Genomic DNA, 57,046 nt, shown 5'->3' on the forward strand with positions numbered 1-57,046 from the left:
CCCCCCCCCCCCCCCCCCGCCCCCCCCCCCCCCCCCCCCCCCCCCCCCCCCCCCCCCCCCCCCCCCCCCCCCCCCCCCCCCCCCCCCCCCCCCCCCCCCCCCCCCCCCCCCCCCCCCCCCCCCGCCGCCGAGGCGTGGGTCGCCCTCGTCGGCGAGGACGAGGTCCTCGTCCCGCTCCCCGGCGACCTCCCGGTCGACATCCTGTCCGGTTGGGTCGACATCGTCGGCCCGTGGACCGGCAGCGTCGTCCTGACCACCGCCCGCAGCGCGGCCGAGGAGCTCTCCCGCGCCCTGCTGCGGGAGGCGACCCCCGCGGCGCTCGACGACGAGGACGTCGCCGACGCCTTCGGCGAGATCGCCAACGTGGTCGGCGGAAACGTCAAGGCAGCGCTGCCGGGCCCCTCGGCCCTCAGCCTGCCCCAGGTGGGCAACGCGCCGCTGGTCCGCAACCAGGCCGACGTGTGCCGCATCGATGTGCTGTGGCGCGGCGAACCCGTCGCCATCTCGGTGCAGGGCGCACTCCCGCCCCTGCCCGGCTCTACCCCTTCCCGCGAGAACGAGGTGTCCTGAGTGAAGATCCTGATCGCCGACGACAGCCGCGTCATGCGGCAGATCGTCATCCGCACGCTGCGCCAGGCCGGCTACGACGACCACGACATCGTCGAGGCCGAGGACGGCGCCGACGCGCTGGCCAAGGTCTCGTCCGAGCTGCCCGACCTGGTGCTGTCGGACTGGAACATGCCGAACATGACCGGCATCGAGTGCCTGCAGGCGCTGCGCGCCTCCGGCTCGGCCGTCCCCTTCGGCTTCGTCACCTCCGAGGGCTCCCCGGAGATGCGGGAGAAGGCCGCCAACGCCGGCGCCCTCTTCCTCATCGCCAAGCCCTTCACCGAGGACACCTTCAAGGAGCACCTGGACGGGGTGATCGCATGACCGCGCCCACGACGGGTGTGCCGCTGCCCGCAGCCAAGGACATCCGGGACATGCTGACCGGCCTGGTCGGGAAGCCGGTGAACGTCTCCCCGGGGGCGCCGGTCACCCCGACCCCGGAGAAGCCCGTGGCCGTCGCCGTCTACGTCGACCCGCACATGGCCGTCAACGCCCTGTGCTTGATGGACCTCGGTGCCTCGGCCTACACCGGCGGTGCGCTGGCCCTCCTGCCCCCCGGCGGGTGCCAGGACGCCGTCGAGGAGGACGGCGAGCTGACCGGCATGCAGCTCGAGGCGCTGCACGAGGTGGTGAACGTGCTCTCCGCGCTGTTCAACACCGCGGGTGCACCGCACTCCAAGCTGCACAAGCTCTACGCCCCGGGCGAGGAGCTCCCCGGCGACCTCGCCGGGATGCTCGCGGCCTTCAACCGGGTGGACCTCGCCCTCGAGGTGCCCACCTACGGCAAGGGAGCCATCTCCTTCGTCGTGCCGTGACGCGATGACACTGCGGTCCTCCGGACCGCACCGCGGCCAGGGGCCGTCCCCGACGGTCGTTGAGCCGCTGCGTCGTCCCTGCGCGGACCCCTCCGGGGCCCACTCGGGACGACCGTGCACACCACAGCGGCCAGGGGCCGTCCCCGACGGTCGTTGAGCCGCTGCGTCGTCCCTGCGCGGACCCCTCCGGGGCCCACTCGGGACGACCGTGCGACCACACCGGACCCCCGTTGCTCTTCGGAGCAGCGGGGGTCTCGTGCGTGTTGCACGTGGAACGTCAGGTGAGCGCGGGCTGGCGGTCGCCGGTCCCCGTGGGCAGGCAGGCCCAGACGTGCTTGCGGTCGTCGTCCACGTACCAGCCGTGGGCCACCGACAGGCGGGCCACCAGCTGCAGCCCCATGCCGCCCTCGGAGGGGTCGCGGTCGACCGTGGGGGCGGGCATCGCCTGCGGGGCCCGGTCGCTCACGTCGAGCAGCCAGCCACCGCTGCCGGCGACGACGGTGGCGACGACGGGGGTCTCCCCGTGGCGGAGCGCATTGGAGGCCAGCTCGTCGAACGCCAGCACCAGCTGCTCGCCGGAGGCATCGTCGGCGGGGAGCTGCTCGACGTCGCGCAGCCGCGACCGCAGCCCCGCCCGGGCTGCCGGGAGCTCCGCGAGGGTACCGAGCCGCCAGCGCCACACCTCGCCGCGCCCGTCCGGTAGCGGGCGGACCGGCCACGCGAGTCGCCCCATGCCTCCCCCTCGACTCGGGTCCTCGACCGTCCGGGGGTTCCCCGTCCGGGACGGTGTCAACCCCGCGCCACCCTGTTCCCACTCCCTGTGGTGTGGCTCACCTCCTCCTCGTGAGGGGGACGGCGCCCGGCCCCGGGATTGCGATCCGTCCGGGGACCGGTCACCCTCTGGACCAGGTGCTGCCGATGGCGCGGCCGAGCGGGTGGAGCGATCGGCATGGCGCGGGAGGAGGCCATCGCCTCGGCGCAGGGTGATCTCCTGCGCCAGGCGGTGGAGGGTATGGAGCGGCCCCTCGTCGTCCTCGACGAGCAGTGGCGCATCCTCTACATCAACCCCGCCGGCGCGCGGATGCTGGACCGGACGCCGGGGAGCCTGCTGGGGCGCCAGATCTGGGGGCAGTTCCCCGGATCGGCCGGTGGGCCGTTCGAGCGGCTCTGCCGCGGGGTCCGCGGCAGCGGCCGGCCGGACGGCGTGGAGGCGTGGTCGGCGCGTCTCGGCCGCTGGCTGCGCGCCGACGCCTTCCTCACCGACGCCGGCCTGGTCCTCAGCTACGACGACATCACCGAGCGCCGCCGCGCCGAGGAGGAGCTGGTCGCCGCGGTCGCCGCGCGCGAGGAGGCCGCCGCCGAGGCCGCCCGGGCGGCACGCGAGGCCGAGGAGACGGGCCGGCACCTGATGCTCCTGGGCGACATCAGCCAGGAGATGACCTCGACGCTCGACGCCGACGAGGCCGCGAGCCGGTTCGCCGCCACGGTGGTCCCGCTGCTCGCCGACTGGTGCCTGGTGAGCGTCGTCGACCCCGACGGCACCCGGCGCGACGTGGGCCGGGCGCACCGCGACCCGGCCATGCGGGAGGCGATGCACCGGTACGCCGACGCACGGGTCGCCTCCAACGACGCCAGCGCACCCGTACCGGTGGCGCTGCGTCACGCCGAGCCGGTGGTCATCGCGCGGCTCACCGACCAGCACCTCGAGACGATGATCCGCGACGACGCGAGCCGCGCGGCGCTCGCCCCGCTGGCCCCCACCGCCGTCGCGACCTTCCCCCTCATCGCCCGCGGCGAGGTCTTCGGCGCCTTCACCCTGGTCAACGGCGTCGAGCGTGGTCCGCACACACCGGTGGAGCTCCGGACGGCCGAGATCGCCTCGCGGCGGGCGGCGCTGGCCCTGGACAACGCCCGGCTGGTCACCCTCAACCACCAGGTGGCCGAGCGGCTGCAACTGAGCCTGCTCTCGCCGCCGGTGCAGCCCGACCACCTGGAGCTGGCGGTGCGCTACCGCCCGGCGACGCGCGGCGTCTCCATCGGGGGCGACTGGTACGACGCCTTCCTGCAGCCCGACGGCGACACGGTGCTCGTCATCGGCGACGTGATGGGCCACGACGTCGCGGCGGCCGCCGCCATGGGCCAGATCAAGACGCTCGTGCGGGCCATCGCGTTCGACCGGCTGGAGGAGCCGGCGGGGCTGCTCAACAGGGTGGACAACGCGCTCGTGGGGCTCGCGGTGCCGGCGATGGCCACCGCGCTCGTGTGCCGCATCGAGCAGGGGGCCGCCGAGCGGGCCGCGGGGGTCCGCCGCCTGCACTGGGCCTCGGCGGGGCATCCCGACCCCCTGCTCCTGCTCGGCGACGGCGAGGTGCTCGACCTCGCCGTCCAGGTCGGCCCGCCGCTGGGGTCGGGCTGGGTGGAGCACCTGGCCGACGGCGTCGCGCTGCTCCCCGACGGCAGCACCCTCGTGCTCTTCACCGACGGGCTCTTCGAGCGCCGCGGGGAGCTGCTGGACGACGGCCGGGAGCGGCTGCGCGCCGTGCTGGCCCGCTCGGCCGGGCTCTCGCTGGGGGAGCTGTGCGACCGGCTGCTGGAGGAGATGCTCGGCCCGGGCGTCGAGGACGACGTCGCCGTCCTGGCGGTGCGGGCGCACCCGGTGGACCGCCCCCGGCCCGCCGAGGCCGGCCCGGAGGTGTTGCCGGCCCTGGTCGGCCCGCCCGGGTGAGCGACCCCGTTCTCAGTCGGGGTGGCGCAGCAGGTACCGGCCGAAGTGCGGCACGGTGAAGGCGATCTGCCCGCGCTCGGCGGAGTAGACCAGCCCCTTCTTGATCAACGAGTCGCGGGCGGGGGAGAGGGACGCGGGCTTGCGGCCGAGCGAGACGGCGACCTCGGACGTCGCCACCGCCGCGCCGCCGGGTCCCCCCAGCTCGGCCATCGCGTGCATGTACTCCCGCTCGGCCGGGGTGGCCCGGTCGTAGCGGGAGCCGAAGAAGCCCACGGCGAGCTCGGCCTCGGCCACGGGCGCGGCCATGGCGACGTCGGCCGCCGTGATGGGGGAGGAGGCGGCGACGTCCCAGGTGACCTTGCCGTAGGCCTGCACGAAGTAGGGGTAGCCGTCAGCCGCCTCGTACAGGGCGTCCAGGGCGGCCGGGTCGAAGGTGACGTCCTCCCGCTCGGCCGGGGCGAGCAGCGCGCGGTCGGCGGCGGCGCGCTCCAGCCGGTCGATGCGCAGGTAGCGGAAGAGCCGCTCCGAGTAGCTCTTGGACGCCGACAGGACGGCGGGCAGATGGGGCAGCCCGGCGCCCACGACGATGAGCGGGGCACCCTGCTGCGAGAGCTCGTGGCAGGCGGCGCAGATCGCCGACACGTCGTCGGCCTGGATGTCCTGCATCTCGTCGATGAACAGGGCGATCCCGCTGCCGATGTCGGCGGCGACCCCGGCTGCGTCGCTGAGCAGCTCCACCAGGTCGATCTCCATGTCACCGGAGTCGGCCCGGCCGGTGGCGGCGGGCACGTCGATGCCGGGCTGCCAGCGGTCGCGCACCTTCGACTCGGCCGCGTTCACCCGCTGGGCGAAGGCCTTCACCACGCCGAGCACCTCGGCGACCGACTCCTGGTCGCCGTGCCGCGGGCCCAGCTCCCGCAGCGCCATGTGCAGCGCGGAGGAGATCGGCCGGCGCAGCGACTGGTCGGGCCGCGCCTCGATCTTGCCGGTGCCCCACCCGCGGGAGATCGCCGCGGAGCGGAGCTGGTTGAGCAGCACGGTCTTGCCCACGCCGCGCAGCCCGGTGAGGACCAGCGACCGCTCGGGGCGGCCGCGGGCGATGCGCTCCAGGACGACGTCGAACGCCTGCAGCTCGTCGTCACGGCCGGCCAGCTCGGGCGGGCGCTGGCCGGCGCCGGGGGCGTAGGGGTTCCGCACGGGATCCATGGCGAGCACCGTATGGGCTTCTCTAGCGTCGGCCGTAGAGATTCGTAGAACGTGCTGATCGCGTGTCGCGCGGGACGGGCGGGGGCGATGGTGCGCCGGGACCCCCCGTCGAGCCCTGCCTAGCACTCTCTAGCCCCGCTGCTAGACGGCGCGATAGGCGGGTCGAGAGGACGGGTGGCCCCGTCGTGAGGCGCATCTGCGGCTCTCTAGCTCAGCCGCTAGACGGCTGCAGACGCCGTCAGATCCCACGATCGCCGGGGGGCCGGCGCTAGCGTGACGACGTGATCAAGTTCCTGCTCAAGGTCGTCATCTTCGCGGCGGCCTTCTACGGGCTGACCTACTTCGACGTGCTCCCGGGCCTGGAGGTGGTGCCCAACCCCGACGGGCCGCTGGGGGAGTACGGCAGCTACCTGTGGATCGGGCTGATCTTCGGCGTCGTCAACGCCCTGGTCGGACCGGTCCTGCGGCTGCTCTCGCTCCCGTTCGTGCTGCTGACCCTCGGGCTGTTCCTGCTGGTGATCAACGCCGCGCTCCTCGCGCTCACGGCGGCGATCACCGACCGGCTGACCATCGACGGTTTCCTCACCGCCGTGATCGGCGGGCTCATCCTCGCCGTCGTCGGCTGGGTCGCCGACCAGCTCCTCGACCGCTGACCGCATCGGGGCGCACCGGCGCCCCTGCGCCGCCGTGACGGCGGTCTCGGCGGGCAGTAGCGTGGCCTTTCATGGCCAGTGACACCGGAGTCACACCGGAGACCCCGGTGCGCGACCGGGACGGCGGCCCGGCGGGCGGCTCTCTCACCGAGCTCGCCGCCCTCGAGGCCGGCCGCGACGAGAAGAAGCAGCTGCTGCGGAAGGCGGCCGCACTGGCCGTCGCCGAGGCCGAGCGCGGGGGGGCGGCGCTCCCGCCCGGGTGCACCGCCGACGCCCTCCCGGCGTTCTTCCGCCGCTACTACTGGAGCGAGCCCGCCGAAGAGGTGCTGGGCAGCGATCCCGCCGACCTCGCCGCCCTCGCGCTCGGGCACCTGGCGCTGGCCGAGGTCCGGCTGCCCGGCGTCGCGACCGTCGACGTCCGCGGGGTGCCGGGTGGCCGGGGTGCCGGCCGCACCGTCATCCGGCTGGTCACCGACGACATGCCCTACCTGGTCGACTCGGTCACCGCGGAGGTCACGCGGCAGGGGTTCGCGCTCGAGCACGTCGTGCACCCGGTCGTCGTGCTGCGCCGTGACGTCCGCGGGCGGGTGCTCGCCTTCTGCGACAGCGGGGACGTCGCCGCCTGCGGGCCCGACGCGGTCGCGGAGTCCTGGATGGCGGTCGTCCTCGACGGTCCCCTGGACGGCGAGGCCGCCGGCGACCTGGTGGCCGGGCTGCGCACCGTCCTGGACGACGTGCGCGCGGTGCACGAGGACGCCGGGCGGATGCGGGCCCGGCTGCGCGAGCTGGCGGCGCGGCTGGACGAGCGCGGCGGCGCCCCCGCCGACGTCGACGACGCCGCGGACGACCCGGCCGAGGCGGCCGCGCTGCTCCGGTGGCTGGCCGACGACAACTTCGTGCTGCTGGGCGCCCGCGAGGTGACCGTCTCCGACGGCGACGGGGGGCAGCTCGCCGTCCAGCCGGTCGCGGGCACCGGGCTGGGCGTGCTCCGCAGCGACACCGGCATGGGCGGCACCTCCGGCAGCACCCCGGAGGCCGGCACCGCCCCGGTGGACCACCTGCTCACCGTCACCAAGGCCGACAACCGCTCGACGGTGCACCGCCGGGCGTGGCTCGACCTCGTCGGGGTCACGCTGCCCGGCGACCGGGACGGCGTGCGGCGGCAGTGCCGGTTCGTGGGCCTGTTCCCCACCTCCGCGTACACGACCAGCGTCCTCGACGTCCCCCTCGTGCGGCGCCGGGTGGCCGAGGTCGTCGCCCGCTCCGGCGTGCCGTCGGACAGCCACACCGGCAAGGAGCTGCTCGACGTCCTGGAGACCTACCCCCGCGACGAGCTGATGCAGGTGGGGGCCGACCAGCTGCTGCCCGTCGCGCTGGCGGTGCTGCACCTGCAGGAGCGGCGGCAGACCCGGTTGTTCCTGCGCCGCGACCCCACCGGCCGGTTCTGGTCGGCCCTGGTCTACCTCCCGCGCGACCGCTACACCACCGAGGTGCGCACCCGCATGCAGCAGCTGCTGCTCGAGCGCCTGGGTGGCACCAGCATCGAGTTCACCGCCCGGTCCACCGAGTCGGTGCTGGCCCGGCTGCACTTCGTCGTCCGGCCGCCGGTGGGCCGCCGGGGCGCCCAGCAGCAGGTCGACGTCGACGTGGAGGCGCTGCAGGCCGAGCTCGCCGCCGCGGCCCGCAGCTGGACCGACGAGCTCTCCGACGCGCTGGCCGCGCGCTTCGGCGTCGACGCCGAGAAGGTGTTCGCGCGGATCGCCGACGCCTTCCCGGCGGCCTACCAGGAGGACTTCTCCGCCGAGCGCGCCGTCGAGGACCTCGTCCGCCTGGACGCGCTGGCCCCCGGCGACCTGGCGCTGCGGCTCTGGACGCCCACCGGCGCGGCGCCGGGGGAGCGGCGGCTCACCGTCTACCGGGTCGGTGAGCGGCTGCTGCTCTCGCAGATCCTGCCCATGCTGCAGAACATGGGCGTCGACGTCGTCGACGAGCGGCCGTACGAGATCGACCGCATCGGCGCGCCGCCCACCTGGATCTACGACTTCGGCGTCGCCGTCCCGGCGGTCGAGCTACCCCTGCTGCGCTCCCTGCCGGAGCGGTTCACCGAGGCCGTCGGCGCGGTGTGGCGGGGCGAGGCCGAGGACGACGGCCTCGGCGCGCTCGTCATGCTCGCCGGCCTCAACTGGCGGCAGGTCACGGTCGTGCGCGCCTACGTGCAGTGGCTGCGCCAGGCGGGCCTGCCGTTCAGCCAGTCCTACGTGGAGCAGACCCTGGCGGCCCACCCCGGTGTGGTCGCCCGGTTGGTGGCGCTCTTCGAGACCCGCTTCTCGCCGGGCCGGGTCACCGGCCGGGACGCCCGGCAGGGCGACCTGGTCGAGGCGCTCCGCAGCTCCATCGGCGAGGTCGCCTCCCTCGACGCCGACCGCGTGCTCAGCTCCCTGCTGGCCGCGGTCACCGCGACCCAGCGGACGACCTACTACGCCTCGACGCCCGAGCGGCCCACCCCGCTCGCGCTCAAGCTGGCCCCCGCCGAGGTGCCCGATCTGCCCGAGCCCCGCCCGGCGCACGAGGTCTGGGTCAGCTCGCCGCGTGTGATGGGCGTGCACCTGCGGTTCGGCAAGGTGGCGCGCGGCGGGCTGCGCTGGTCCGACCGGCGCGAGGACCTGCGCACCGAGGTGCTGGGCCTGGTCAAGGCGCAGATGGTCAAGAACACCGTCATCGTCCCCACCGGCGCCAAGGGCGGCTTCGTCGTCAAGCGCCCGCCCGGGGACGGCGCCTCCCGCGAGGAGGTGCTCGCCGAGGGCCAGGCCTGCTACCGGCTGTTCGTCGGCGCGCTGCTCACGCTCACCGACAACCTCGTCGACGGCCGGGTGGTGCCGCCGCCGAAGGTGGTCCGGCACGACGGTGACGACAGCTACCTCGTCGTCGCCGCCGACAAGGGGACGGCGACGTTCTCCGACCTGGCCAACGAGGTGGCGCTCGAGCGCGGCTACTGGCTCGGTGACGCCTTCGCCAGCGGCGGCTCGGTCGGCTACGACCACAAGGCCATGGGCATCACCGCCCGGGGCGCCTGGGAGTCGGTCACCCGGCACTTCCGCGAGCTGGGCGTCGACGTCCAGCGGGAGGACTTCACCGTCGTCGGCATCGGCGACTGCTCCGGCGACGTCTTCGGCAACGGCATGCTGCTGTCCGAGCACATCCGGCTCGTGGCGGCGTTCGACCACCGGCACGTCTTCGTCGACCCGTCGCCCGACGCGGCGGCGTCCTTCGCCGAGCGCCGGCGGCTGTTCGACCTGCCCCGGTCCTCGTGGGCCGACTACGACGCAGGCCTGATCAGCGCCGGCGGCGGGGTGTGGCCCCGGACGGCGAAGTCGGTGCCGGTCTCCGAGCAGATGCGGGCCGCGCTCGGCCTGCCCGGGGACGTGACGGCGCTGAGCCCGGTCGAGCTGATCCGCGCGGTGCTGCTCGCCCCGGTGGACCTGCTGTTCAACGGCGGCATCGGCACCTACGTCAAGGCGGCCGGTGAGAGCCACCTGGAGGTCGGCGACAAGGCCAACGACGCCGTGCGGGTCGACGGCCGGCAGCTGCGGGCGCGGGTGGTGGGGGAGGGTGGCAACCTCGGCCTGACCCAGCGGGGCCGGGTGGAGTACGCGCTCGCCGGCGGCCGGGTGAACACCGACGCCATCGACAACTCCGCGGGCGTGGACACCTCCGACCACGAGGTGAACATCAAGATCGCGCTGAACCGGGTGGTCGACGAGGGGCGGATCCACGCCGAGGGCCGGGCGGCGCTGCTCGGCGAGATGGCCGACGACGTCGCCGCCGCCGTCCTCACCGACAACCACGCGCAGAACGCGACCCTCGCCGGGGAGGCCGCGGCGGCGCGCAGCCTCATGGACTCCCACGAGCGGTTCATCCGCTCCCTGGAGCGCTCGGGACGGCTCAACCGCGCGGTCGAGGCGCTGCCCGACGACCGCGGGCTCACCGAGCGCCGCCGCGACGGGCAGGCGCTGACCAGCCCGGAGCTCTCGGTGCTGCTGGCCTACGCCAAGCTGCAGACCGGGGACGCGGTGCTCGCCTCCCCGCTGCCGGACGACCCGGCGCTGGAGGAGCTGCTGGTCGGCTACTTCCCCGCCCCGCTGCGCGACCGGTTCCCCGTGGCGGTCACCAGCCACCCGCTGCGCCGGGAGATCATCGCGACGGCCCTGACGAACCGGGCGGTGAACATCGCCGGCGTCACCGGGCTGTTCCGGCTCACCGAGGAGACGGGGGTGCCGCTGCCGGCCGTCGTCCGCGCGCACGCGGTGGCCCGCGCGGTCTTCGGCATCGACGCCATGTGGGACGCCGTCCGCCCGCTGGACAACCGGGTCGCCGCCGCCGTGCAGGTCGAGGCGCGCACCGAGGCCACCCGGCTGGCCGAGCGGGCGACGCGCTGGCTGCTGCGCCAGCCGGAGCTCACCGCCGAGGACGCGCCCGCCCTCGCGGAGGTGGTCGACCGCTTCGGGCCCGCCGTCACCCAGGTGGAGGCGGGGCTCCCCGGCTGGCTGCTGGGCGGCGAGGCGGAGGCGTTCGCGTCGCGCGCCGCCCGGCTGCAGGAGGCCGGCCTGCCCGCGGAGCTGGCCGCCCGCGTCGCGTCGGCGCCGCTGCTGCCGGCCGCGCTGGACCTCGCCGTGGTCGCCGAGCGGACCGGTGCGCCGGTGACCCTGGCCGGCCAGGTCATGCAGGGCCTCGCCGACCGGCTGGGACTGGTGGCCCTGCGCGAGCAGGTCATCGCGCTGCCCCGGGACCGGCGCTGGCCCTCGATGGCCCGGGCCTCGCTGCGGGACGACCTCGCCATGGAGCAGTCCTCGCTGACCGAGGACGTGCTGGGCCTCCGGGCCAGGGACGACGAGGGGGCCGGCGAGCTGGTCGGCCGGTGGGCGGAGGGCTGGGACGCCGCGCAGCGACGCGCGGCGGCCCAGCTGGCCGACATCACCGCCGGCGAGCGGCACGAGCTCGCCGAGCTGCTCGTCGCCGTCCGGACGCTGCGCGGGCTGCGGAAGCGGCGCCAGGCCCGGCGTGTGCCGCGGCCCGCGGGGACCTGAGCGCACCGCCGGGTCGCCGCTGACCGGCCCGTTCGTCACGGGAGCGTCACCCTCGGCACGGTTCGCGCGCTCCGCGGCGGGCACGGTGGGGAGGACCCCTGCTCACCGACCGCGAGGACCGCCCGTGCCGCTCCGCCCGCTCGACCCCGTCGACGGTCACCTGCCCATCGAGGACCACGGTCTCATCGGTGACGGCGTCACGTGCGCGCTCGTCGCCCGGGACGGCTCCATCCCCTGGCTCTGCCTGCCGACGTTCGACGGCGATCCGTTCGTCGCGGGGCTGCTGGACGCGCAGCGGGGCGGCACCTTCGCCGTCACGCCCGTGGGGCTCCGGGAGGCCACCCAGCGCTACCTGCCCGGCACCGGCGTCCTGGTGACCGAGCTGCACACCGCCGACGCCGTCCTCGAGCTCACCGACTGCCTGCCGCTGCGCTCGGGCGCCGACCTCGCCGAGTCGGTCCCCGCCGGGCGGGGGGAGATCCTGCGCAGCGCCCGGGTGCTGTCCGGGTCGGTGGAGGTCGACGTCCGGCTGGCGCCCAAGGACGGCGTCCAGGTCCGCTCCGAGCTCGGCGCCTGGCGGATCCGGTGGCCCGCCCGGCCCGCCATGGAGCTGCTCCTGTGGTGCTCCCACCCGCTGACGCTCACCGGCGACGGCGCGATCGCCGGACGGGCCCGGCTCGAGGCGGGGGAGCGGCTCACCGTCATGCTGCAGTGGTCGGGGCACACGCACACGCGCGTGCGCAGCGACCCGCAGCGGCGGATCGACCAGACCACGGCGGCCTGGCGCGACTGGTCGGGGCGGCTGACCTACAGCGGGCCGCAGCAGGAGCTGGTCACGCGCTCGGCGCTGACCCTCAAGCTCCTCGACCACGTGCCCACCGGGGCGGTGATGGCCGCGGCCACCTCGTCCCTGCCCGAGGGCATCGGTGGGGAGCGGAACTGGGACTACCGCTACACCTGGGTGCGCGACGCGGCCTTCACCGGCTACGCGCTCAACCGCATCGGCATGGACGAGGAGTCGCACGCCTTCCTGGCCTGGACGCTGCGCAACGTCGAGCGGCGCGGCGGGGTGGACATCATGTACACCCTCGACGGCGAGCCCCCGGCGACCGAGTGGCTGGACGCCTCGCTGTCGGGCTACCGCGGCTCCTCCCCGGTCCGCTGGGGCAACGGCGCCGCCCGGCAGGTGCAGAACGACGTCTACGGCGAGCTGCTGGACGTCGCCTACCAGTGGGTGCGCGGCGGCGGCGAGGTCGGCGAGACGCTCTGGCTGTCGCTGCAGCGGCTGGCCGAGCAGGCGATCGCCCAGTGGACGACGCCGGACAACGGCATCTGGGAGATCCGCGACGCCGGGCGGCCGTTCACCTACTCGGTGGCGATGTGCCACGTCGCCGTCGACCGGGCGCTGCGGATCGCCGACCAGCTGGGGCTCCCGCACCCGCGCGAGCGCTGGCGGACCGAGGCCGACCGGATCCACCGCACGCTGCTGGAGCAGGCGTGGGACCCCGACCGGGGCACGTTCACCGAGCACCTGGCCGCCCCCGGGCAGACCGACCGCGGCGGGCTGGACGGCTCGCTGCTGAGCCTGCCGCTGCGCCGGATCATCCCCGCCGACGACCCCCGGATGGTCGCCACCACCGAGGCGGTCCGCCGCCACCTGGACGCCGGGAACGGCCTGCTCTACCGGTACCTGCACACGGAGTCGCCCGACGGCCTGCAGGGCACCGAGGGCGCCTTCCTGCTCTGCAGCTTCTGGCTGGTCGACAACCTCGCCGGGCAGGGCCGCCTCGAGGAGGCCCACGACCTGTACGACTCGCTGTGCGGCCGGGCCAACGAGCTCGGCCTGCTCGCCGAGGAGATCGACCCGTCGACCGGGGCCTTCCTCGGCAACTTCCCGCAGGCGTTCAGCCACGTCGGGGTCATCGCGAGCGGGTGGAACCTCGCCCGGGCGGAGGGGGAAGAGGTATGAAGCGGTCGTTCGTCGTCCTCGGTGGGAGCGGTGACCTGACCGGCCGGCTGCTGCTGCCGGGGCTGGCCGAGCTGTTCGCCGCCGGCGTGCTCGACGAGGAGGTCGACGTCCTCGCGGTGAGCCGGGAGGACTGGACCGGCGCCGAGTACCAGGAGTGGGCGCGCCGCCGCCTGGACGCCCACGCCGGGCACGTCCCCGACGCGACCCGGGAGCGGGTCGTCTCGCGGCTGGGCTACCTCCGCGGCGACGTCACCGTGCCGGGGGACCTCCGGCGGGCGCTGGACCGGGTCGGTGACGTGCCGGTGGTCTACCTGGCCCTCCCCAACACGGTCTTCCGCCCGACCCTGGAGGCGCTCGCGGAGGTCGGCCTGCCCGAGGGCGGGATCGTCGCCGTCGAGAAGCCCTTCGGCCGGGATCGCGCCGACGCGGCCGAGCTCAACCGCATCCTCCACCGGCTGGCGCCCGAGGACGCGGTGTTCCGCATCGACCACTTCCTGGCCAAGCAGACGGTGCTCAACGTCCTCGGCCTGCGCTTCGCCAACCGGCTGTTCGAGCCGGTGTGGAACGCCGGCCACGTCGAGTCGGTGGAGATCGTGTTCGACGAGACGCTGGGGCTGGAGGGGCGGGCCGGCTACTACGACACCGCCGGCGCGCTGCGGGACATGCTCCAGAACCACCTGCTCCAACTGCTCGCGCTGGTGGCGATGGAGCCGCCGCTGGCCGTCGACGCGGCGGGGCTCTCCTCCCGCAAGGGGGACGTGCTGCGCGCCGTCCGCCCGCCGGCCGACATGGCGGCGGGCAGCGTCCGGGCCCGGTACACCGCGGGCACCGTCGGCGAGCGGCAGCTCCCCGACTACGCCACCGAGGACGGCGTGGACCCGGACCGCGGGACCGAGACCTACGCCGAGCTCACGGTGACCGTCGACAACTGGCGGTGGTCGGGGGTGCCGTTCCGGCTCCGGTCGGGCAAGGCGCTGGGCGTGAACCGCCGGGAGATCGTCGTCCGGTTCCGCCCCGTGCCGCACCTCGCCTTCACCGACGAGGACCCGGAGCCCGACGTGCTCCGGATGCGCCTGGACCCCGACGGCATCTCGCTCGAGGTCAACCTGAACGGCGCCGGTGACCCCTTCGACCTCGAGCGGCGAGCCCTGGACATCGCGCTGGCGCCGGCCGGGTTGTCGGCCTACGGCCTGCTGCTGCGGGAGATGCTGGGCGGCGACGCCGCCCTGTCCATCAGCGACGTCGAGGCCGAGGAGTCGTGGCGCATCGTGGAGCCGGTCCTCGCCGCGTGGGCCTCCGGCGAGGTGCCGCTGCGGGAGTACCCCGCGGGCTCCGACGGCCCCACCCCCGTCCCGTCCGGGCATGTCTAGGCGCGCGTCTAGAGAGGCCTAGACGACGTCAGAGGGCGGGCCGCCGCTCGCCGAAGCGGGTGGCCTGCTCGAACGCGTGCCCGACCTCGAGCACCCGCCGGTCGGCCCGCGCGGGGCCGACCACCTGCAGACCGACCGGCAGGCCGTCGGGGGTGAAGCCGCCGGGCACCGAGAGCGCCGGGCAGCCGGTGGGGGAGATGAGCGTGCAGGACCGCATCCACGCCAGGTAGTTCTCCTGCGGCACCCCGGCGATCTCGGTCGGGTACTCCCACTCGACGGGGAAGGGGAGCACCTGCGTCGTCGGCGCGAGCAGCACGTCGAAGCGGGTGAAGAACTCGGCCATCCGCTCGTACAGCCGGGTGTGCAGCTTCTCCGCGCGCGCGACGTCGGCACCGCTGAGCGCCTCGCCCTTGGCCACGTTCCAGCGGATCGACTCCTTGACCTGGTCGGGGTGCGCGCGCACGACGTCGCCCAGCTGGCCCTCGAAGATCCAGGCGCGCAGCGTGCCGAACACCTCGTCCGCGTCGTCCAGGTCGGGGCAGTCCTCCTCGACGACGGCGCCGAGCTCGCTGAACACTCCGAGCGAGGCGGCCAGCGTCGCGGTGATCGCCGGGTCCACCGCCACGCGGCCACCCAGGTCGGGGGCCCAGGCGACGCGCAGCCCGTCGAGCCGCTCGGGCAGCGGCGCGGCGAAGCCGGCCCCGGGCTCCTCCAGGGCGATCGGCACCCGCGGGTCGGGCCCGGCGGTGGCCGACAGCTGCAGCGCCACGTCGGCGACGGTGCGGCCCATCGGACCCTGCACCGACAGCTGCGCCCAGCCCAGCGGCGCGGGCCACGTCGGCACCCGCCCGGGGGTGGGCCGGAGCCCGACGACGTTGCAGAACGCCGCCGGGTTGCGCAGCGAGCCGCCCATGTCGCTGCCCTCGGCCAGCGGCACGAACCCGGCCGCGAGCGCGGCGGCCGCGCCGCCGCTGGACCCGCCGGCCGAGAGCCCGTGCCGGTAGGGGTTGTGGGTGACGCCGAACAGCGGGTTGAAGGTGTGCGAGCCGGCCGCGAACTCGGGCACGTTGGTCTTGCCGATCCGGATCGCCCCGGCACCCACCAGCCGCGAGACCACGAGCTCGTCGGCGTCGGGCACGGCGTCGGCCAGCACCGGTGAGCCGTAGGTGGTGCGCATGCCGCCGGTGGCGTGGGTGTCCTTGTGCGCGACCGGGAGCCCGTGCAAGGGGCCGAGCGGGCGACCGGCGGCCTGTGCGGCGTCGGCGGCGTCGGCGGCGGCCCGGGCCCCCTCGGGGTCGAGGGTGACGACGGCGTTCACCTGCGGGTCCAGCCGCTCGATGCGGCGCAGGTGGGCTTCCAGCAGCTCGCGCGCCGACACCTCCCGGTCGCGGACGAGGGCGGCCAGCTCGGTCGCGGGGCGGGTGCAGAGGTCGTCGTCGGCGGTCACCGGGGCAGCCTGCCAGAAACCCGCCCGCGCGGTCCCGGCGACCGGGGGGAACGATGGGAACGATGACCGAGGAACGCGACCCCGCCGGCGACCCCACCTTCGAGGGCTCCACCTTCGACGCCCTGGGCCTGCGCCCGGAGCTGCTGCAGGCGCTCACCGCCCTCGGCTACGAGGAGCCCACACCCATCCAGCTGCAGGCGATCCCGCCGCTGGCCGAGGGGCGGGACCTGCTCGGCCAGGCCGCCACCGGCACCGGCAAGACCGCGGCGTTCTCGCTGCCCGTGCTGCAGCGGATGCCGGCGCACCGCACCGACCGGTCCCCGGTCGCGCTGGTGCTGGTGCCCACCCGCGAGCTCGCCGTCCAGGTGTCGGAGGCGCTGCACCGCTACGGCCGCGACCTGGGCGCCCGCGTGCTACCCGTCTACGGCGGCGCCCCCATCGTGCGGCAGCTGCGCTCCCTGGAGTCGGGGGTCGACGTCGTCGTCGCCACGCCCGGGCGCGCCCTCGACCTGGTCAACCGCGGCGCGCTGCAGCTCGGCGAGATCGCCACCGTCGTGCTCGACGAGGCCGACGAGATGCTGGACATGGGCTTCGCCGAGGACCTCGAGGCGCTCCTCGACGAGACGCCGGAGGAGCGGCAGACGGTGCTCTTCTCGGCGACCATGCCGCGCCGGCTCGACGCGCTGGCCCGCCGCCACCTCTCCGACCCGGTCCGGATCACCATCGCCCGGGAGCGGGCCGCGCCCGGCACCGCGCCCCGCATCCGGCAGACCGCCTACGTGGTGCCCCGGGGCGCCAAGCCGGCCGCCCTCGGCCGGATCCTCGACGTCGAGGCGCCGACCGCTGCGATCGTCTTCTGCCGCACCCGCGAGGAGGTCGACTCCCTCACCGAGACGCTGAACGGCCGCGGGTACCGGGCCGAGGCGCTGCACGGCGGCATGAGCCAGGAGCAGCGCGACCGGGTGATGGGCCGGCTCCGCGGGGGGACGGCGGAGCTGCTGGTGGCCACCGACGTCGCGGCGCGCGGGCTGGACATCGAGCAGCTCACCCACGTCGTCAACTACGACGTGCCGTCGGCGCCGGAGTCCTACGTGCACCGCATCGGCCGGGTGGGCCGGGCCGGCCGCGAGGGCGTGGCGATCACCCTGGCCGAGCCCCGGGAGCACCGGATGCTCAAGACGATCGAGCGGGTCGCGGGCGCGCCGATCGCCGTGGAGAAGGTGCCCACGGTCGCCGACCTCCGCACCCGCCGGCTGGACCTCACCCGCGCCGCGCTGCGGGAGAGCCTGCTCACCGACGACCTGGACCGCTTCCGCGTCGTCGTCGAGACGCTCACCGACGAGTTCGACCTGGTCGAGGTCGCCCTCGCCGCGGTCAAGCTGGCCCACGAGGCGACCGGGCCGGTGGGCGACGACGAGGAGGAGATCCCGCAGGTCTCCTTCCGGCCGGAGCGGGACGGCGGCCGCCCCGGTGGCGGCCGGGACGGCGGCGGCAGGCGGGACGAGCGCCCGGGCCGGCCGGCTGGGCGCCCCGGCGGCGGGCCGGCCGCGCGGCTGTTCGTCGGGGTGGGCCGGGATGCCGGCATCCGCCCCGGTGACCTGGTCGGGGCCATCACGGGCGAGACCGGGCTCACCGGGCGCGACGTCGGGTCCATCGAGATCCACCAGCGGTTCGCCCTGGTGGAGGTGCCCGAGGCAGCCGCCGACGAGGTCGTGCAGGCGCTGCGGGCCACGATGATCAAGGGCCGCAAGGCCCAGGTGCGGCGCGACCGCGGTCGCTGACCCCGGGCTCAGTCCAGCAGCGGGTCCCTCGGCACGGTCGGGGGCACGCGCTCGGGGCCGGCCTCGGCCGGCCGGGGCCGGTCCTGGGGGTGCAGCCGGACGGCCACCAGCGCGACGTCGTCCTCCGGCCGGCCGTGCACCAGCCGGTCCAGCAGTTCATCGAGCAGCGCCTGCAGCGGCAGATCGGCGAGCTCCTCCACGGCGGCGCGCAGTCGCTGGATGCCCTCGTCGAGGTCGGAGTCGCGGCGCTCGACGAGGCCGTCGGTGTAGAGCAGGACGGTCGAGCCGCGCCGGAGGGTGGCCACGGACTCGCGCCGCTGCGCGCCCGGGTCGACGCCCAGGAGCAGGTCGCCGGTCCACTCCCCGAGCTCGGCCACCTCACCCTTCTCGGTGAGGACCAGCGGCGGCAGGTGGCCGGCGTTCGCCCAGCGCATGCGGGTGACGCCCTCGGCGGCCTCGTCGGGGGTCTGCTCGAACCGGGCCACCGCGGCGGTGGCCATCGTCGGGATCTGCAGCGTCGTCATCGAGGCGTCGAGCCCGCGCAGCACCTCGCCGGGGCCGGCGTCGCTGTAGGTGGCCACCCCGCGCAGCAGCCCGCGGAGCTGCCCCATGGCGGCCGCGGCCTCGGTGTCGTGCCCCACGACGTCGCCGATGACCAGCATCGTGGAGCCGCCGGGCTGCATGAACGCGTCGTACCAGTCACCACCGACGCGGGCGGCCTCCGCGGCGGGGAGGTAGCGCACCGCGATCTCGGCGTGGTCGGGCTCGGGCGGCTCGGTGAGCAGGCTGCGCTGCAGCCCCTCGGCGAGCTGCTGCTGGGCGTTGTAGAGGCGGCCGTTGTCGAGCGCCAGGCCGGCGCGGTCGGCGACCTCCTGTGCGGTGACCAGGTTCTCCAGGCGGGCCGGGGTCGCCCGGGAGTAGTAGACGGTCAGCAGGCCCAGGATCCGGTTGCGGCCCCGCATCGGCAGGACGACCGCCTCCCGCGGGTCGAGGGAGGAGAGCAGGTCCCGGGCCTCGCCGGGGGGCAGCAGGTCGAGCACCGCCGCGCCGGTGCTGCGTCGCTGCTCGCCGGTCCGCAGCGAGACGGCGACGGGCGAGTCCGCCGGCATGGACTCCAGCCGTACCTGCGTGTAGCGCTCCAGCACCGGGCGCAGCTCCGGGTCGGCGTGCCAGGAGCCGACGTCGCTGGGGCGGCCGTCGTTGTCGACGACCGTCACGATGCAGAAGTCGGCGAGCGCGGGGACGACCAGCCGCGGGAGGTGCTGCATCGCGCGGTGCTGGTCCAGCGGGCCGGCGAGGTCGGCGCTGACGCTGGCCAGCAGCTCCAGGCGCTGCGCCACCCGATCGGCCTCCTCCTGCGCCCGGCGCCGTTCGGTCACCTCCAGGAAGTAGACGGAGAGGCCGTCGGGGCTGGGCCACGCCCGCAGCTCGTACCAGCCGTCCAGCGGCGCGGGGTAGTAGGCGTCGAACGCGACCGGCTCGCCGGTGCGGACCGCCTCCCGGTAGCTGTTCTCGAAGATGCTGTTGACGGCGTCGGGGAACGCCTCCCAGAGGTTGCGCCCCAGCAGCTCGTCGCGGGAGGTCTGCAGGAGCTTCTCGGCCACGGCGTTGACGTAGGTGAAGCACCAGTCGCGGTCGAGGCTGTAGAAGCCGGCGGGCATCGCCTCGAGCACGCGGGTGACGAGGGTGGCCTCCTCGCGCTCCCCCGTGACGTCGTACGCGGTGCCCAGGATGCGGGTCGTCCGGCCGTGCGCGTCGACCAGCGACCGGCCGCGCGCGTGGATCCAGCGGGTCTCGCCGCCCGGCCGCACGATCCGGTACGTGGCGTCGTACTCCCCGCCGGTGTCGACGGCCAGCTGCAGCGCCTCGCCGACCCAGTCGGCGTCCTCGGGGTGGAGCCGCGCGTTGAACGCGTCGATCGTCCGCGCGAAGTCCTCGCTGCCGTAGCCGAACATCGCGATGAGCTGCTCGTCCCACGTCAGCTCACCGGTCTCCTGGTCCCAGTCCCACGTACCGACGCCACCGGCCTCGGCGGCCAGCTCCCAGCGGACGCGGTCGTCCTCGTAGCGGCGCAGCAGCGCCGACAGCTCCAGCTCGGTCATCACCGAGCCGGCGAGCTGCCGCAGGGTCGCGATCTCCGAGCTCCCCCACGGCCGCGGCTCGGGGTCGAAGACGCAGAGCGCGCCGACGGCCGCGCCGGAGGCGTCCGTGAGCGCGGTGCCCAGGTACGAGCCGATGGCGCCGGTCCGGACGGGCGTCAGGTCCCGCACGCGGTCGTCGGCGCGGGCGTCGGTGACGACGAGGGCCTCCCCCGGGGGGAGCGCGGCCGTCACCGTGCAGAGGGATTCCTCGAGCGGCCCGGTGGTGCCGACGGCCGCGGGGTCGCTCCCGGCTGCGACGTGCTGCACGTCGACGAGCAGCGACACCTGGCTCCCGCTGGTGCCCAGCAGGCGGGCGGCGAGTTGGGCCAGCCTGTCCAGCCCCGCGCGGTCCCCGCGCGGGAGGATGCGCCGGGCGGCCGCCACGCGCGTGGGGTCGAGGCGCAACTCGGCCGCCGAACGGTCGCCGAGGGTCGGTCCCGCGTGGACCGTACGGTCCGATCCGTCCACCGAAGCCCTTCTGCCCCGGCGGTCGCCGGATACGAGACGCCTGTGTGCCGCGTTGTTCGGGCACGCTGGGTCCCCGCAGTTATGCCACGGGGGGCGGGTTGCGCGCAACCAACCGTTCGGACACAACCCGAGAGATCGCCCTCAGTGCGCCGGGACGACCAGCGTCAGCGCCGTTCCGCCGTCATGTTCCACGTGCAACCCCGCCCGCCTCAGCAGGCTCCTGAGCCTCACGACGTCACCCGGTTCCGCCGTGGTGGTGGCGAGCAGTCGGGCGAGCCGTCCTTTGTGCGCCTTGTTGAAGTGGCTGACGACGGAGCGCGCGCCGTCGGGTCGCTCGCTCAGCACGCTGACGCTGACCGCGCCGGGCACCGGGGCCAGCGCGGCGTAGGAGCCGCTGCGCAGGTCGACGACGAGCCCCTCGGTGCGCTCGAGCACGGGGCCGAGCACCGGCTTCCACAGCGCGCGGAGGGTCGGCAGCCCGGGCAGCGCGGACCCGGCCGACAGCCGGTAGGCCGGGATGCGGTCGCCCCCGCCGACCAGCCCGAACAGCGCCGAGCCGACGGCGAGCCGCCGCTCCGCGCGGGCCCGCTGCGCACGGGTGAGCGAGCCGACGTCGAGGGCGTCGTAGAGGACGCCGGTGTAGCGGTGCAGGGCGGGGAGCGTGCCGGCGGTGAGCAGCGCCGCGTTGCGGGCGATCTCGTCGTCCTGCTTCGGGGAGAGGCCCAGCGCGGCGCGGGACGCCGGGACGTCGTCGGCGAGCGCGACCAGCGCCCCCGCGAGCCGGCTGCGCACCGGGGTCAGCTCCGGCGCGGTGAGCGCGCCGAGGTCGAGGGGTGGGCCGTCGCCCCCGGGGGCCTTGGTCTCCGACGGGGGCAGCAGCACGAGCACGGGGAGCCAGCATAGGGAGGCCCGGCCCCCGGGCCGGGAGGACCGGGACGGGGCTCAGTCTCAGGTGAGGTCGACGACGACCGGGGCGTGGTCGCTGGCGCCCTTGCCCTTGCGCTCCTCGCGGTCGATGAAGGCCCCGCCGACCCGTGCGGCCAGCGCGGGAGAGCCGAGCACGAAGTCGATGCGCATGCCCTCGCGGCGCGGGAAGCGCAGCTGGGTGTAGTCCCAGTAGGTGTAGGCGCCGGGCCCGGGGGCGTGCGGCCGCACCACGTCGGCGTACCCGGCGTCGACCACCGCCCGGAACGCCGCCCGCTCCGGCTCGGAGACGTGCGTCGAGGTGCTGAACACCGACATGTCCCACACGTCGTCGTTCTGCGGGGCGATGTTCCAGTCGCCGACGAGGGCGACCTGCGCGGCCGGGTCGTCGGCGAGCCAGCCGGCCGCGGTGTCCCGCAGCGCGGCCAGCCACTCGAGCTTGTAGGTGTAGTGCGGGTCGGCCAGCGTGCGCCCGTTGGGCACGTAGAGGCTCCACACCCGGACGCCGGCGCACGTGGCGGCGAGGGCGCGGGCCTCGCAGGTGGTGTCCTCGCCCCAGCAGGGCTGGCCGGGGAACCCGACGGTCACCTCCTCCAGCCCCACGCGGGACAGGATCGAGACCCCGTTCCACTGCGAGTAGCCCACGTGCGCGACCTCGTAGCCCAGGGCGGTGAACCGGTCCTGCGGGAACTGGTCGTCCCGGCACTTGGTCTCCTGCATGGCCAGGACGTCGACGTCGTGCCGCTCCAGGAAGGCGGCGACGCGGTCGACGCGGGTGCGGATCGAGTTGACGTTCCAGGTGGCCAGGCGCACGCCCGGGAGCTTACGGAGGGCCACCGACACCGACTCCCCGCCGTCCGGACGCCGGTGTCCACGATCGGGCGGTCCTGCCCGGGCCGCTCCCCGTCGACGCCCCCACCAGGCCCGACGGTGGGAGCATGGCCCGGTGAGCTGGTGCGCCGCGGGGGCCGCGGGATGACGGACGGGACGACACCCCTCTCCTCGCAGCCGGACGAGCGCCCCCCGCGACCGGCCCGGCGGCGCGGCTTCGGCGCGGCCCTGGGCTGGACCGCCCTCGGCGCGCTGGTGCCCGGGACCGGGCTGCTCGCCGCCGGGCGGCGTCGGCTCGGGGCGGCCGTGCTGACCGTCTTCCTCCTGCTCGCCGGGGTCGCCGCGTGGCTCGCCACCGGCGGGCAGCGGTTCGCCGCCCGGACGTTCGTCGACACGGACGCGCTGCTCTGGGCGACCGTCGGCGTGGGCGTCCTGGCGCTGCTGTGGATCGCCGTCGTCGTCGCCGGCTACCGGATGCTGGTGCCCCCGGGCACCTCCCGCGGCCGGCACGTCGTCGGAGGTCTGGTCGTGGCGGTGCTCGTGGCGGCGATCGCCGCCCCCGCCGTCCTCGTCGGCCGGCTGGCCACGACGTCGCGCGACCTCATCGCCGGGGTCTTCGACGACGAGCGGCAGTCGGCGACCGTCGACGAGGAGGAGTCCGCCGAGCTCTTCGGCGGCCGGGACCGGGTGAACGTGCTGCTGCTGGGTGGCGACGGCGGCGAGGGCCGCGAGGGCGTGCGCACGGACACCGTCATCGTGGCCAGCACCGACGTCGAGACCGGCGAGACGGTGCTGATCAGCCTGCCCCGCAACCTGCAGGACCTGCCCTTCCCCGAGGACAGCCCGCTCGGCGAGCTCTACCCCGACGGCTTCGACGCCGGCAGCGAGAGCGAGAGCCTGCTCAACGCCGTCTACCGCAACGGCCCGGCCTGGTACCCCGACGCCCTGGGCCCGACCGACGACCCGGGTGCCGACTTCCTGAAGCTCGGCGTCGGGGAGGCCCTGGGGCTGCGCATCGACTACTTCGTGCTGGTCAACCTCGAGGGGTTCAGCCGGCTGGTCGACGCGCTCGGTGGCATCACCGTGAACGTCAACTACTACGTGCCGATCAACGGCGACCCGGGCACCGGCGAGCTGCCCGACGACTACATCGCGCCGGGGCCGGACCGCGAGATGGACGGCGACACCGCCCTGCAGTTCGCGCGGGGCCGGTTCGGGCTCACCGACTACGACCGGATGGAGCGGCAGCGCTGCACGATCTCCGCGATCGTCGAGGCCGCCGACCCGGTGACGCTGCTGCAGCGCTACCAGCAGCTGGCCGCGACGACCGAGGACATCGTCAGCACCGACATCCCGCGGTCGCGGCTGGACGACTTCGTCGACCTGGCGTTCCGCGTGAAGGACGCCGAGATCCGCAGCGTCGTCCTCGACCCGTCGGTGATCGACCCGGCCTATCCCGACTACGACGCCATCCGCGCGCTGGTCGAGGAGGCGATCGACCCGCGCGTGCCCGTGCCCGCGGCCGGATCGCAGCCGCCGGGCGACGAGACGCAGGCACCGCAGGCCCCCGAGCCGGTGGACGGCCCGGCCACCGACGTCGCCGACGCCTGCGCCTACGACCCGCAGCGTGCGGCCGAGGCGCGCGCCGCCGGCGAGCCGCCGAGCAAGGCCGGCTGAGGCCCGCGTCGAGGGAGGTCCGGGGCGGGGCGGAGAATGACGGTGTGCCCGCCGCCGTCGTCCGCCCCGTCTCCACCGTCGACGACACGCTGCGCGGCGAGCTGCTGCGCTGCTGGGTCGACGTGAGCAACGCCGGGGGCGCGGTCGGCTTCGTGCCGCCGGTCACCGAGGACGACGTCGTGCCGTTGCTGGACAAGCTGCTGGAGGGCATCCACTCCGGCCGCGACGTGCTGGCGCTGCTCGAGGTGGACGGCCGGACGGCGGGGTTCGCCAGCGTCGTCGGCTCGCTGAGCCCGCTGCGCCGCCACTGGGGCACCGTGCTCCGGGTGCAGGTGCACCCGTCGCGGCAGGGGCAGGGCCTGGGCCGGGTGCTGATGGAGGGCGTGCACCGGATCGCCCGCGAGCGGGGGTGGGAGTTCGTGCACCTGACCGCCCGCGGGGGCACCGGTGTGGACGACTTCTACAAGGGCCTGGGCTACACCGAGGTGGGCCGCCTGCCCGGCGCGATCCGCGTGGCCCCCGGCGACGACCGCGACGAGATCGTGATGGCCTGCCGCCTCTGAGCCCCCGCAGGCCTCCGTCAGACCTGGACCGGGACCTCGCCCCTGGCCGCCATGCGGGCGCGCATCCGCTCGCGGCTCTCCACGAACCGCGTGGCCTCGGCGTCCAGGCCGGTCAGGAAGCCGGCGAGCTCCTCGCGGGCCCGCTCGCCCTCGGGGCCGAGGTCGCTGCGCTCGAAGACCTTCCAGGTGCGCAGGATCGGGCTGACCACCTCGTCGTGGTGCAGCCGCAGGTCGTAGATGCCGGCCTTCGCGATGATCGTGGAGTTCCTGCGGAAGTTGGCCATGGTCGCGCCGGGCATCTCGAAGGTCATGACCTCCTTGGCGACGGCCTTCATCATCTCGTCCGGGTCGATGTCGAACGCCGCCGTCACCAGGTTCCGGTAGAAGATCATGTGCAGGTTCTCGTCCGTGGCGATGCGGGCCAGCAGCTTGTCCGCGATCGGGTCGCCGGTGGCCTTGCCGGTGTTGCGGTGCGAGACCCGCGTGGCCAGCTCCTGGAACGAGACGTACGCGACGGCCTCGAGCGGGGACTTGTCGCCGGAGTCGTAGCCGGTGGTCATGTAGTCCATCCGGGCGCGCTCGAGCTCGACCGGGTCGACCCCGCGGGTGACGACGAGGTAGTCCCGCAGCGCGACGCCGTGCCGCCCCTCCTCGGCCGTCCAGCGGCCGACCCACTGCCCCCAGGCGCCGTCCCGGCCGAAGCGGGTGGCGATCTCGCGGTGGTAGCTGGGCAGGTTGTCCTCGGTCAGCAGGTTCACGAACATGGCCGCCTTGGCGGTCGCGTCGAGCCGGGACTGCTCCGGGGACCAGTCCTCCCCGCCGAGGAAGGCGAAGTTCCGCCCCTCGTCCCACGGGACGTAGTCGTGCGGATGCCACTCCTTGGCCATCCTGATGTGCCGGTCGAGGTTCTCGGCGACCACGGGCTCGAGCTCGGTGAGCACGGCTGCCTGCGGGGACGTCTGCGGCATGGGGACCTCCGGGTCGGCTCGACCTGCGTCGTCGCAACCTACGCCGACGCGGCCGGGGTCGGGTCCCCACCAGGGTTCCCCGTCCGGGGTGCCGCTACCCCTTTGGCAGGCTGGAGGCATGTCAGCGCCCGAGCCCGGCCGTCCTCCGTCGCCCACGTCCCGCCGCCGGGAGCGCCTCGTCGGCCTGCTCGTGCTGGGGGTCGCGGTCGTGCTGCTGGTCTCGACGCCCACCTGGTTCGCCAGCGACCAGACCGGTGTGGCGATCGCGCAGCTCGCGGTGGCCGTGGTGCTGGCGGCCGTGGGCGCGTACCTCGTCCGGCGCGCCACCCGGGGCTGAGCGCGGGCCCGCCGTTGCGGGTCCGGGTGATCCACACCACACTCCGAGCCCAGGGAACGGCGAAGGAGGACCCGTGAAGCTGGACAAGACGGAGCTGGTGCGCGTGCTGCGCACCGAGGGGGACAACGACACGGCGGAGAAGGTGGAGCAGCGGTTCTCCGACCAGATCGACACCGACCGCGACGGCGACGCGCTCGCCGAGGTGGGGCTGGACCGCACGCAGCTGATGGCGAAGCTCGCCGGCGGCGGCTTCGGGACGACGCTGACGCCCTGAACCCAAGGAGGTGTCGCGGCGGCCCCGGTGCAGGGGCCGCCGCGACCGTGCGAGCGGTCGGGGCAGCGGTCCTTCCTCAGCCCGAGTAGGGGCGCTCCCGCGCCAGCTCCTCCTTGGCCACGCCGCGGATGTGCACCGCGTCGGGGCCGTCGACGATGCGCAGGGTGCGGGCGCTGGCGTAGAAGCGGGCCAGCACCGTGTCGTTGCTGACGCCGGCGCCGCCGTGCACCTGGATGGCGCGGTCGATGACGTCGAGCGCGACCTTCGGGGCGGCGACCTTGATGGCCGAGATCTCGGTGCGGGCGCCCTTGGCCCCGTACTTGTCGATGAGGTCCGCCGTCTTCAGCACGTAGAGGCGCGCCTGGTCGATCTCGATCCGGGACAGCGCGATCGCCTCCCGCACGGTGCCCTGCTCGGCCAGCGGGCGGCCGAAGGCGACGCGGTTCTTGCTGCGCTCGACCATCAGCGCGAGCGCGCGCTCGGCCATGCCGATGGCGCGCATGCAGTGGTGGATGCGGCCGGGGCCGAGCCGCGCCTGGGCGATCATGAAGCCGTCACCCTCGCCGGAGAGGATGTTGCTGACCGGGACCCGGACGTCGGTGAACCGCAGCTCGGAGTGGCCGTGCTGGTCCTGGTACCCGAACACGGGCAGGTGCCGGATGATCTCCAGCCCCGGGGTGTCGCGGGGGACGAGCACCATCGACTGCTGGCGGTGCGGCGGGCCGTCGGGGTCGGTCTTGCCCATGACGATGAAGATCTGGCAGCGCGGGTCGGCGGCCCCGGAGGTCCACCACTTGCGGCCGTTGATGACGTACTCGTCGCCGTCCCGCACGATCGAGGTCTGGATGTTGCGGGCGTCCGACGACGCGACGTCGGGCTCGGTCATCGCGAAGCCGGAGCGGATCTCGCCCTCCAGCAGCGGGTTCAGCCAGCGCTCCTTGTGCTCCGGCGTGCCGAAGAGCATGAGCGTCTCCATGTTGCCGGTGTCCGGCGCGCCCACGTTCATCGACTCGGGGGCGATGACGGGCGACCAGCCGGTGATCTCGGCGACCGAGGCGTACTCGAGGTTGGAGAGCCCCCCGACCTCGTGGTGGAACAGGTTCCACAGGCCCCGCTTGCGCGCCTCGGCCTTGAGCTCCTCGAGGATCGGCGGGTGCTCGTGGTTGTCGTGGCCGCGCTCGGCGCGCCAGGCGTCGTAGACCGGCTCGGCGGGGAACACGTGCTCCCGCATGAAGTCCCACGCGCGTGCGCAGACGTCCTCGGCCTTGGCGGAGAGAGCGAAGTCCATGCCCCGCAAGGTAGCGGCGGGCGTGACCGGCGTCGCGCCAGGGGTCCGCGGAGCCCCCGGGACGGCACGAGCCGGGCCCCGCGTGTGCGGAGCCCGGCTCGGGACGGGGATGTCGCTCAGGTGCGGGTGCGCCCCTCGACGGCGTTGCGCACCGGACCCAGGGCGATCACCAGGCCGGCGAGAGCACTGACCAGGTGCAGCCAGTTGTCGGCCCAGTTGAGGCTCAGGAAGTCCCACTCCTGGTCCACGGCGAACAGGCCGTAGACGAACGTGGCGCCGTACCCGATCGCCAGCAGCCACCCGTAGGTGCGGGCGCCGCTCAGCGTCCGGAACAGCGCCAGGCCCGCCGCGCCGATCAGGATGTGGACGATGTTGTGGAACGGGTTGACCTCGAAGCCGAGGATGGTCTCGCCGGTGTCGTGCGCGAAGAAGTCGTCGAAGCCGGTGACGAAGAATCCGACGATCCCCACCAGCAGGTAGATCGCGCCGATGGCCGCGGCGAGCATCTGCGGCCAGGTCAGGCCTCGTCGATCCGCGCCGGTGTTTCCGCGGGTTGCAGACATCATGTCCTCCCTCTAGGTCGTCCGACCTGCCAGGTTCTTGACAGGTGACTGCCAGGAGCCGTTACCCGCGCTCGGGCCCGGATAACGGCCGCCACCCCGGCGAGGGAACGGTGTGGCCGAACCGATACACGGCCCGGCCGTCCGGCTCAGCCGCGCCCGGGGCGCGGCGTCGCCTTGGACCGGCGGACGACGAAGGGCCCGATCGCGAGCAGGTCCACCGGCGCCGAGCCGAAGCACTCGAGGGCGTCGCGCGGGTCGTCGACCATCGGGCGGCCGGCGGTGTTCAGGCTGGTGTTGACGACCACGGGCAGGCCGGTGCGCCGCTCGAACGCCGAGATCATGCGGTGCACCAGCGGCTCGGTCGCCGGATCGATGGTCTGGATCCGCGCCGTGCCGTCGACGTGGGTCACCGTGGGGATGCGGTCGCGCCACTCCCCGGCGACGTCGTGCACGAAGAGCATGTAGGGCGAGGGGATCGGCCCGCGGCTGAAGATCTCCGGAGCCCGCTCCAGAAGCACCATCGGCGCGACCGGGCGGAACTGCTCGCGGCCCTTGACGTCGTTCATCCGCTCGAGGTTGGCCTCGAAGCCGGGGTGGGCGAGCAGCGACCGGTGGCCCAGCGCGCGGGGGCCGTACTCGCTGCGCCCCTGGAACCAGGCGACGATGCCGTTGTCGGCGAGCACCTCGGCGACGGCCTCGGCCACGTCGTCGGGGCGCTCGTAGTCGATCGCCGCCGTCTGCAGGACCTGCTCGATCTCGTCGTCGCTCCAGCCGCGGCCGAGCGCTGCGCCGGCCATCGGCTCGGTGCGCTCGCCGAGCTCGGCGGCGACGTGGAGGGCGGCGCCCAGCGCGGTGCCGGCGTCACCGGCGGCGGGCTGCACCCACACCTGCTCGAACGGGCTCTCCGCGAGGATGCGGGTGTTGGCGACGCAGTTCAGCGCGGTGCCGCCGGCCATGGTGAGCGTCTTCTCGCCGGTCTGCTCGTGCACCCAGCGGGCGAGGTCGACCAGCACCTCCTCGAGGCGGGTCTGCACGCTCGCGGCGAGGTCGGCGTGGGCCTCGGTCCACTGCTCGTCCTTTGCCAGGCGCGGCGCGAACTCGGCGAAGTCGATCTTCTCGGTGCGGAAGCCGCCGTCGTCGGTGGCGCGGATGAGCTCCGACAGCTCCCCGAGGAAGCGCGGCTTGCCGTAGGAGGCCATCGCCATGACCTTGAACTCGTCGGAGCTGCGCAGGAAGCCCAGGTGGTCGGTGAGCTCCTCGTACATCAGGCCCAGGGAGTGGGGGAGCGCCTGCCCGGCGAGCACCTCCAGCTGCCCGTCGACGTACCGGCCGGCGAGGTGGCTGTGCGCCTCGCCGCGGCCGTCGAGCACGAGGACGGCGTTGTCGCGCTGTGGCGCCGCCTTGCCCGCCGAGGCGGCGTGGGCGACGTGGTGCTTGACGAAGCGGACCTTCGCCGGGTCCAGCCCGGGGAGCGCGTGCGCCAGGAAGTCGGGCGCCATCTCGGCGTACTTCTTGCGCATGGTGTCGCCGTCGTCGAACAGGCCGGTCTCCTCCGGCGTCGTCATGAGGCCGGGGTCGAAGGAGTAGGCGACGGCGTCGAGCTCCTCGGGCCGGATGCCGGCCGTCTTGAGGCACCACGCGGCGGAGAGCTCCGGCAGCTCCCAGGCGCTCCACGGCAGCGGGCGCTTGCCGTGCTTGCGGCGGCTGAACCGCTCCTCCTCCGCGGCCGCCACGATGCGGCCGTCGACGACGAGCGCCGCCGCGGGGTCGTGGTAGATCGCGTTGATGCCGAGGACCTTCACGCGTGCACTCCTTCTCCCGGGTCCGTGCCCTGTCTGCTCCGGGCGCGTCGACCCGCTCTCCTGCGGATGATCATGGGTGGGATCGGCCGGTCCCGCAGGTCGAAGCGGGTGGCCGGTCAGCCGCGCGGGCGCAGCAGGTCGTGGTCCAGGACGGCGGCGAGGCCGAGGGTCTTGTAACCGACCTCGTCGAACAGCACGGTGAGGCGGTCGTCCTCGACCCGCATCACGACGCCGGGCCCCCACTCGGTGTGCTCGACCGGCGTCTCCACGGGGAAGGGGGTGTCCGCGGGCTCGGTGGCGACGTGCTCGCGGGCGGTGCCGGCCGAGCAGTTGTCGCAGTTGCCGCAGGGCTCGTCGAGCTGCTCGCCGAAGTAGCCGAGCAGGAACTGGCGACGGCACTCGGTGGTCTCGGCGTAGCCGCGCATCATCTCCACGCGGGACTGGTCGACCTTCTCGTGGTGCTCGGCGAGCTCCCGGGCCTGCTCGGCGGCCTCGCCGGGGGGCGGGGCGCCGTCGGCGGGGTGCGCGGCGCCGTCCTCGTCCAGGACGACGGCGGAGACCTGCTCGAGGAGGTTGAGGTCGCGCACCAGGGGGGTGGCGGCCCGGCCGGTCTCCTCGCGCAGCGCCTTGACGTCGACGCCGTCGTCGATGCCCGCCGCGGCGGCGGCCTGGACCAGGCCGGCGACCTGCTGCAGCTCCTCCTCGGCCGGGGCGCCCGCGGCGAAGAACCGGCGCAGCCCCAGGTCCTCCTGCCGGTAGACCAGGACGGCGAGGGCCGGCTCGCCGTCGCGGCCGGCCCGGCCGATCTCCTGGTAGTAGCTGTCCACCGAGTCGGCGGGCTCGGCGTGGACGACGAAGCGGGTGCCGGGCTTGTCGATGCCCATGCCGAAGGCGGTGGTGGCGACGACGACGTCCAGCTCGTCGTCCATCCAGGCACGCTGGGTCTCCTCGCGGTCGGACTTCTTCAGCCCCGCGTGGTAGGCCTGCGTGCGCAGGCCCCGCTCGGCGAGCGTGGCGGCGATCTCCTCGGTGCCCTTGCGGGTGGCGCTGTAGACGATGCCGGGGCCGCGCCCGTCGCCGACCTCGGCGAGCACCCGGTCGAGGACGGCGTCCTGCTTGCCCCGCGCGTCGGCGTGGTGGTCGACCTCCAGGCGGATCTCCGGCCGGTCGAAGCCGGCGACGACCACCGCGGGGTCGCGCATGCCGAGCTGCTCCACGATCTCCGCCCGCACCGGGGGAGCCGCGGTGGCCGTGAGCGCGAGCACCGTCGGGTGGCCGAGCTGCTCGATGACGCCGCCCAGGCGCAGGTAGTCGGGGCGGAAGTCGTGGCCCCACGCCGAGACGCAGTGCGCCTCGTCGACGACGAACAGAGCGGGCCGCGCCTTGGCGATCACGTCGACCACCTCCTGCTTGGCCAGCTGCTCGGGGGCCAGGAAGAGGAAGCGGACCGCTCCGTCACCGAGGCCGTCGAGCGCCTCCTGCTGGTCGCCGGCCGAGAGGGTGGAGTTGAGCTGCGCGGCGCGGCCGGCGCGGTCCTCCAGCTCGGTGAGCCGCTCCACCTGGTCCCGCTGCAGGGCGATCAGCGGCGAGACGACCAGCACCGGGCCGTCGAGGAGCTGGCCGGCGACCTGGTAGACCGCCGTCTTCCCGGCGCCGGAGGGCAGCACCGCGAGGGTGTCGCGCCCGCCGACGACGGCCTGCATGGCGCGCTCCTGCCCGGGACGGAAGTCGTCGTAGCCGAGCACCTCGCGGGCGAACTCGCGGATGCGGCGGGTGCGGACGGAGGCGCTGGCGCCGGCGGGGTTGTCCCGCTCGGGGGAGGGAGGCACCGGCTGCCTCTCCCCTGCGGCGGTCCGCGGCAAACGGTGCGCTGGCCCACGTCGCGTTCCCGCGGGAACGGTGCAGCGGACCGGCTCGAAGAACTGCTCGCGCTCGACCGGCCCGGCCTCCGGAGGCCGCCGTCTCGTCGACCCGCCGCCACTGTCGGCAGAACCGCTCGGTCTGGGAGGCGGTGGCCGTGAGGGCGAACTCGAGCAGCGCCGCCTCGGAGTCGGGCTCCGCGACGCGGGTCGGCGCCCGCACCTTGGAGTAGGAGAGGCGGCCCGCCGTGACCGCCGCCTCGATCCGCGGCAGGCCGGGCAGGGCGCGGGCGACCAGGGCGTGCTCCCGTGCCACGCCGGGGCCCATGCCGCACTGCCAGGCCAGCCAGTGTGCGCAGGAGCGGATGCCGACGCCGTGCCAGCCGCCCCGCTCGTCGAACTCCGCCACCAGCCGGAGCCAGGTGGCCGTCGCCGCCGCCAGCCGCACCGCCCCGCTGGTGATCGCCAGGGCGAGCTCGTCCAGCGGTATCTCGTGACCGGGGCCGTCAACCTCCGTCTTCGAACGCATGTCCGAGAAATAGTCCCATGGCCCCGGCTGTCGCGATGGCCAGGTGGTCACGGCGGGCGGGAAGGGTGAACGGGGGCCAGTGGGAGCGGCGAGCGGGCTCGGCGACAGGGGCCGGCGACGGGTCAGCGGAGCGGCGAGCGCCGGGGGCCGACCTCGGCGTGCTCGGCCGCGGCCCGGCCGGCGTGCCATCCGCCCGCGTCGACCGAGGACCGGCTGCGGCTGGACCGGACCCGGGGGAACAGCTCGGCCGTCCGGGCCGCCACCGCCTCCTGCCGCGACCGCAGCACGGGGAGCAGGTCCACGCCCCGCTCCACCCCCGCCTCCGTGGTCGCCCGCAGCCGCGCCGCGGCCAGCCGCTCGCCGATGCGGTGCGCGTAGCCGAGCAGGTACGCGCGGCGGAACGACCGCGCCGCGGAGCGGCCCTCCTGCCGCTCCGCGGCGGCCAGTGCCTGCGCGACCTGCAGCAGCAGGGACGTGAACAGCAGCTCCACGGCGTCCAGGTCGGACCGGAGGCCGACGAGGGTGGCGATGCCCAGACCCTGGTACCAGACGAGCTGCACGTCGTTCGCCTCCGCGACCGCGCCCAGCAGCTGCGTCTTGGCGCGCGCGTAGGGGTCGGCGACGTGCACCCGCCGGGTGTCGACGTCGACGGCCGTAGCCGCGCCACCGCCGAGCAGCGCGGCATCCACCGCGTGACGGGTCATGAGCTCCTGCGCCTTGGCCGTCAGCGCCTCCGCCTCCTCGGGGAACTCGGTGGACTCGGCCTTGGCCAGCAGGGCGCGGATGCGCCGCAACGCCCGGTCGTCGCCGCCCGCGGCCGGCCGGTCGGCGCCCGGCCGTGGTGCGCCCCACCGCGACGGGGGCGGCACCAGCACCTCGAGCCGGGCCGTGCACCGCAGCAGCCCGGCCACCTGCAGCACGGTGCGCCACGCCTCGGCGGGCGGACGGCGCTCGGCCCGCTGCCAGGCGCTGACCGCGGCGCTCTCGCCGGCGTCCACGTCCAGGGCCCCCAGTTCCCGCAGCTGCCCGACCCAGGTCTCCGGCGCCCGCGAGACCGCGTCGGTGCGGCGTGCGTGCTCAGCGATCAGCGCCACGACCAGCGGGACCGATCCGGCGCCGGCCTCCCGCCGGGCGGCGTGGGTGACGTCGGCCGGCTGCCAGCCGCGCTCCCAGGTCTCGTCGAGCGCGTCGCGCAGGGTCCGCCCGGCCGGGCCGCCGTCGTCGAGGGGGAGCCCGGTGCTGCTGAGCGTGGCCGCGAGCTCCGACGCGACCCGGGCGTCGGTGAGCACTGCGGCGCGGTGCCGGAGGAGGTCTGCGAGCCAGGCGTCGTCGATCACGCCCGGCATGCTCCCCGCCCCCGCCGACGGCCCGGGGAAGCGGCCTGTGGAGAACGCCCGCCGTCCACAACCGCGGCTAGGGTCTGGCCGTGGCCGCCACCTACCGCATCGCCGAGGCGGCCGCGCTGCTCGGCGTCAGCGACGACACGGTGCGGCGCTGGGTCGACAGCGGCCGGCTCCCGGCGCGCCGGGACGGCGGGGGGCCGGCGGTGGTCGACGGCGCGGACCTCGCCCGGCTGGCGACGCAGCTGCGCGAGGCTCCGGAGCCCGGGACGACGCCGTCCTCGGCCCGCAACCGGCTGGCCGGCATCGTCACGAACGTCCTCCGCGACGGCGTCATGGCGCAGGTCGAGATCCAGGCCGGGCCCTTCCGCGTCGTCTCCCTCATGTCGCGCGAGGCGGCCGACGAGCTGGGGCTGGTCGTGGGCGTCCGGGCGGTCGCGACGGTGAAGGCAACCCAGGTGAGCGTCGACGTCCCGTAGTCCGCATCTGCGGAGCTGCGCCGCGCCGGGCTTGCGCGGCTGCGGGTTCAACTGGTGAAGTCTGCCGCAGGAGCGGTCGACCGAGGAGGTGCCGTGCGCGCGCGTGCGCTGCTCGTGGCGGTGCTGCTGGCCCTCCCCGGCTGCGGCGCGTCGTCGGAGGCGGACGCCGGCGCGGCTGCGGGCGGCCGGCTCTCCGGCACCCTCACCGTCTTCGCCGCCGCCTCGCTCACCGACGTCTTCACCGAGCTCGGCGGCCGGTTCGAGGGGGAGCACCCGGGCCTGGAGGTGCGCTTCAGCTTCGCCGGCAGCTCCGGGCTGGCCACGCAGCTGGAGCAGGGCGCCCCCGTCGACGTCTTCGCCTCCGCCGACGAGGCGCAGATGGACCGGGTCGCCGACCTGGTGGGTGCCCCGCAGCCCTTCGCCGCCAACGAGCTGCTGCTCGCCGTGCCGGCGGACGACCCCGCCGGCATCGACCGGAGGTCGGGCGCGGGCACCCCCGGCCTGGCCGACCTGCTCGAGGTCGACGACGTGCTCGCCGTCTGCGCGCCGGAGGTGCCCTGCGGCGCCGCCGCCGCGGAGGTGCTCGAGGCCGCCGGTCTGGCCGGGGCGCCGGACACCCTCGAGGACGACGTCCGCGGCGTGCTCACCAAGGTGCAGCTCGGCGAGGTCGACGCCGGGCTGGTCTACCGCTCCGACGTCTCCTCCGACGGCGGCGTCCGCGCCCTCCCCTTCCGCGAGTCCGGCGCCGCCCGCAACCGCTACCCGGTCGCCGCCCTGCAGGACGCCCCGAACCCGGACGCTGCCGCCGCCTTCGTCGACCTGGTGCTCTCCGACGAGGGGCAGGCCGCGCTGGCCGACGCCGGGTTCCAGCAGCCGTGAGCCGCGCTCCCGAGGGCACCCGCGTCCCGGTGCCCCTCGTCGTCCCGGCGGCCCTGGGCGTCGCCTTCCTGACCCTCCCGCTGCTCGGGCTGCTGGCGCGCACCCCGTGGTCGGAGCTGGCCACCCAGCTCGCCGCGCCGGGGGTGGGCCAGGCGCTGCGGCTGTCGCTGGTGTCGGCGACGCTCGCCACCGGCCTGTCGCTGCTGCTGGGGGTCCCGCTCGCCTGGGTCCTCGCCCGCTCCCGGGCCCGCGGCCGCGCGGTGCTCCGGGCGCTGGTCACCGTGCCGCTGGTGCTGCCCCCGGTCGTCGGCGGCGTCGCGCTTTTCCTCGTGCTGGGCCGGCAGGGGATCGTCGGCTCCTGGCTGGACGACGCCTTCGGCATCACGATCCCGTTCACCACCACCGCCGTCGTCATCGCCGAGACCTTCGTGGCCATGCCGTTCCTGGTCATCAGCGTCGAGGGCGCCCTGCGGGCCGCCGACGCCCGCTTCGAGGACGTCGCCGCCACGCTCGGCGCCGGCCGCTGGACGACGTTCCGCCGCGTCACCCTCCCGCTCGTCGCCCCCGGCGTCGCGGCCGGCGCGGTGCTCTGCTGGGCCCGGGCGCTCGGCGAGTTCGGCGCCACCATCACCTTCGCCGGCAACTTCCCCGGCACCACGCAGACGATGCCGCTCGCGGTCTACCTCGCGCTGCAGCGGGATCCCGACGCGGCGATCGTGCTCTCGGTGGTGCTGCTGGCCGTCTCCCTGGCCACGCTGCTGCTGCTCCGCGACCGCTGGCTCGGCCGGGCGCCGGTATGAGCCTGACCGCGACGGTCGCCACCCGCCGGGGCGACCTCGACCTGCGGGTCGAGGTCGAGGTCGCCGACGGCGAGGTGCTGGCCCTCCTCGGTCCCAACGGCGCGGGGAAGTCGACCTTCGTGCGCGTGCTGGCGGGGTTGCTGCCCCCCGACCGCGGCCGGGTCGTCGTCGACGGCGAGGTCTGGGACGACGGCGAGGGCGCGTCCGTCCCCGCCCACCGGCGCGCCCTCGGGATGGTCTTCCAGGACGCGCTGCTCTTCCCGCACCTGAGCGTGGTCGACAACGTCGCCTTCGGCCTGCGCACCCGGGGTGCGGCGCGGGCGCGGGCACGGGCGGCCGCCGAGGAGTGGCTGACCCGGGTCGGGCTCGAGGGGCTGGGGAGCCGCAGACCCGCCCAGCTCTCCGGCGGTCAGGCACAGCGGGCCGCGCTGGCCCGGGCGCTCGTCGGCGACCCGGCGCTGCTGCTGCTCGACGAGCCGCTGTCGGCCCTGGACGCGCGCACCCGGCTCACCGTGCGCGCCGAGCTGCGCCGGCACCTCGCGGGGTTCCGCGGCAGCACCGTGCTCGTCACGCACGATCCGGTGGACGCGATGGCGCTCGCCGACCGCGTCGTCGTCGTCGAGGAGGGGCGGGTCGTGCAGGCCGGCAGCCCGGCCGAGGTGGCCCGCCGGCCGCGTACCGACTACGTGGCCCGGCTGGTCGGGCTGTCGCTCCTGCCGGGCACCGGGGAGGGGCGCGTGGTGCGGCTCGACGGCGGCGCGGTGGTCGTGGTGGCCGAGGAGGCCACCGGGCCGGTGTTCGCGGCGGTCCGTCCCGAGTCGGTGGCGCTCTACGCCTCCCGCCCCGACGGCAGCACCCGCAACCTCTGGCGGCAACGCCTGGTCGGGGCGACGCCGCACGGCGCCACCGTGCGCTGCGAGCTCACCGGGGAGGTGCAGCTGGTCGCCGACGTCACGGCGACCTCCTTCGCCGAGATGGGCCTCGTCCCGGGCGCGGAGGTGTGGGCCGGCGTGAAGGCCTCCGAGGTCGCCGTCTACGCCCGCTGAGAGAGTGGGGGGATGAGCACCGCAGCCCTCGTCCTGGCCGCCGGGGGTGGCCGCCGCTACGGCATGCCCAAGGCGCTGGTCGAGTACGAGGGCAGCCTGCTGGTCGAGCGGGCGGTGCGGACGGCGCGGGCGGTCTGCGACGTCGTCCTCGTCGTGCTCGGCGCCCGGGCGGTGGACGTCTGGCGGACCGCGGACCTCACGGGCGCGACGGTGCTGGCGAACCGGGACTGGGAATCGGGCATGGCCTCCTCGCTGCGCACCGGCCTGGACGGGCTGCGCGGCTTCCCGGGGACGGTGGACGCCGCACTGGTGACCCTGGTCGACATGCCGGGCCTCACGCCCGCCGCGCTGCGGGCCGTCGCCGCCCACGCCGCGCCGGACGCGCTGGCGACCGCCACCTACGACGGCGTCCGCGGCCACCCGGTGCTGCTCGGGCGCGACCACTGGGCCGGCGTCGCGGAGACGGCCACCGGCGACGAGGGCGCCCGCCGCTACCTGGCGGCGCACGACGTCGTCGAGGTCGACTGCACCGGCCTCGCCGATCCGGTCGACCTCGACGTCCCGCCGCCGGGGGTAGCGTCGGCGCCGTGATCGCCAGGGTCGTGGACACACCGCTGTCCGTCGCCGAGCACGAGGACGCCGTCTCCGTCGCGGCGGCGGGGGCCGTGGTCTCCTTCGCCGGCGTCGTCCGCGACCACGACGGAGGCCGCTCGGTGACCGAGCTGGAGTACGTCGGCCACCCGAGCGCCGCCGACGTCATCACCGAGCTGGCCGAGGAGTTCGCCGCGCGCCCCGAGCTGCACGCCGTCGCGGTCAGCCACCGCGTCGGTCTGCTCGGCATCGGCGACGTCGCGCTCGCGTGCGCGGTCAGCGCCTCGCACCGCGGTCAGGCGTTCGCCGCCTGCGCCGAGCTCGTCGACGAGGTGAAGAAGCGGCTGCCCATCTGGAAGCGGCAGGTGTTCGGCGACGGTGAGGAGGAGTGGGTCGCCTGCCCCTAGGCGCCTGCCTCAGCCGGCGAACTCGCGCACCGGCAGCCCCCGCACCCCGACGTCCACGGTGAACAGCGAGCCGGCCACGCCGTCGTCCAGGCCGCCCTCGGCGGAGGTGGTGACGAACAGCCGGTCCAGGGCGCGGCCGCCGAGGGTGCATGCCGTCACCTGCGGCGTGGGCAGCTCCACCACGGCGTCGCGCCGGCCGTCGCGGTCGTAGCGGTGCACCTCGCCGCCGCCGTAGAGCGCGACCCAGACCCCGCCCTCGGCGTCGACGGTGAGCCCGTCGGGGTTGCCGTCGTCCGGGAACGTCACGAACGGGCGCCGCCCGCTCAGCCCTGCCCCGGCCTCGTAGTCGAAGACGTCGATGCGGTGGGTCGCCGTGTCGGCGTAGTAGGCCAGCGACCCGTCGGGGCTCCACTCCAGCCCGTTGGAGACGGTGACGCCGCCGAAGACGTGGTGCACGCTGCCGTCGGGGTCCAGCCGGTACATCGACGCGGCGCCCGGCGTCTGGTCGTAGGCCATCGAGCCGCACCAGAAGCGGCCATCGGGGTCGCAGCCGCCCTCGTTCATGCGGATGTCGGGGTTCGTCCACACCGGGTCCAGCAGGGTGAGGGTGCCGTCGGGGCCCTCGAGGGCGAACCCGCGCTCCACCGCGATGACCGCGCCGCCGCCGCGGCGCGGCCGGACGACCGCCGCGACGTCCGCGACGTGCCGGCGGGCGACCGAGCCGTCCTCGCCCACCGTGAGGACGTCACCGGCGAGCATGTCCACGCAGCGCAGGCCGCCCCACGCCGGCGACCACACGGGCCCCTCGCCGTGGTGGGTCACCGCACCGGTCAGCCGCTGCGCCTTCACCGGGCCTCCGTCCCGACGGGGCCCGGCAGGTCGGTGGCCAGCAACGTGTTCAGCATGCGGGCAGTGTGCTCGACGACGGGGAGCTCGCGGCTGGCGCTGCGCGGCTTGGCGCGGAAGGCGATCCCGCAGAGCGTCCCGAACAACTCGAGGTCGCGGGTCACGAGGGGGACGCCCACGTAGGCGGCGATGTCGCGGATGGAGCCGTAGGACCGCGAGGCGTAGGCCGGCACGGCGGCGGTCACGGTGGCCACCCGCGGTGCGTTCCCCTCGATCATCTGGCGGCAGAAGCTCTGCGCCCACGGCAGCTCCGTGCCCGGGCGGACGCCGGCCTCCGGGAACGCGCGCACGATGATCTGCCGGTCGTGCTCGACGTGGGTGACCACCCACAGGTCCCAGCCGACGTACCCGTGCAGGAAGCGCAGCGCTCCCTCGGCCGCGGAGAGCCAGTCACCCCACGGCGCCACGTCGGCCACGCCCGACGGAACCATGTCGTACGAAATACCACCGCGGCGGGCCGGCCAACCGTCCGGAGCGAGGTCAGCGTGCTCCGGCCAGGCCGTCGTCGTCGGTCCGCCCGTCGCGCTCGAGCTCGGCCTCCTCCGCCTCGGCCTCCAGCCGATGGGCCTCCCCGTCGACCTTCGCCGCGGCGTCGCCGTGCGACTCGCCGTACAGCTCCTCGGCCCGGCCGAACAGCTCCTGGGCCTTCGCCTTCGCTCTGTCGAAGATGCTCATGACTCCTCCTCCATCCGGCCGCCGACCGACCGGGTCGGCGCGGGAACGGCCATCCTCCACGGTCGCGCCTGCCGACGGGGCGGACGGCCCTCGCTCACCCCCCGGCGAAGGGCGGGAGCACGTCCACGACCGCACCGGCGGGCAGCGGCGCCTCCCGGTCGCGGGCCTGGGCGCCGTCGACCAGGAACGAGCAGGCGGTGAGCACCCGCTCCAGCCGCTCTCCGTGGGCGACGGCGATCCGCCCGACGAGCTCGTCGAGGCTGGCGGCCTCGCAGCGCTCGGTGTCGACGCCGGAGGCGGCGCGGGCGCCGGCGAAGTAGCGGACGGTGACGGTGGTCGCCGCCGGGGTGGTGGGGTTGCTGGACAACTCAGCCGCCGATCGCCGACATGGGCCGGGTCGGCTGCAGGAAGCTCGGGTCGTCGATCCCGTGGCCGGGCAGCTTGCCCAGGGTCGCGATCCGCCAGCGGTCCGCCAGTTCCGCATCCGTGGCGCCCTCGCGCAGCGCCGTCCGGAGGTCGGACTCCTCGCGGGCGAACAGGCAGTTGCGGATCTGCCCGTCGGCGGTGAGCCGGGTGCGGTCGCAGCTGCCGCAGAACGAGCGGGTGACCGAGGCGATCACACCCACCGTGGCCGGCCCGCCGTCGACCAGCCAGCGCTCGGCCGGTGCCGAGCCCCGCTCCTCGCTGTCGGGGGTGAGCTCGTGCGCCGCCGACAGCCGCTCCAGGATGTCCTCGGCGGTGACCATGCGACCGCGCGTCCAGGCGTGGTGGGCGTCCAGCGGCATCTGCTCGATGAAGCGCAGCTCGTAGCCCTGCTCCAGGCAGTAGTCCAGCAGCGGGACGGCGTCGACGTCGTTGATCCCGTGCAGCAGGACGGCGTTCACCTTCACCGGCGTGAGCCCGGCGTCCCGCGCGGCGGCCAGGCCGGCGAGGACGTCGTCCAGCCGGTCGCGGTGGGTGAGGGTCTTGAACCGCTCCCGGTCGAGGGTGTCCAGGCTGACGTTGATGCGGTCGAGCCCGGCCTCGGCGAGCGCGGGCGCCATGCGGGAGAGCCCGATGGCGTTGGTGGTGAGGCTGACCTCGGGCCGCGGGTGGAGCGCCGTCGCGGCGGCGACGATGCCGACCAGGCCCGGGCGCAGCAGCGGTTCGCCCCCGGTGAAGCGCACCTCGCGGATGCCCAGGTGCTCCACCCCGATGCGCACCAGGCGGGCGACCTCGTCGTCGGTGAGCTGCTCGACCTTGGGCAGCCACTGCAGACCCTCCGGCGGCATGCAGTAGGTGCAGCGCAGGTTGCACCGGTCGGTCAGGGAGACCCGCAGGTCGGTCGCGGTGCGCCCGTACCGGTCGACCAGGCCGCCGGAGCCGGCGGCCACGGTGCCCACGGCACGGCGGACCGCGGGGTCGGGGAGGTCGGCGCCGGTCATGGGCCGAATGTAGCCGCGACGGGCGACACGTGGCGGGCCGGAAATGCGCGGGCCCCGCCGCGGAGGCGTTGCTACCGTTCCCTCGCCACCCGAGAGACCGGCGGAGGACGTCCCGCACTCGCCCGTGGCCAGGAAGCGCGAGAGAACCCGTGTCGGCCCGCACCGTCTTCAGCCCCTACCGCTGCCTCTTCACCGTTCCCGGGTCCGTGGCCTTCTCCCTGGCCGGGTGGGTGGGGCGGCTGCCCGCCCCCATGCTCGGCCTGGGCGCGGTGCTCCTGGTCTCGCGGGAGACCGGGAGCTACGGCCTCGCCGGTGCTGTCGCCGGCGCCCTCGCCCTCAGCTACGGCGTCGCCGGACCGCAGTGGGCGCGGGCCATGGACCGCCGCGGCCAGGGCCCGGTGCTCCGCCTGGCGATGGCCGCCTTCGCGCTCACCGGCGTCGCTTTCGTCGCGGCGGTGGTCGGCGGCGGACCCCGCTGGAGCTGGTTCCTGCTGGCCGCGGCGGTCGGGGCCAGCAGCCCCAACGTCGGCTCGCTGGTGCGCGCCCGGTGGGCCGCGGTGCTCGACCCCGCGGGGCGGCAGACGGCGTTCGCGTTCGAGGCCGTCGCCGACGAGGTGGTCTTCGTCGTCGGTCCGCCGCTGGTGACGCTCCTGGCCACGCTCGTCGCGCCGCCCGTCGGCTTCCTCACCGGGGTGGTCCTCGGCACGATCGGCGGCCTCTGGCTCGCCGCCCTCCGCGACACCGACCCGCCGGCGCACCCCGTCGCCGGGGCGTCGGCCGCCCGGTGGTGGGCGGTGCTGACGCCGACGCTGCTGGTCGTCACCGTCACCTACCTGGCCGTGGGCACGGTGTTCGGCGCCATCGACGTCGTGGTGGTCGGCTTCGCCGAGGCCGAGGGGGCGCCGGCGCTCTCCGGGGTGGCCCTCGCCGTCTTCGCCGCGGGCAGCCTGGTCGCCGGGCTGGTCTACGGCCTCGCGCGCCTGCCCGGCACGCTGGCCACCCGCTTCGTCGCGACGGCGGTCGCCTTCGGGCTGGCCGCCCAGCTGCTGTGGGGCGTCGGCTCGCTGGCGGTGCTCGTCGGGGTCGGCTTCCTGGCCGGGCTGACCATCGCGCCGGTGCTCGTCTCGGGCACCTCGCTGGTGGAGTCCCGCACGGCGCCCGGTCTGCTCACCGAGTCGCTGGCCTGGACCATCTCCGGCCTCACCCTCGGCGTCACCGCGGGCTCGGCGCTGGCCGGTGCCGCGGTGGACGCCTGGGGCGCGGAGGCGGCCTTCGCCGTGCCCGCGGGGGCCGCGGCGCTCGCCGCCCTGCTCGCGCTCGGCGGCGGGGCGCTGGTCGCGGACCGGCCGGCGCCCACCCCCCTGGTTGAGGACCGCACCACCGGGTAGGCGGGCGACGGGTCGATCGCGCACCACCGTTCGTGCGGCTCGCGACCCCTCCCCGAACCGGAAGGACCAGCCTGTGGCTCACTCACCCGTGCCCTCCCTCGCCCTCAACAACGGGGTCGAGATCCCGCAGCTCGGCTTCGGCGTCTACCAGGTCCCGCCCGCGGAGACCGCGGACACCGTGGCGACCGCCCTCGAGGTCGGCTACCGGCACATCGACACCGCGGAGATGTACGGCAACGAGAAGGGCGTCGGCGAGGCCGTCGCACGCTCCGGCCTCGACCGCGGCGAGATCTTCGTGACGAGCAAGCTGAACAACGGCTTCCACCGTCGCGACGACGCGCTGCGCGCCTTCGACCGGACGCTCGCCGACCTCGGGTTCGACCAGCTCGACCTCTTCCTCGTCCACTGGCCGCTGCCCGGCATCGACGTCGACTACGTCGAGACCTGGAAGGCGATGGAGGAGATCTACCGCGACGGCCGCTGCCGGGCCATCGGCGTCTCCAACTTCCAGCCGCACCACCTGCGCCGGCTGTTCGACGAGACCGAGGTCGTCCCGGCGGTGAACCAGATCGAGGTCCACCCCTACCTGGCGCAGGACGACGTCCGCGCGTTCGACGCCGAGCACGGGATCGTCACCGAGGCATGGTCGCCCATCGCCCAGGGCAAGGTGCTCGACGACCCGGCCGTCACCGCGATCGCCGAGCGCCTCGGCCGCACCCCGGCCCAGGTCGTGCTGCGCTGGCACGTGCAGCGCGGCGACGTCGTCTTCCCGAAGTCCTCCTCCCGCGAGCGCATGGCGGAGAACTTCGCGCTGTTCGACTTCGAGCTCGGCCGCGAGGACATGGCCGCGCTCACCGGGCTGGACCGGGGCGAGCGCACCGGCCCCGACCCGGACACCTTCAACTACATCCCCGGCTGAGCCGACCGCGAGCCAGGACCCCTGGTGATCAGGTCCGCTGATCACCAGGGGTCGCTCGCCGGCCGCGCGGCTCACTCCCCGCGCCGCACCGGGGGCTTCTCCTCCGGCGCGGAGGCGACGTTGCGCTGGGCCTCCGGCGGGTCCAGCGGGCCCTCGACCTCGTGCTCGTGGTCGGTGCGGGGGACGTCCTCGCGCCACGGCACCTCCGTGCCGGTGCGGGGGACGGCGTCCGGGTTCTCGTGCGACGGTGCCGACATGGTGCTTCCCCTTCGTCCGTGCGTGGTGTGCGTCCGACGACCGGAGGGGTGACCGGCGGAGCCTCCGGCAACCGGGCGGGGGCCGACCGTCGGCAATTCGTAAGGAAGCGCCGGCTCAGTCGGTGGTGACGAAGTCGATGAGCTCCTCGACCCGGCCGATGAGCGCGGGCTCCAGGTCGGTCCAGGTGCGCACGCGGGCGAGGATGCGCTGGGCCCACACGTAGCCGGTGTCGTCCTCCCAGCCCAGCCGGCGGCAGACGCCGGTCTTCCAGTCCTCACCCTTGGGCACGGTCGGCCACGCCCCGATGCCGACGACGGAGGGCTTGACGGCCTGCCAGATGTCGATGAACGGGTGACCGACGACGAGCGCGTGGTCGCCGGTGATCCGGGCGGCGATGCGGGACTCCTTGGAGCCGGTCACCAGGTGGTCGACGAGCACGCCCAGTCGCCGTCCCGACGACGGGCGGAACTCCTCGACGATGCCCGGCAGGTCGTCGACCCCGTGCAGCGGCTCGACGACGACGCCCTCGATGCGCAGGTCGTGGCCCCAGACCTTCTCCACCAGCTCGGCGTCGTGCTTGCCCTCTACGTAGATGCGCCCCTCGCGCGCGACCCGGGCGCGGGCGCCTGCCACGTAGGTGGAGCCGGAGGCGCTGCGGGCCGGGCCGGCCGGCGCGGTCTGCTTGGGCCGGACGAGCACCACCGGGCGCCCGTCCACCCAGAAGCCGGGGCCGAGCGGGTAGGCGCGCACGCGCCCGAACCGGTCCTCGAGGTGGACGACGTCCTTCTCGCAGCGCACGACGGCGCCGACGAACCCGCTGCTCGGGTCCTCGACGACGACGTCCTTGACCGCTTCGACCTCGGGCGAGGCCTTCTTGACGGTGCGCGGGTGGACCAGGTTGTCGTACGGCGAACGGGGAGGCACGCGACGACGCTAAGCACGGTGCCCGCGCGGTCGTGGGCGGCGCGCCGACCCGGTGTGCCGGACCCGTCCCGGACGACACGCCCGGGCAGAGCCGGATCACGCACCGTGACGGGTGCTAGCGCTGTGGACGGGGGCGCCGGTGGGTGGGTGCCCGCCGGGTGGATATGGGCGTGACCTGCGCGGATGTCGGTGGCAGGCCGGCCGGCGGCTCCGGATGCAGGCCGTGCGCGGTGATGCGGACGCGGGGCGATCCCGGTCCGTTCCGATCTGCTCGTTTCGCGGCCACCGTCCCGGTCACCCATCGGAGGGACGAACATCCCCGAGCTCAGATAGGAGCGACAACGACGATGATCGGCACCGAGACCATCAGCCGCGTGATCGGCCAGGACGTCTACGACACCGAGGGTCAGAAGATCGGGTCCGCTTCCGAGGTCTACCTCGACGACGAGACCGGCCAGCCCGAGTGGGTGACCGTCCGCACCGGTCTGTTCGGCACCAAGGAGTCCTTCGTCCCGATCCGTGACGCCAACCTGACCGACGACGGCCTCCGGGTACCGGTCAGCAAGGACCGCGTCAAGGACGCCCCCAAGATCGACACCGACGGTCACCTCTCCCCGCAGGAGGAAGAGGAGCTGTACCGGTACTACGGCCTCGGCAGCGGGACGACCGGCCGCACCGAGACCGTCACCACGACCGAGACCACGGGCATGGCCGGGACCGCCGGAACGGTCGGCACCGACCGCACCGACACCCGGGGCACCGTCGGCCACGACACCTCCGGCCCGACGACCGACAACGCCATGACCCGCTCCGAGGAGCGGCTGGACGTCGGCACCCGCCAGGAAGAGGTGGGCCGCGCCCGCCTGCGCAAGTACGTCGTGAGCGAGAACGTCACCGAGACCGTCCCCGTCTCCCGCGAGGAGGTCCGGGTCGAGCGCGAGCCGATCACGGACGCCAACGTGGGCAACGCCATGGACGGGCCCGCCATCAGCGAGGAGGAGCACGAGGTCACCCTCCGCGCGGAGAAGCCGGTCGTCGCCAAGGAGGCCGTGCCGGTCGAGCGCGTCCGCCTGGACAAGGAGACCGTCACCGACGAGGTGCGGGTCGACGAGACCCTCCGCAAGGAGGAGATCGAGGTCGACGGGGCGGACGACACCAACCGCCGGATGTGAGCAAGGACCCCCTTCCTCCCCACCCGTCGCACGCTCAGGGCGGGATCCTGGAAGGGGGCCGCTGACGGGCGGCGGCCGACCGAGACCAGACTCCGGTCGGCCGCCGTTGTCGTCCCCGGGGTGCCGGTCAGTCCCCCAGGCAGGCGGTGAGGGCGCCCACCATCAGCGGGACGTCGAGGGCCGAGGCCAGCTCGCGGCAGGAGTGCATGGCGAGCATGGGCGCCCCGATGTCCACCGTGGTCACGCCCAGCCGGGTGGCGGTGAGCGGCCCGATGGTGCTGCCGCACGGCAGGTCGGCGCGCGTGACGAACGTCTGCACGGGGACCCCCGCCTCGTCGCAGCGCTCGGTGAACCAGCCACCGGAGGCCGCATCGGTGGCGTAGGCCTGGTTGGCGTTCACCTTCAGCACCGGACCGCCGCCGAGCTCCGGCCGGTGCGCAGGCTCGTGCCGCTCGGCGCGGGTCGGGTGCACCGCGTGGGCCATGTCGGCCGACACGAGCACCGACCGGGCCAGCGCCCGGTGCGGGGCCTGCGGGTCGCCGTCGTCGGTCGCGGCCGCGAGCCGCCGGACGACGTCCTCGAGGAAGCTCCCGCGGGCGCCGGACATCGAGCCGCTCCCCACCTCCTCGTGGTCGTTGCACACCAGCACCTGCGTGCGCTCCCCGGCGGGCGCGGCGAGCAGGGCCAGCAGCCCGGAGTGGCAGCAGGCCAGGTCGTCCAGCCGCGGTGCGGCCACCCACGTGCCGTCCGCGCCGGCGCGCGCGGAGGGCTGGGTGTCGGCCAGCACCAGGTCGGTGCCGACGACGTCCCCGAGCTCCACCCCGGCGGTCGCGGCCAACGCCTCGGCCAGCGCCGGCCCGGTGCCGAGGTCGCGGTCCCACACCGGCACGAGGTGCTGCTGCGGATCGAGGGTCAGCCCCTCCCGGACGCTGCGGTCGAGGTGGATCGCGAGCGACGGCAGCCGAAGGGGGGCGCCGGGCAGCCGGACCAGGGCGGTGCGCGGATGGGTGGGGGAGTCGGAGCGCAGCACCAGCCGCCCGGCGACGGTGAGCTCCCGGTCCAGCCAGGTGTGCCAGAGCCCGCCGCCGTAGGGCTCCACGCCCACGAGGCGGTAGCCGGACTGCCGCACCTCCCAGCGCGGGCGGACCTTGAACGTCGGCGAGTCGGTGTGGGCGCCGACCAGCCGCATGCCGGTCTGGGCCAGCGAGCCGCTGCCCAGGCGGAAGGCGATGACGCTGCCGTGCCGGACGACGAAGTGCTGCCCGCCCGGGGCCGGGGCCCACGAGTCGGTCTCCGCGAGCTCGGTGAACCCGGCGGCGCGCAGCCGGCGCACCAGCTCGGCGACCGCGTGGGCGGGGGACGGCGAGGCGTCGACGAAGGCGCGCAGGTCGTCGCCGAGGGCGAGCGGGTCGAGAGCGGCGGTCGGCATGCGGCCATCGTGCCCGACGCCCGGAGACGGTGAGGGCGCGGTCGCCGACGGTGGGGTGGGATGCTGCTGGTGTGAGCGAGCGCACGGTGCCCGGGAGCCCCGACGAGCTGTCCGCCGCGCTGGAGGCCACCGGCTACCTCGCCGACGAGGGGCTGGCCACCGCCGCCCACCTGGCGCTGGCGATGCACCGGCCGCTGTTCCTCGAGGGCGAGGCCGGCGTCGGGAAGACGGCGCTGGCCCAGGCGCTGGCGCAGATCACCGACCGGCCGCTCTACCGGCTGCAGTGCTACGAGGGGCTCGAGGCCAGCCAGGCGCTCTACGACTGGGACTTCGGCCGCCAGCTGCTGCACCTGCGCGCGGCCGAGGCGGCGCACGCCGCGGACGACCCGGCGCGGCTGGAGGCCTCGCTCTACGATCGCCGCTTCCTGCTCGCCCGGCCGCTGCTGCAGGCGCTGGAGGACGCGCCGAGCGTGCTGCTGGTCGACGAGGTGGACCGCGCCGACGACGAGTTCGAGGCGTTCCTGCTGGAGATCCTCTCCGACTTCACCATCTCCATCCCGGAGCTCGGCACGGTGCGGGCGGAGATCCCGCCGCTGGTCGTCCTCACCTCCAACCGCACCCGCGAGGTGCACGACGCGCTCAAGCGGCGCTGCCTCTACCACTGGCTCGCGCACCCGGACTTCGACCGCGAGGTGGCGATCCTGCGCCGCCGGCTGCCCCAGGTCACCGAGCAGCTGGCCCGGCAGGTGGCCCGGGCGACGGCGACGCTGCGGACCCTCGACCTGCTCAAGCCCCCCGGGGTCGCCGAGGCCATGGACTGGGCGACGGCGCTGCACACCCTCGGCGCCCGCGACCTGGACCCCGACCTCGCGGCGCGGACCCTCGGCGCGGTGCTCAAGTACCGCGAGGACACCGAGCGGGTGCGGTCGCTGGCCCCGGAGGCGCTGCTCGGTGGCTGAGCGCGACGTGGTCGACACGGTGCTGGGGTTCGCCCGCACGCTGCGGCACGCGGGGGTGACCGCCTCCCCGGACCGGGTCCAGGCGATGCTCGGCGCCCTGGGGCACCTCGACGTCCTGAAGCCCTCGGCGGTCTACTGGGCCGGCCGGCTCACGCTGTGCGCGGGCCCCGACGACCTCGACCGCTACGACGCCGCGTTCCTGGCCTGGTTCTCCGGGCGACGGCCGCGCCCCGCGCCCGCAGCGCCGCAGGTGCGGCCCCGGCTCGCCGCCAGCGCGCCGCTGGACGCCGGCGAGGGCGAGGGGGAGGACGACGACCCCGATGCCCCCGACCTCGCTGCCCGCGCCAGCGCCGACGAGGTGCTGCGCCACCGCGACGTCGCCGGGCTGACCGACGCCGAACGGGCCCACCTGAGGCGGCTGTTCGCGCTGCTGGTCCCCGCCGCGCCGATGCGCCCGGCCCGGCGGCGGCGGCCGGCCGCCCACGGCGGGGTCCACCCGGCACGCACCGTGCGGCGGGCGCTGCGCGACGGCGGCGAGGTGAGCCGGCTGATGCACCGCCGGGCGCGCCCCCGGCCGCGCCGGGTGGTGCTGCTGGTCGACGTCTCCGGCTCCATGACCCCCTACGCCGACGCGCTGCTGCGGTTCGCGCACGCCGCGGTCCGGGCCCGGCCGGCCTCCACCGAGGTGTTCACGATCGGCACCCGGCTCACCCGCGTCACCCGCGAGCTGCGGCTGCGCGACCCGGACCGCGCGCTCGCGGCCGGCGGCGAGGCGATCCCGGACTGGTCGGGCGGCACCCGGCTGGGCGAGGTGCTCAAGGCCTTCCTCGACCGGTGGGGTCAGCGCGGCACCGCGCGCGGGGCCGTCGTCGTCGTCTGCAGCGACGGCTGGGAGCGGGGGGACACCACGATGCTGCGGGAGCAGATGGCCCGGCTGCGGCGGCTGGCGCACACCGTGGTGTGGGTCAACCCGCACAAGGGCCGCATGGGGTACGAACCCCTCACCGGCGGGATGCAGGCCGCGCTCCCGTCGGTCGACCACTTCGTGGCCGGGCACAGCATGGCCGCGTTCGAGGAGCTGTCAGGAGTGATCCACCGTGCTTGAAGGACCTCGGCCCCCTCACCACTCGCAGGCTCGCGGCGAGCCTCCGACCGAGGCCGGACGACAGGAGGACGCGGATGCGCGACGTTCTTGACGATCTCGTCGGCTGGTGGCAGGCGGGGGAGACCGTCGGGGTGGGCACGGTGGTGGGCACCTGGCGCTCGGCGCCGCGGCCGGCCGGCGCCTCGATGCTGGTCGGGCCGGACGGGACGGCGGTCGGCAGCGTCTCGGGCGGCTGCGTCGAGGGCGCGGTGTACGAGGAGGCGAAGGACGCCGTCGACACCGGCGAGCCCGTCCTGCGCCGCTACGGGGTCAGCGACGACGACGCCTTCGCCGTCGGCCTGACCTGCGGCGGGATCCTCGACGTCTTCGTGGAGCCGGTCTCCCGCGAGTCCTTCCCCGAGCTGGGCGAGGTCGCGGAGTCGGTGGGCCGGCACGAGCCGGTCGCCGTCGTCACCGTGGTGGCCGGGCCGGACGACCGGTTGGGCCGCCGCCTGGTGCTCTGGCCCGACCGGGCGTCGGGGACGCTGGGCTCCCAGCGGCTGGACGACGCCGTGGCCGACGACGCCCGCGGCATGCTGGCCGCCGGGCGCACCGCCCTCCTGCACGTGGGCCACGACGGCGAGCGGCGCGGCGACGACCTCACGCTCTTCGTCAACTCCTTCGCCCCGGCGGCGCGCATGGTGGTCTTCGGCGCGATCGATTTCGCCGCCGCCGTCGCCCGGGTCGGGGCGTTCCTGGGCTACCGGGTCACCGTCTGCGACGCCCGGCCGGTGTTCGCGACGCCGAAGCGCTTCCCGGACGCGCACGAGGTCGTCGTCGAGTGGCCGCACCGCTACCTGCAGGCCGAGGTGGACGCCGGGCGGATCGACGAGCGCACCGTCCTCTGCGTGCTCACCCACGACCCGAAGTTCGACGTCCCGCTGCTGGAGGTCGCCCTGCGCACCCCGGTGGCCTACGTGGGGGCCATGGGCTCCCGGCGCACGCACGACGAGCGGTTGGCGCGGCTGCGCGAGGCCGGGCTGACCGAGGACGAGCTCTCCCGGCTCGCCTCGCCGATCGGCCTGGACCTCGGTGCGCGCACCCCCGAGGAGACGGCGGTGTCGATCGCCGCCGAGATCATCCAGGGCCGCTGGGGCGGGACCGGCCGCCGGCTGGCCGAGGTGGAGGGCCCCATCCACCAAGGACCCCCCGGCCCCCCGCCACTCGCAGGCTCGCGGGCCCCTGCCGAGGGGCCGGGAGGCCGCTGATGCACCGGTACCACGGGCGGCCGACGGCGACGGTGCCCGGGGACGATGGCGACCGGCGTCGCGACCCGTCGCCGCGCACACGAGGGGGGCCATGAGCATCCGACGTCTCGGCACGGCGGCCGCCGCCGTCCTGCTGCTCGCCGCGTGCAGCGGCTCCGAGGAGGCCCCGAGCGGGGCGGCGGCCACGAGCGGCGCCGAGAGCGGGAGCTCGCTGGCCGAGCAGGACGCCGCCGGGGTGGTCGACGCCGCCTTCGCCGCCCTCGAGGACGCGGGCGCCGTGCACGTCGTCGGCTCGGTGGAGGAGGGTGGCTCGACCCAGGAGCTCGACCTGCGGCTGCAGGGCGAGGACGCGCAGGGCACCGTCACCCTGGACGGCACCGCCGCCGAGCTCATCTTCACCGCCGGCACCGCCTACGTCCGGGCGCCGGCCGACTACTGGGCCTCCTTCGGCATGCCCGCCGAGTTCGCCGGTCAGCTGGAGGGCCGGTGGGCGCTCATGCCCGCGGAGGTGGCGACCTCCTTCAGCACGCTGACCCTCTCGGGGATGGCCGACCAGCTGCGCGCCGCCGCGGGGGCCCAGGCCACCGGTGAGGTCACCAAAGGCGAGCTGGACGGCGAGCCCGTCGTCGTCGTCACGCAGGCCGACGGCAGCAGCCTCACCGTCGCCGACGACGAGTCCGCCCCCTACCCGCTGCGGATCGACAACCGGGGCGACGCGCCGGCCACGGTGGAGTTCAGCGAGTTCGGCGAGGCGGTCGAGATCACTGCCCCGGAGGACCCGGTCGACCTGGACGGCCTCGGCGGCTGATCTGCCGTAGCCTCCGCCGGGTGAGCGTCGGTCCCCCGGTCCCCGGCCCGGTCGTCGGCCTGCGCCGTGAGCGCGAGGTCCTCACGGTCGCGCTGCAGACCCACCGGCACGTGGTCCTCGAGGGGCCGCCCGGCACGGGGAAGTCGACCCTGCTGCGGGCGGTCGCCGGCGAGGTCGGCCGCGACGTCGTCTTCGTCGAGGGCAACGCCGAGCTCACCCCGGCGCGGCTGGTCGGCTCCTACGACCCGGCCGCGGTGATGGCCGAGGGCTACGTGCCCGGCAGCTTCACCGACGGCCCGCTGCTCACCGCGATGCGCGGCTCGGGGCTGCTCTACCTGGAGGAGCTCAACCGCATCCCGGAGGAGACGCTCAACGTCCTCATCACGGTGCTGACCGAGGGGGAGATCGCCGTCCCCAGGCTGGGCACGGTGCGGGCGGCGGCAGGCTTCCGCCTGATCGCCGCGATGAACCCGTTCGACGCGATCGGCACCGCGCGGGTGGGGCAGGCGATCGCCGACCGCATGTGCCGGGTGGTGCTCGGCTACCAGGTCGAGGCCGCCGAGCGGGAGATCGTCGCCTCGGTCACCGGCGCCCCGCCCCGGCCGGTCGCGCTGGCGGTGGCGCTGGTGCGGGCCACCCGCGAGCACCGCGACCTGCGCACCGGCTCCTCCGTCCGCGGCGCGATCGACCTTGTGCTGCTGCTCGACGGCCTGCTGGAGCTGCGCGGGCTGGCGGACCTGGAGGACGACGGTGCCCGCGAGGCGGCGCGGGACGCCCTGCACGCCGCGCTCTCCGGCCGGATCCGGGTCACCGAGGGCGTGGAGCGCACCCCCGAGGCGGTGCTCGACGAGATCCTGGAGCAGGTCTGGCCGCCCCAGGCCGGGCCGCCCCCGGACCCGTCGCCCGGGGCGCCACCGGCGCCCGCCGGGGACGGCCCGGGAAAAGCGGGGGGCCTGCCGCCTGAGGCGGCAGGCCCGGATGCCGGCGGCGCCCGGCGCGAGCGGCCGGCCCGGCGGGGCCCGCGGCAGACCGCGCGCCGTGAACTGCAGCTGCGGCACGCCGCCTTCGACGAGGTCAGCCCCGAGGTGGGCGAGCTCGACGAGGAGGCGTTCGCCGGGCTGATGGGGGCCGACCCCGACGCGGCCGCGGCGCTCCTCGCCGACCTGGCGCTCGCCACCGACCGGGAGCTCCGCGCGGCCGCCCGCCGGCTCGCGGCCCGGGTCTTCGTGCAGGTGGGGCGGGTCGGTACGGCGCGGGCGCGGGGCGCCCGGCGGCTGGTCACCGCCCGCGGTGGGGACGGCGAGCTGGACCTGGACCGCACGCTGGAGCGCTGGAGCGGGCCGTGGCCGCCGTCGCCCGAGGACGTCGCGACCCGGCGGTGGACCGGCTCCCGCCGGGCGGTCTGCCTGCTGGTCGACCGGTCGGGCTCGATGAGCGGGCTGGGGGTGGCGATCGCCGCGGTGGCCGCGGCCGGCGTCGTCCTGTCGGCCGGCGAGCGGCTGGACACCAGCGTCCTCGCGTTCGCCGACCGGGTCGAGGTGCTGCAGCAGCACGGCCGCCACCGCTCGGCGGAGGACCTGGTGCTCGCGCTGGTGGGCCTGCGCGGGCACGGCACCACTGATCTGGCAGCGGCGCTGCGGGCGGCGGCCGCGCAGCTGCGGACGGCCCCGCACGCAGACGAGCGGCTCGTCGTCCTCCTGTCGGACTGCCTGGCCACCGCCGGGGACGACGCCGCGTCGGCGCTGGCCGGCATCGACCGGCTGGACGTGCTGTGCCCGTTGCCCGGCGGGACGGCGGAGGAGGAGGCCCTGACGGCGTCACGGGCGCTGGCGGCACGCGGTGGGGGCTCGGTCGCCCCGGTGCGCTCGCTGGCCGACCTCGGCCCGGCGCTCACGCGGCTGCTCGCCTAGGGCGGCCTCCTGCCGGAGGCAGAGGGGTCTCCCGGGCAGTCCGTCTCTGCCCATCCGGAGTGGGCAGAGACGGACCGCGCCGAGAAGAGGTCCCCGTTACCGGTCGGCGTCGGTGTAGACGATCATGCCGCGGATGTTCTTGCCGTCGCGCATGTCCTGGTAGCCCTGGTTGATGTCCTCCAGGGCGTACTTCGTCGTCACCAGCTCGTCGAGCTTGAGCTGGCCCTCCTGGTAGAGGGAGAGCAGCTCGGGGATCGCGTTCCGCGGGGCCAGGCCGCCGAAGATCGCGCCCTGCAGGTCCTTCTGCAGGAGAGTCAGCTCGAACAGGCTGAGCTTGACGTCGACGTTGGCGGCGTTGCCCATGCCGGTGACGACGGCGCGGCCGCCCTTGCCCGTGACGCTGAGCGCGGCGGCGATGTCCTCGCCCTGGATGTCGCCGACGGTGATGATCGTCTTCTCCGCCATCCGGCCCCAGGTGAGCTCGTTGATGGCCGGCGTGGCCTCCTCGATGTTCGCGAAGGCGTGGGTCGCGCCCATCTCCATGGCCCACTCGCGCTTCTGCGCGACCGGCTCGATGACCATGACCCGCTTGGCGCCGGCCGCGGCCGCGCCCTGGACGGCGTTCATGCCGACGCCGCCGACGCCCATGACGACGACGTTCTCGCCCGGGCGGACGTCGGCGACCTTGGTGGCCGAGCCCCAGCCGGTGGTGACGCCGCAGCCGACGAGCGCGGCGATCTCCAGCGGGATGTCCGGCTCGATCTTCACCACCGACGCCTGGTGCACCGTCATGTACGGCGAGAAGGTGCCCAGCAGGCACATCGGGATGACGTCCTTGCCGCGGGCCTGGACCCGGTAGGTGCCGTCGGAGATCGACGTGCCGGCCAGCAGGTTGGCGCCGAGGTCGCAGAGGTTCTGCTGCCCGCGCGAGCAGGGCGGGCACGTACCGCACGCGGGGATGAAGGCGGTGACGACGTGGTCGCCCTCCTTCAGCCCGGTGACGCCGGGGCCGACCTTGGTGACGACGCCGGACCCCTCGTGGCCGCCGATGACCGGGTAGGACGCCACCGGGGTGCCGCCGGTGACCAGGTGCTCGTCGCTGTGGCACAGCCCCGAGGCAGCGAGCTGGACCTGGACCTCACCCTCCCGCGGATCACCCAGCTCGATCTCCTCGACCGACCATTCCTCGCCCACGCCCCACAGGACCGCGCCCTTGGTCTTCACCCGGTGATTCCTTCCGTCGGCCCGCGTCGTCGCGGGTGCTCAGCGCACACGTCGGTGCGTCGTGTGCAGTGCATCACAGACTGCTGAGCGGCGGCACCGCGCGTCAAGGCACCCGGTGCCGTCTGCAACGTGCTGCATCCCGGAACCGTGCGTCGTCGGCCAGACTGGCGGCATGACGGGCGGGCCGGTGGTCGTGGTGGGCGCCGGCCCGGTCGGGCTGACCGCGGCGCTGCTGCTGGCCCGCCGCGGGCTGGAGGTCGTCGTCCTCGAGCGGCACGCCGCCCCCTACCCGCTGCCGCGGGCCGTGCACCTCGACGACGAGGTGTTCCGCGCGCTGCAGGCGGCGGGGGTGGCCGACGAGGTCGCCGCCCGGTGCCGGCCGATGGCCGGGCTCCGCCTGCTCGACGGCGCGCACCGGGTGCTCGCCGAGTTCCGCCGGGCCCCGGACGCCGGCCCGCACGGCTGGCCGCAGGGGAGCTTCGTGCACCAGCCCGACCTGGAGGAGGTGCTGGCGACCGCCGCAGCGGCGACGCCCGGGATCGAGGTGCGCCGTGGCTGCGAGGTGACCGGCCTCGCGCAGGACCGCCGCGGGATCACGGTGCGGCTGACCGAGCGGGCGGCCGGGGCGGAACGCTCCGTCCGCGCGGCGGCGGTGCTGGGCTGCGACGGCGCCAACAGCACCGTGCGGGAGCTGATCGGCGCCCGGATGCTCGACCTCGGCCCACCCGACCGCTGGCTCGTGGTGGACGCGCGGGCGCCCGCGCCGCTGCCGGTCTGGCCCGGGGTGCACCAGGTGTGCGACCCCCGCCGGGCGGCCACCTTCATGCCGGTCACCGGCGACCGCTACCGCTGGGAGTTCCGCCTGGCGCCGGGGGAGACGGCGGAGGAGCTCTCCGCCCCGGCGCGGCTGGCCTCGCTGCTGGCCCCGGTCGCGCCGGCGGCCGACCTCGAGGTGCTGCGGGCCGTCGAGTACACGTTCCGCGCGCAGGTCGCCGACCGCTGGCGGGACGGGCGGGTGCTGCTGGCCGGCGACGCCGCCCACCTCACCCCGCCGTTCGTCGGTCAGGGGCTCGGGCTCGGGCTGCGCGACGTCCACCAGCTGGCCTGGAAGCTCGCCGCGGTCCTCCACGGGGAGGCGCCGGACGCGCTGCTGGACACCTACCGCGCCGAGCGCGAGCCGCACGCCCGCGCGCTGATCCGGGTGGCCCTGCTGCTCGGCCGGCTCATGACCGGCGGTGGGCGCTGGGGCGCGGTCGCCCGTCGGGTCGTCCTGGCCGCCGTCCGCCGCATCCCCGCCGTCGCCCGGCTGGCCACCGACAGCCGCACCCCGCCGCTGCGCCGCGGCCCGCTGGTGGCGCGAAGGGGCCGGGCCGGTCGCCGGCTGGCCGGAACGCTCCTGCCGCAGCCGGAGGTCCTCGTCGACGGGACCGTCCGCCGGCTGGACGACGTCCTGGGTGACGGCTACGTCGAGATCACGTCGGACCTGCGGGTGCGGCGGCCCGACGGCACGGCCCTGCGCATCGAGGACCCGTCCGGCGCTCTGGCGCGCTGGCTGGACGGCGCCGCGCTGGTGCGCGTGCGCCCCGACCGCATCGTCCGCTCGGTGCGGGTGTGAGCGCCCTCAGTCGCAGGCCGCGGGATCAGGCCTCGCGCCGCCGGCGGGCGGGCGAGGTCGCCAGCAGCGCGTTCTCCACGGCGGTGTCGCCCAGCGCCCGCTCGAAGCCCGGGGGGACGACGAGGTCGTCGCGGGAGAGCTCGGAGACGTCGGGCCGGCCCAGCCCGACCATCGCCGAACCGAGCCCGTCACGCAGCAGGTCCAGCACGTTCTCCACGCCGGCCTGGCCGTTCGCCGCGAGGCCCCACAGGTAGGCGCGGCCGATCATGACGGCCTTCGCGCCCAGGGCGAGGGCCTTGGCGACGTCGCCGCCGCGCCGGATGCCGCCGTCGAGCAGCACCTCGATCTGGTCGCCCACCGCCTCGGCGACCGCAGGCAGCGCGCGGAGGGAGGCCGGGGTGCCGTCGAGGTTGTTCCCGCCGTGGTTGGAGACCGAGATCGCGGTGACGCCGGCGTCGACCGCGCGCTTGGCGTCGTCGACCCGCATGACGCCCTTGAGCATGAACGGACCGCCCCACTGCTCGCGGAGCCAGGTGACGTCCTCCCAGGTCGGCATCGGCGACTGCTGCCACATGCCGTAGGCGCCGAAGAAGGTGGGCGCCGGGTCGCCCGGCGTCGCCACCATGTTCGGCACGGTCAGGTCGGGGAGCTGCCGGGTGCGGGCGAAGTCCAGCAGCCAGCGCGGCTTGACCAGCACCTGGGGCGCGTACTTCCGGGCCGCCTCCAAGTCGATCTTCTCGGGGATGAACGGGCTGCCCCAGTCGCGGCCGTAGGCGAACGACCAGTCCAGGGTGGCGATCATGCCGACGGCGCCGGCCCGACGGGCGCGCTCCATGCGGCCGAGCATCTCCTCGCGGGTGCCCACCCAGTACATCTGGAAGAAGGTCTGCGGGTTCGCCGCCACGACCTCCTCGATCGGCTTGCTGGCGAAGCTGGACAGCCCCATGGCCACCCCGCGCGCCGCCGCGGCCCGGGCGACGGCGACCTCGCCGTCGGGGTGCACGGCCTGCACGCCGGTCGGGCTGATCACCACGGGCATCGACATCTGCTGGCCCATGACGGTGACGCCCGTGTTCCGCTCGTTGGCCAGCCCCGCGGTGTGCGGCGCGAAGCCGACCTCGGCGAAGGCGGCGAGGTTGTCCTCGAGCGTCAGCCCGCGCTCGGAGCCGGCGACCAGCGCGGCGTACACCCCCTTGGGGAGCCGCTTCTTCGCCCGGCGCTGGGCCTCGGCGACCGACTCGAACCACGCGTTGGCCATGGGCTTCTCCTTCGTCGGCCCGGTCGACCGGGCGGTGGGCCGGCGCGACAGCCGGTGGCACTGAGTGCCAGGCTAGCGCCGTGGGTGAGACGGCGGCCACAGCGGTCGCCCCGCCGGGTCAGCCGCGCAGGCTCGGGAAACCCGCCGCCATCTCGTCGAACGCCAGGTGCAGGTGCCGGGTCAGGGGGGAGCCCGGCTCGGCGAGCCACGCCTCGAACGCCGTGGTCGCGGCGGCGCGCGTGCTCGCGGCGACCAGCCGCGGCAGCAGCCCGGTCGGCTCGCCGCCCGTCCGCGCCGCGACGTGCCGGGCGACCACCCGGTCGACCTCGGCGAAGCGCAGCTGGCTGTGCGCCAGCAGCGCGGGCTCGGTGAGGATCAGCCGCATGCGCTCGCGCAGCAG

Annotated in this window: 51 protein-coding genes (1 of these 51 cut by a window edge); 28 read left to right on the top strand and 23 right to left on the bottom strand. The window is 75.2% G+C overall.

What is annotated here, in order from left to right; all coding sequences use genetic code 11:
* The first annotated feature begins 201 nt into the window (after positions 1-201).
* From ACI792_RS08475 to ACI792_RS08485, 3 genes are read left to right on the top strand one after another with little or no spacing between them, the layout of a single operon-like run.
* Positions 202-570: a chemotaxis protein CheX gene (locus tag ACI792_RS08475; RefSeq protein WP_456602399.1), complete on the top strand. Its 369-nt coding sequence runs from the start codon at positions 202-204 to the stop codon at positions 568-570.
* The gene (locus ACI792_RS08480; protein WP_456602206.1) at positions 571-933 is read left to right on the top strand and encodes a response regulator; all 363 of its coding nucleotides are present in this window, start codon (positions 571-573) and stop codon (positions 931-933) included.
* Entirely contained in the window at positions 930-1,424 is a 495-nt protein-coding gene (locus tag ACI792_RS08485; RefSeq protein ID WP_456602207.1) for a hypothetical protein, read from the top strand. The genes ACI792_RS08480 and ACI792_RS08485 overlap by 4 nt, the downstream gene beginning before the upstream one ends.
* Positions 1,425-1,701: 277 nt before the next feature.
* On the opposite strand, the gene ACI792_RS08490 is transcribed toward ACI792_RS08485, so the two are convergent.
* A complete protein-coding gene (locus ACI792_RS08490; RefSeq protein WP_456602208.1) occupies positions 1,702-2,157 on the bottom strand; it encodes an ATP-binding protein in 456 nt (151 codons plus the stop codon).
* Between the two features lie 216 nt (positions 2,158-2,373).
* Between ACI792_RS08490 and ACI792_RS08495 the strand changes: the two genes are divergently transcribed.
* The gene (locus ACI792_RS08495) at positions 2,374-4,149 is read left to right on the top strand and encodes a SpoIIE family protein phosphatase (RefSeq protein ID WP_456602209.1); all 1,776 of its coding nucleotides are present in this window, start codon (positions 2,374-2,376) and stop codon (positions 4,147-4,149) included.
* Positions 4,150-4,161: 12 nt separating this feature from the next.
* Here the strand turns inward: ACI792_RS08495 and ACI792_RS08500 are convergent, their stop codons facing one another.
* Positions 4,162-5,355: an AAA family ATPase gene (locus ACI792_RS08500; protein WP_456580263.1), complete on the bottom strand. Its 1,194-nt coding sequence runs from the start codon at positions 5,353-5,355 to the stop codon at positions 4,162-4,164.
* 281 nt (positions 5,356-5,636) lie between these two features.
* Here ACI792_RS08500 and ACI792_RS08505 point away from each other — a divergent pair, with 281 nt between their 5' ends.
* The 4 genes from ACI792_RS08505 (at position 5,637) to ACI792_RS08520 (ending at position 14,431) form a co-directional block, all read left to right on the top strand.
* On the top strand, positions 5,637-6,008 hold the full coding sequence (locus ACI792_RS08505; RefSeq protein WP_456602210.1) for a phage holin family protein: 372 nt from the start codon (positions 5,637-5,639) through the stop codon (positions 6,006-6,008).
* Between the two features lie 71 nt (positions 6,009-6,079).
* Positions 6,080-11,092: an NAD-glutamate dehydrogenase gene (locus ACI792_RS08510; RefSeq protein ID WP_456602211.1), complete on the top strand. Its 5,013-nt coding sequence runs from the start codon at positions 6,080-6,082 to the stop codon at positions 11,090-11,092.
* Positions 11,093-11,216: 124 nt separating this feature from the next.
* Positions 11,217-13,061 (top strand): glycoside hydrolase family 15 protein, encoded by a 1,845-nt coding sequence (locus ACI792_RS08515; RefSeq protein ID WP_456602212.1) that lies wholly within the window; start codon positions 11,217-11,219, stop codon positions 13,059-13,061.
* Entirely contained in the window at positions 13,058-14,431 is a 1,374-nt protein-coding gene (locus tag ACI792_RS08520; protein WP_456602213.1) for a glucose-6-phosphate dehydrogenase, read from the top strand. The genes ACI792_RS08515 and ACI792_RS08520 overlap by 4 nt, the downstream gene beginning before the upstream one ends.
* Before the next feature lie 28 nt (positions 14,432-14,459).
* Here the strand turns inward: ACI792_RS08520 and ACI792_RS08525 are convergent, their stop codons facing one another.
* The gene (locus tag ACI792_RS08525) at positions 14,460-15,878 is read right to left on the bottom strand and encodes an amidase (RefSeq protein WP_456602214.1); all 1,419 of its coding nucleotides are present in this window, start codon (positions 15,876-15,878) and stop codon (positions 14,460-14,462) included.
* Between the two features lie 62 nt (positions 15,879-15,940).
* Here ACI792_RS08525 and ACI792_RS08530 point away from each other — a divergent pair, with 62 nt between their 5' ends.
* Positions 15,941-17,659 (top strand): DEAD/DEAH box helicase, encoded by a 1,719-nt coding sequence (locus ACI792_RS08530; protein WP_456602215.1) that lies wholly within the window; start codon positions 15,941-15,943, stop codon positions 17,657-17,659.
* A gap of 8 nt (positions 17,660-17,667) precedes the next feature.
* Here ACI792_RS08530 and ACI792_RS08535 read toward each other — a convergent pair whose 3' ends face one another.
* The 3 genes from ACI792_RS08535 to ACI792_RS08545 form a co-directional block, all read right to left on the bottom strand.
* Complete coding sequence (locus ACI792_RS08535) at positions 17,668-20,184, bottom strand: SpoIIE family protein phosphatase (protein ID WP_456602216.1); 2,517 nt, start codon at positions 20,182-20,184, stop codon at positions 17,668-17,670.
* A gap of 225 nt (positions 20,185-20,409) precedes the next feature.
* Positions 20,410-21,156, bottom strand: coding sequence for a peroxide stress protein YaaA (gene yaaA / locus ACI792_RS08540; RefSeq protein ID WP_456602217.1), 747 nt, complete (start codon positions 21,154-21,156; stop codon positions 20,410-20,412).
* Between the two features lie 60 nt (positions 21,157-21,216).
* Positions 21,217-22,005: an exodeoxyribonuclease III gene (locus ACI792_RS08545; protein ID WP_456602218.1), complete on the bottom strand. Its 789-nt coding sequence runs from the start codon at positions 22,003-22,005 to the stop codon at positions 21,217-21,219.
* Between the two features lie 162 nt (positions 22,006-22,167).
* On the opposite strand from ACI792_RS08545, the gene ACI792_RS08550 reads away from it, so the two are divergent.
* Together ACI792_RS08550 and ACI792_RS08555 are read left to right on the top strand one after the other, a co-directional pair.
* On the top strand, positions 22,168-23,700 hold the full coding sequence (locus ACI792_RS08550) for an LCP family glycopolymer transferase (RefSeq protein ID WP_456602219.1): 1,533 nt from the start codon (positions 22,168-22,170) through the stop codon (positions 23,698-23,700).
* A 44-nt stretch (positions 23,701-23,744) separates the two neighbouring features.
* Complete coding sequence (locus ACI792_RS08555) at positions 23,745-24,263, top strand: N-acetyltransferase family protein (protein ID WP_456580274.1); 519 nt, start codon at positions 23,745-23,747, stop codon at positions 24,261-24,263.
* Between the two features lie 17 nt (positions 24,264-24,280).
* Here ACI792_RS08555 and ACI792_RS08560 read toward each other — a convergent pair whose 3' ends face one another.
* Positions 24,281-25,231, bottom strand: a complete 951-nt coding sequence (locus ACI792_RS08560; protein ID WP_456602220.1) for an acyl-ACP desaturase — start codon at positions 25,229-25,231, stop codon at positions 24,281-24,283.
* Between the two features lie 118 nt (positions 25,232-25,349).
* Between ACI792_RS08560 and ACI792_RS08565 the strand changes: the two genes are divergently transcribed.
* A complete protein-coding gene (locus tag ACI792_RS08565) occupies positions 25,350-25,568 on the top strand; it encodes a hypothetical protein (RefSeq protein WP_456580276.1) in 219 nt (72 codons plus the stop codon).
* A 73-nt stretch (positions 25,569-25,641) separates the two neighbouring features.
* Positions 25,642-25,842 (top strand): hypothetical protein, encoded by a 201-nt coding sequence (locus tag ACI792_RS08570; protein WP_456580277.1) that lies wholly within the window; start codon positions 25,642-25,644, stop codon positions 25,840-25,842.
* Positions 25,843-25,918: 76 nt separating this feature from the next.
* Here the strand turns inward: ACI792_RS08570 and ACI792_RS08575 are convergent, their stop codons facing one another.
* The 5 genes from ACI792_RS08575 to ACI792_RS08595 all read right to left on the bottom strand — a co-directional run bounded on the left by ACI792_RS08575 (position 25,919) and on the right by ACI792_RS08595 (position 33,220).
* Positions 25,919-27,130, bottom strand: a complete 1,212-nt coding sequence (locus ACI792_RS08575) for an acyl-CoA dehydrogenase family protein (protein WP_456602221.1) — start codon at positions 27,128-27,130, stop codon at positions 25,919-25,921.
* Between the two features lie 116 nt (positions 27,131-27,246).
* Positions 27,247-27,693, bottom strand: a complete 447-nt coding sequence (locus ACI792_RS08580) for a DUF4383 domain-containing protein (protein WP_456602222.1) — start codon at positions 27,691-27,693, stop codon at positions 27,247-27,249.
* Between the two features lie 146 nt (positions 27,694-27,839).
* The gene (locus ACI792_RS08585) at positions 27,840-29,495 is read right to left on the bottom strand and encodes a carbamoyltransferase family protein (protein WP_456602223.1); all 1,656 of its coding nucleotides are present in this window, start codon (positions 29,493-29,495) and stop codon (positions 27,840-27,842) included.
* 116 nt (positions 29,496-29,611) lie between these two features.
* Positions 29,612-31,324 carry a RecQ family ATP-dependent DNA helicase gene (locus ACI792_RS08590; protein WP_456602224.1) on the bottom strand — a complete coding sequence of 571 codons (1,713 nt, stop codon included), beginning with the start codon at positions 31,322-31,324 and terminating at the stop codon, positions 29,612-29,614.
* Between the two features lie 681 nt (positions 31,325-32,005).
* On the bottom strand, positions 32,006-33,220 hold the full coding sequence (locus ACI792_RS08595) for a DUF2786 domain-containing protein (RefSeq protein WP_456602225.1): 1,215 nt from the start codon (positions 33,218-33,220) through the stop codon (positions 32,006-32,008).
* 89 nt (positions 33,221-33,309) lie between these two features.
* Here ACI792_RS08595 and ACI792_RS08600 point away from each other — a divergent pair, with 89 nt between their 5' ends.
* From ACI792_RS08600 to ACI792_RS08625, 6 genes are all read left to right on the top strand, one after another.
* The gene (locus ACI792_RS08600) at positions 33,310-33,702 is read left to right on the top strand and encodes a TOBE domain-containing protein (protein WP_456580284.1); all 393 of its coding nucleotides are present in this window, start codon (positions 33,310-33,312) and stop codon (positions 33,700-33,702) included.
* A gap of 93 nt (positions 33,703-33,795) precedes the next feature.
* A complete protein-coding gene (gene modA / locus ACI792_RS08605) occupies positions 33,796-34,581 on the top strand; it encodes a molybdate ABC transporter substrate-binding protein (RefSeq protein WP_456602226.1) in 786 nt (261 codons plus the stop codon).
* A complete protein-coding gene (locus ACI792_RS08610) occupies positions 34,578-35,381 on the top strand; it encodes an ABC transporter permease (protein ID WP_456602227.1) in 804 nt (267 codons plus the stop codon). Before modA ends, ACI792_RS08610 begins: the two co-directional genes overlap by 4 nt.
* On the top strand, positions 35,378-36,427 hold the full coding sequence (locus ACI792_RS08615) for an ABC transporter ATP-binding protein (protein ID WP_456602228.1): 1,050 nt from the start codon (positions 35,378-35,380) through the stop codon (positions 36,425-36,427). The genes ACI792_RS08610 and ACI792_RS08615 overlap by 4 nt, the downstream gene beginning before the upstream one ends.
* A gap of 12 nt (positions 36,428-36,439) precedes the next feature.
* On the top strand, positions 36,440-37,018 hold the full coding sequence (locus tag ACI792_RS08620) for a nucleotidyltransferase family protein (RefSeq protein ID WP_456602229.1): 579 nt from the start codon (positions 36,440-36,442) through the stop codon (positions 37,016-37,018).
* On the top strand, positions 37,015-37,425 hold the full coding sequence (locus ACI792_RS08625) for a molybdenum cofactor biosynthesis protein MoaE (RefSeq protein ID WP_456602230.1): 411 nt from the start codon (positions 37,015-37,017) through the stop codon (positions 37,423-37,425). Before ACI792_RS08620 ends, ACI792_RS08625 begins: the two co-directional genes overlap by 4 nt.
* A gap of 9 nt (positions 37,426-37,434) precedes the next feature.
* Here the strand turns inward: ACI792_RS08625 and ACI792_RS08630 are convergent, their stop codons facing one another.
* The 5 genes from ACI792_RS08630 to moaA all read right to left on the bottom strand — a co-directional run bounded on the left by ACI792_RS08630 (position 37,435) and on the right by moaA (position 40,430).
* Positions 37,435-38,274: an SMP-30/gluconolactonase/LRE family protein gene (locus ACI792_RS08630; RefSeq protein ID WP_456580290.1), complete on the bottom strand. Its 840-nt coding sequence runs from the start codon at positions 38,272-38,274 to the stop codon at positions 37,435-37,437.
* Positions 38,271-38,747: a GAF domain-containing protein gene (locus tag ACI792_RS08635; RefSeq protein ID WP_456580291.1), complete on the bottom strand. Its 477-nt coding sequence runs from the start codon at positions 38,745-38,747 to the stop codon at positions 38,271-38,273. The genes ACI792_RS08630 and ACI792_RS08635 overlap by 4 nt, the downstream gene beginning before the upstream one ends.
* Before the next feature lie 64 nt (positions 38,748-38,811).
* Positions 38,812-39,006: a hypothetical protein gene (locus tag ACI792_RS08640; protein ID WP_456580292.1), complete on the bottom strand. Its 195-nt coding sequence runs from the start codon at positions 39,004-39,006 to the stop codon at positions 38,812-38,814.
* A 94-nt stretch (positions 39,007-39,100) separates the two neighbouring features.
* The gene (locus ACI792_RS08645) at positions 39,101-39,373 is read right to left on the bottom strand and encodes a MoaD/ThiS family protein (protein ID WP_456602231.1); all 273 of its coding nucleotides are present in this window, start codon (positions 39,371-39,373) and stop codon (positions 39,101-39,103) included.
* A gap of 1 nt (position 39,374) precedes the next feature.
* Positions 39,375-40,430 carry a GTP 3',8-cyclase MoaA gene (gene moaA / locus ACI792_RS08650; protein ID WP_456602232.1) on the bottom strand — a complete coding sequence of 352 codons (1,056 nt, stop codon included), beginning with the start codon at positions 40,428-40,430 and terminating at the stop codon, positions 39,375-39,377.
* 149 nt (positions 40,431-40,579) lie between these two features.
* On the opposite strand from moaA, the gene ACI792_RS08655 reads away from it, so the two are divergent.
* The gene (locus tag ACI792_RS08655) at positions 40,580-41,818 is read left to right on the top strand and encodes an MFS transporter (protein ID WP_456602233.1); all 1,239 of its coding nucleotides are present in this window, start codon (positions 40,580-40,582) and stop codon (positions 41,816-41,818) included.
* Between the two features lie 73 nt (positions 41,819-41,891).
* Positions 41,892-42,737: an aldo/keto reductase gene (locus ACI792_RS08660; protein ID WP_456602234.1), complete on the top strand. Its 846-nt coding sequence runs from the start codon at positions 41,892-41,894 to the stop codon at positions 42,735-42,737.
* Positions 42,738-42,808: 71 nt separating this feature from the next.
* Here ACI792_RS08660 and ACI792_RS08665 read toward each other — a convergent pair whose 3' ends face one another.
* The gene (locus ACI792_RS08665) at positions 42,809-42,994 is read right to left on the bottom strand and encodes a hypothetical protein (protein ID WP_456580297.1); all 186 of its coding nucleotides are present in this window, start codon (positions 42,992-42,994) and stop codon (positions 42,809-42,811) included.
* A 115-nt stretch (positions 42,995-43,109) separates the two neighbouring features.
* Entirely contained in the window at positions 43,110-43,919 is an 810-nt protein-coding gene (locus tag ACI792_RS08670; protein ID WP_456602235.1) for a DUF3097 domain-containing protein, read from the bottom strand.
* Between the two features lie 347 nt (positions 43,920-44,266).
* On the opposite strand from ACI792_RS08670, the gene ACI792_RS08675 reads away from it, so the two are divergent.
* Complete coding sequence (locus ACI792_RS08675; protein WP_456580299.1) at positions 44,267-45,091, top strand: DUF2382 domain-containing protein; 825 nt, start codon at positions 44,267-44,269, stop codon at positions 45,089-45,091.
* A 127-nt stretch (positions 45,092-45,218) separates the two neighbouring features.
* Here ACI792_RS08675 and ACI792_RS08680 read toward each other — a convergent pair whose 3' ends face one another.
* Positions 45,219-46,520, bottom strand: coding sequence for a M18 family aminopeptidase (locus tag ACI792_RS08680; protein ID WP_456602236.1), 1,302 nt, complete (start codon positions 46,518-46,520; stop codon positions 45,219-45,221).
* A 71-nt stretch (positions 46,521-46,591) separates the two neighbouring features.
* On the opposite strand from ACI792_RS08680, the gene ACI792_RS08685 reads away from it, so the two are divergent.
* From ACI792_RS08685 to ACI792_RS08705, 5 genes are all read left to right on the top strand, one after another.
* Positions 46,592-47,479 carry an AAA family ATPase gene (locus ACI792_RS08685; RefSeq protein WP_456602237.1) on the top strand — a complete coding sequence of 296 codons (888 nt, stop codon included), beginning with the start codon at positions 46,592-46,594 and terminating at the stop codon, positions 47,477-47,479.
* Positions 47,472-48,584: a vWA domain-containing protein gene (locus ACI792_RS08690; protein WP_456602238.1), complete on the top strand. Its 1,113-nt coding sequence runs from the start codon at positions 47,472-47,474 to the stop codon at positions 48,582-48,584. Before ACI792_RS08685 ends, ACI792_RS08690 begins: the two co-directional genes overlap by 8 nt.
* A gap of 74 nt (positions 48,585-48,658) precedes the next feature.
* On the top strand, positions 48,659-49,831 hold the full coding sequence (locus ACI792_RS08695; protein WP_456602239.1) for an XdhC family protein: 1,173 nt from the start codon (positions 48,659-48,661) through the stop codon (positions 49,829-49,831).
* A 91-nt stretch (positions 49,832-49,922) separates the two neighbouring features.
* Entirely contained in the window at positions 49,923-50,639 is a 717-nt protein-coding gene (locus ACI792_RS08700; protein WP_456602240.1) for a hypothetical protein, read from the top strand.
* 20 nt (positions 50,640-50,659) lie between these two features.
* Positions 50,660-52,549, top strand: coding sequence for an AAA family ATPase (locus tag ACI792_RS08705; RefSeq protein ID WP_456602241.1), 1,890 nt, complete (start codon positions 50,660-50,662; stop codon positions 52,547-52,549).
* 96 nt (positions 52,550-52,645) lie between these two features.
* On the opposite strand, the gene ACI792_RS08710 is transcribed toward ACI792_RS08705, so the two are convergent.
* Positions 52,646-53,773 (bottom strand): NDMA-dependent alcohol dehydrogenase, encoded by a 1,128-nt coding sequence (locus ACI792_RS08710; protein ID WP_456602242.1) that lies wholly within the window; start codon positions 53,771-53,773, stop codon positions 52,646-52,648.
* Positions 53,774-53,945: 172 nt separating this feature from the next.
* On the opposite strand from ACI792_RS08710, the gene ACI792_RS08715 reads away from it, so the two are divergent.
* Positions 53,946-55,388 carry a bifunctional 3-(3-hydroxy-phenyl)propionate/3-hydroxycinnamic acid hydroxylase gene (locus ACI792_RS08715; RefSeq protein WP_456602243.1) on the top strand — a complete coding sequence of 481 codons (1,443 nt, stop codon included), beginning with the start codon at positions 53,946-53,948 and terminating at the stop codon, positions 55,386-55,388.
* A gap of 25 nt (positions 55,389-55,413) precedes the next feature.
* Here the strand turns inward: ACI792_RS08715 and mftD are convergent, their stop codons facing one another.
* On the bottom strand, positions 55,414-56,646 hold the full coding sequence (gene mftD / locus ACI792_RS08720) for a pre-mycofactocin synthase MftD (protein ID WP_456602244.1): 1,233 nt from the start codon (positions 56,644-56,646) through the stop codon (positions 55,414-55,416).
* Positions 56,647-56,764: 118 nt separating this feature from the next.
* Positions 56,765-57,046 carry the 3' portion of an acyl-CoA-like ligand-binding transcription factor gene (locus ACI792_RS08725; protein ID WP_456602245.1) on the bottom strand. 315 nt of this gene lie beyond the right edge of the window, so 282 of the gene's 597 nt are visible here — the last part of the coding sequence; its start codon lies beyond the right edge, outside the window — the gene reads right to left on this strand; it ends in the stop codon at positions 56,765-56,767.

The sequence above is a fragment of the Blastococcus sp. SYSU DS0669 genome, assembly GCF_054050895.1.

Excerpts from the sequence above, each read along its gene's own strand:
- ACI792_RS08485 (WP_456602207.1), top strand. The coding sequence starts at position 930 with ATGACCGCGCCCACGACGGGTGTGCCGCTGCCCGCAGCCAAGGACATC.
- ACI792_RS08490 (WP_456602208.1), bottom strand. The coding sequence starts at position 2,157 with ATGGGGCGACTCGCGTGGCCGGTCCGCCCGCTACCGGACGGGCGCGGC.
- ACI792_RS08495 (WP_456602209.1), top strand. The coding sequence starts at position 2,374 with ATGGCGCGGGAGGAGGCCATCGCCTCGGCGCAGGGTGATCTCCTGCGC.
- ACI792_RS08500 (WP_456580263.1), bottom strand. The coding sequence starts at position 5,355 with ATGGATCCCGTGCGGAACCCCTACGCCCCCGGCGCCGGCCAGCGCCCG.
- ACI792_RS08510 (WP_456602211.1), top strand. The coding sequence starts at position 6,080 with ATGGCCAGTGACACCGGAGTCACACCGGAGACCCCGGTGCGCGACCGG.
- ACI792_RS08520 (WP_456602213.1), top strand. The coding sequence starts at position 13,058 with ATGAAGCGGTCGTTCGTCGTCCTCGGTGGGAGCGGTGACCTGACCGGC.
- ACI792_RS08530 (WP_456602215.1), top strand. The coding sequence starts at position 15,941 with ATGACCGAGGAACGCGACCCCGCCGGCGACCCCACCTTCGAGGGCTCC.
- ACI792_RS08550 (WP_456602219.1), top strand. The coding sequence starts at position 22,168 with ATGACGGACGGGACGACACCCCTCTCCTCGCAGCCGGACGAGCGCCCC.
- ACI792_RS08560 (WP_456602220.1), bottom strand. The coding sequence starts at position 25,231 with ATGCCGCAGACGTCCCCGCAGGCAGCCGTGCTCACCGAGCTCGAGCCC.
- ACI792_RS08565 (WP_456580276.1), top strand. The coding sequence starts at position 25,350 with ATGTCAGCGCCCGAGCCCGGCCGTCCTCCGTCGCCCACGTCCCGCCGC.
- ACI792_RS08575 (WP_456602221.1), bottom strand. The coding sequence starts at position 27,130 with ATGGACTTCGCTCTCTCCGCCAAGGCCGAGGACGTCTGCGCACGCGCG.
- ACI792_RS08580 (WP_456602222.1), bottom strand. The coding sequence starts at position 27,693 with ATGTCTGCAACCCGCGGAAACACCGGCGCGGATCGACGAGGCCTGACC.
- ACI792_RS08615 (WP_456602228.1), top strand. The coding sequence starts at position 35,378 with ATGAGCCTGACCGCGACGGTCGCCACCCGCCGGGGCGACCTCGACCTG.
- ACI792_RS08620 (WP_456602229.1), top strand. The coding sequence starts at position 36,440 with ATGAGCACCGCAGCCCTCGTCCTGGCCGCCGGGGGTGGCCGCCGCTAC.
- ACI792_RS08640 (WP_456580292.1), bottom strand. The coding sequence starts at position 39,006 with ATGAGCATCTTCGACAGAGCGAAGGCGAAGGCCCAGGAGCTGTTCGGC.
- moaA (WP_456602232.1), bottom strand. The coding sequence starts at position 40,430 with ATGACCGGCGCCGACCTCCCCGACCCCGCGGTCCGCCGTGCCGTGGGC.
- ACI792_RS08665 (WP_456580297.1), bottom strand. The coding sequence starts at position 42,994 with ATGTCGGCACCGTCGCACGAGAACCCGGACGCCGTCCCCCGCACCGGC.
- ACI792_RS08675 (WP_456580299.1), top strand. The coding sequence starts at position 44,267 with ATGATCGGCACCGAGACCATCAGCCGCGTGATCGGCCAGGACGTCTAC.
- ACI792_RS08680 (WP_456602236.1), bottom strand. The coding sequence starts at position 46,520 with ATGCCGACCGCCGCTCTCGACCCGCTCGCCCTCGGCGACGACCTGCGC.
- ACI792_RS08695 (WP_456602239.1), top strand. The coding sequence starts at position 48,659 with ATGCGCGACGTTCTTGACGATCTCGTCGGCTGGTGGCAGGCGGGGGAG.
- ACI792_RS08700 (WP_456602240.1), top strand. The coding sequence starts at position 49,923 with ATGAGCATCCGACGTCTCGGCACGGCGGCCGCCGCCGTCCTGCTGCTC.
- ACI792_RS08715 (WP_456602243.1), top strand. The coding sequence starts at position 53,946 with ATGACGGGCGGGCCGGTGGTCGTGGTGGGCGCCGGCCCGGTCGGGCTG.
- mftD (WP_456602244.1), bottom strand. The coding sequence starts at position 56,646 with ATGGCCAACGCGTGGTTCGAGTCGGTCGCCGAGGCCCAGCGCCGGGCG.